Source organism: Bradyrhizobium prioriisuperbiae, assembly GCF_032397745.1.
In the GTDB taxonomy this organism is placed as follows: Bacteria; Pseudomonadota; Alphaproteobacteria; order Rhizobiales; family Xanthobacteraceae; genus Bradyrhizobium_A; species Bradyrhizobium_A prioriisuperbiae.
On record NZ_CP135921.1, the window covers coordinates 5,452,194 to 5,507,959 of the forward strand.

At 64.1% G+C, this 55,766-nt stretch carries 56 protein-coding genes, 2 pseudogenes and 1 riboswitch (1 of these 59 only partly in view); of the genes and pseudogenes, 28 read left to right on the forward strand and 30 right to left on the reverse strand.

What is annotated here, in order from left to right; genetic code table 11:
• The first annotated feature begins 122 nt into the window (after positions 1-122).
• Positions 123-803 (forward strand): lectin, encoded by a 681-nt coding sequence (locus RS897_RS25675; RefSeq protein ID WP_315831522.1) that lies wholly within the window; start codon positions 123-125, stop codon positions 801-803.
• A 57-nt stretch (positions 804-860) separates the two neighbouring features.
• On the opposite strand, the gene RS897_RS25680 is transcribed toward RS897_RS25675, so the two are convergent.
• Positions 861-1,220: a GFA family protein gene (locus RS897_RS25680; RefSeq protein WP_315838745.1), complete on the reverse strand. Its 360-nt coding sequence runs from the start codon at positions 1,218-1,220 to the stop codon at positions 861-863.
• A 160-nt stretch (positions 1,221-1,380) separates the two neighbouring features.
• Between RS897_RS25680 and RS897_RS25685 the strand changes: the two genes are divergently transcribed.
• From RS897_RS25685 to RS897_RS25695, 3 genes are all read left to right on the forward strand, one after another.
• Positions 1,381-1,707: an ArsR/SmtB family transcription factor gene (locus RS897_RS25685; protein ID WP_315831523.1), complete on the forward strand. Its 327-nt coding sequence runs from the start codon at positions 1,381-1,383 to the stop codon at positions 1,705-1,707.
• Entirely contained in the window at positions 1,704-2,159 is a 456-nt protein-coding gene (locus RS897_RS25690) for an SRPBCC family protein (RefSeq protein WP_315831524.1), read from the forward strand. The genes RS897_RS25685 and RS897_RS25690 overlap by 4 nt, the downstream gene beginning before the upstream one ends.
• Before the next feature lie 344 nt (positions 2,160-2,503).
• A complete protein-coding gene (locus RS897_RS25695; protein ID WP_315831525.1) occupies positions 2,504-2,698 on the forward strand; it encodes a hypothetical protein in 195 nt (64 codons plus the stop codon).
• A gap of 9 nt (positions 2,699-2,707) precedes the next feature.
• On the opposite strand, the gene RS897_RS25700 is transcribed toward RS897_RS25695, so the two are convergent.
• Positions 2,708-2,944 carry a hypothetical protein gene (locus tag RS897_RS25700; protein WP_315831526.1) on the reverse strand — a complete coding sequence of 79 codons (237 nt, stop codon included), beginning with the start codon at positions 2,942-2,944 and terminating at the stop codon, positions 2,708-2,710.
• Positions 2,945-3,513: 569 nt separating this feature from the next.
• Here RS897_RS25700 and RS897_RS25705 point away from each other — a divergent pair.
• The 3 genes from RS897_RS25705 (at position 3,514) to RS897_RS25715 (ending at position 6,778) form a co-directional block, all read left to right on the forward strand.
• On the forward strand, positions 3,514-3,714 hold the full coding sequence (locus tag RS897_RS25705; protein ID WP_315831527.1) for a hypothetical protein: 201 nt from the start codon (positions 3,514-3,516) through the stop codon (positions 3,712-3,714).
• Between the two features lie 394 nt (positions 3,715-4,108).
• Positions 4,109-4,816: a glutathione S-transferase gene (locus tag RS897_RS25710; protein ID WP_315831528.1), complete on the forward strand. Its 708-nt coding sequence runs from the start codon at positions 4,109-4,111 to the stop codon at positions 4,814-4,816.
• A gap of 165 nt (positions 4,817-4,981) precedes the next feature.
• Positions 4,982-6,778, forward strand: coding sequence for an IS1634 family transposase (locus RS897_RS25715; RefSeq protein WP_315831529.1), 1,797 nt, complete (start codon positions 4,982-4,984; stop codon positions 6,776-6,778).
• A gap of 229 nt (positions 6,779-7,007) precedes the next feature.
• On the opposite strand, the gene RS897_RS25720 is transcribed toward RS897_RS25715, so the two are convergent.
• Together RS897_RS25720 and RS897_RS25725 are read right to left on the reverse strand one after the other, a co-directional pair.
• Positions 7,008-7,163 carry a hypothetical protein gene (locus RS897_RS25720; RefSeq protein WP_315831530.1) on the reverse strand — a complete coding sequence of 52 codons (156 nt, stop codon included), beginning with the start codon at positions 7,161-7,163 and terminating at the stop codon, positions 7,008-7,010.
• A 13-nt stretch (positions 7,164-7,176) separates the two neighbouring features.
• Positions 7,177-8,577, reverse strand: a complete 1,401-nt coding sequence (locus RS897_RS25725; RefSeq protein WP_315831531.1) for an amidase family protein — start codon at positions 8,575-8,577, stop codon at positions 7,177-7,179.
• A 160-nt stretch (positions 8,578-8,737) separates the two neighbouring features.
• A riboswitch (ZMP/ZTP riboswitch) is annotated at positions 8,738-8,817 on the forward strand.
• 30 nt (positions 8,818-8,847) lie between these two features.
• Here RS897_RS25725 and RS897_RS25730 point away from each other — a divergent pair.
• Complete coding sequence (locus tag RS897_RS25730; protein WP_407654567.1) at positions 8,848-9,711, forward strand: bifunctional 5,10-methylenetetrahydrofolate dehydrogenase/5,10-methenyltetrahydrofolate cyclohydrolase; 864 nt, start codon at positions 8,848-8,850, stop codon at positions 9,709-9,711.
• A 3-nt stretch (positions 9,712-9,714) separates the two neighbouring features.
• Here the strand turns inward: RS897_RS25730 and RS897_RS25735 are convergent, their stop codons facing one another.
• The gene (locus RS897_RS25735; RefSeq protein ID WP_315831533.1) at positions 9,715-10,680 is read right to left on the reverse strand and encodes a Bug family tripartite tricarboxylate transporter substrate binding protein; all 966 of its coding nucleotides are present in this window, start codon (positions 10,678-10,680) and stop codon (positions 9,715-9,717) included.
• A gap of 311 nt (positions 10,681-10,991) precedes the next feature.
• On the reverse strand, positions 10,992-11,732 hold the full coding sequence (locus RS897_RS25740; protein WP_315831534.1) for an SDR family oxidoreductase: 741 nt from the start codon (positions 11,730-11,732) through the stop codon (positions 10,992-10,994).
• A gap of 146 nt (positions 11,733-11,878) precedes the next feature.
• On the opposite strand from RS897_RS25740, the gene RS897_RS25745 reads away from it, so the two are divergent.
• The 9 genes from RS897_RS25745 to RS897_RS25785 all read left to right on the forward strand — a co-directional run bounded on the left by RS897_RS25745 (position 11,879) and on the right by RS897_RS25785 (position 22,224).
• Positions 11,879-12,874, forward strand: coding sequence for a LysR substrate-binding domain-containing protein (locus RS897_RS25745; RefSeq protein ID WP_315831535.1), 996 nt, complete (start codon positions 11,879-11,881; stop codon positions 12,872-12,874).
• 91 nt (positions 12,875-12,965) lie between these two features.
• Positions 12,966-13,862, forward strand: coding sequence for an NAD(P)-dependent oxidoreductase (locus RS897_RS25750; RefSeq protein ID WP_315831536.1), 897 nt, complete (start codon positions 12,966-12,968; stop codon positions 13,860-13,862).
• A gap of 190 nt (positions 13,863-14,052) precedes the next feature.
• The gene (locus tag RS897_RS25755; RefSeq protein ID WP_315831537.1) at positions 14,053-15,480 is read left to right on the forward strand and encodes an MmgE/PrpD family protein; all 1,428 of its coding nucleotides are present in this window, start codon (positions 14,053-14,055) and stop codon (positions 15,478-15,480) included.
• 81 nt (positions 15,481-15,561) lie between these two features.
• Positions 15,562-16,545 carry a branched-chain amino acid ABC transporter permease gene (locus RS897_RS25760; RefSeq protein WP_315831538.1) on the forward strand — a complete coding sequence of 328 codons (984 nt, stop codon included), beginning with the start codon at positions 15,562-15,564 and terminating at the stop codon, positions 16,543-16,545.
• On the forward strand, positions 16,545-18,335 hold the full coding sequence (locus RS897_RS25765) for a branched-chain amino acid ABC transporter ATP-binding protein/permease (protein WP_407654568.1): 1,791 nt from the start codon (positions 16,545-16,547) through the stop codon (positions 18,333-18,335). Before RS897_RS25760 ends, RS897_RS25765 begins: the two co-directional genes overlap by 1 nt.
• Positions 18,322-19,029 carry an ABC transporter ATP-binding protein gene (locus RS897_RS25770; protein WP_315831540.1) on the forward strand — a complete coding sequence of 236 codons (708 nt, stop codon included), beginning with the start codon at positions 18,322-18,324 and terminating at the stop codon, positions 19,027-19,029. The genes RS897_RS25765 and RS897_RS25770 overlap by 14 nt, the downstream gene beginning before the upstream one ends.
• A 55-nt stretch (positions 19,030-19,084) precedes the next feature.
• A complete protein-coding gene (locus RS897_RS25775; protein ID WP_315831541.1) occupies positions 19,085-20,326 on the forward strand; it encodes an ABC transporter substrate-binding protein in 1,242 nt (413 codons plus the stop codon).
• A gap of 241 nt (positions 20,327-20,567) precedes the next feature.
• A complete protein-coding gene (locus RS897_RS25780) occupies positions 20,568-21,779 on the forward strand; it encodes an ABC transporter substrate-binding protein (protein ID WP_315831542.1) in 1,212 nt (403 codons plus the stop codon).
• Positions 21,780-21,834: 55 nt separating this feature from the next.
• Complete coding sequence (locus RS897_RS25785) at positions 21,835-22,224, forward strand: carboxymuconolactone decarboxylase family protein (RefSeq protein ID WP_315831543.1); 390 nt, start codon at positions 21,835-21,837, stop codon at positions 22,222-22,224.
• A gap of 83 nt (positions 22,225-22,307) precedes the next feature.
• Here the strand turns inward: RS897_RS25785 and RS897_RS25790 are convergent.
• Positions 22,308-23,469 (reverse strand): annotated as a pseudogene (locus RS897_RS25790) (IS4 family transposase).
• 312 nt (positions 23,470-23,781) lie between these two features.
• On the opposite strand from RS897_RS25790, the gene RS897_RS25795 reads away from it, so the two are divergent.
• Positions 23,782-24,588 carry an N-acyl homoserine lactonase family protein gene (locus tag RS897_RS25795; RefSeq protein WP_315831544.1) on the forward strand — a complete coding sequence of 269 codons (807 nt, stop codon included), beginning with the start codon at positions 23,782-23,784 and terminating at the stop codon, positions 24,586-24,588.
• Between the two features lie 2 nt (positions 24,589-24,590).
• A complete protein-coding gene (locus RS897_RS25800) occupies positions 24,591-25,376 on the forward strand; it encodes an SDR family oxidoreductase (RefSeq protein WP_315831545.1) in 786 nt (261 codons plus the stop codon).
• A gap of 183 nt (positions 25,377-25,559) precedes the next feature.
• On the opposite strand, the gene RS897_RS25805 is transcribed toward RS897_RS25800, so the two are convergent.
• Both RS897_RS25805 and RS897_RS25810 read right to left on the reverse strand, forming a co-directional pair.
• Positions 25,560-26,909 carry an MmgE/PrpD family protein gene (locus RS897_RS25805; RefSeq protein ID WP_315831546.1) on the reverse strand — a complete coding sequence of 450 codons (1,350 nt, stop codon included), beginning with the start codon at positions 26,907-26,909 and terminating at the stop codon, positions 25,560-25,562.
• 177 nt (positions 26,910-27,086) lie between these two features.
• Positions 27,087-27,503, reverse strand: coding sequence for a nuclear transport factor 2 family protein (locus RS897_RS25810; protein ID WP_315831547.1), 417 nt, complete (start codon positions 27,501-27,503; stop codon positions 27,087-27,089).
• A 441-nt stretch (positions 27,504-27,944) separates the two neighbouring features.
• Between RS897_RS25810 and RS897_RS25815 the strand changes: the two are divergent.
• Positions 27,945-28,702 (forward strand): annotated as a pseudogene (locus RS897_RS25815) (IS5 family transposase).
• A gap of 39 nt (positions 28,703-28,741) precedes the next feature.
• Here the strand turns inward: RS897_RS25815 and RS897_RS25820 are convergent.
• From RS897_RS25820 to RS897_RS25830, 3 genes are all read right to left on the reverse strand, one after another.
• Positions 28,742-28,957 (reverse strand): hypothetical protein, encoded by a 216-nt coding sequence (locus tag RS897_RS25820; protein ID WP_315831548.1) that lies wholly within the window; start codon positions 28,955-28,957, stop codon positions 28,742-28,744.
• A gap of 139 nt (positions 28,958-29,096) precedes the next feature.
• Complete coding sequence (locus tag RS897_RS25825) at positions 29,097-30,014, reverse strand: NAD(P)-dependent oxidoreductase (RefSeq protein WP_315831549.1); 918 nt, start codon at positions 30,012-30,014, stop codon at positions 29,097-29,099.
• A 79-nt stretch (positions 30,015-30,093) separates the two neighbouring features.
• Complete coding sequence (locus RS897_RS25830) at positions 30,094-30,576, reverse strand: hypothetical protein (protein WP_315831550.1); 483 nt, start codon at positions 30,574-30,576, stop codon at positions 30,094-30,096.
• 180 nt (positions 30,577-30,756) lie between these two features.
• Here RS897_RS25830 and RS897_RS25835 point away from each other — a divergent pair, with 180 nt between their 5' ends.
• Both RS897_RS25835 and RS897_RS25840 read left to right on the forward strand, forming a co-directional pair.
• A complete protein-coding gene (locus RS897_RS25835; protein ID WP_315831551.1) occupies positions 30,757-32,400 on the forward strand; it encodes a fumarate hydratase in 1,644 nt (547 codons plus the stop codon).
• Positions 32,397-32,735: a hypothetical protein gene (locus RS897_RS25840; protein WP_315831552.1), complete on the forward strand. Its 339-nt coding sequence runs from the start codon at positions 32,397-32,399 to the stop codon at positions 32,733-32,735. The genes RS897_RS25835 and RS897_RS25840 overlap by 4 nt, the downstream gene beginning before the upstream one ends.
• Positions 32,736-32,778: 43 nt before the next feature.
• Here RS897_RS25840 and RS897_RS25845 read toward each other — a convergent pair whose 3' ends face one another.
• Together RS897_RS25845 and RS897_RS25850 are read right to left on the reverse strand one after the other, a co-directional pair.
• Positions 32,779-34,965: a tetratricopeptide repeat protein gene (locus tag RS897_RS25845; protein ID WP_315831553.1), complete on the reverse strand. Its 2,187-nt coding sequence runs from the start codon at positions 34,963-34,965 to the stop codon at positions 32,779-32,781.
• Positions 34,962-36,986 (reverse strand): tetratricopeptide repeat protein, encoded by a 2,025-nt coding sequence (locus RS897_RS25850; RefSeq protein ID WP_315831554.1) that lies wholly within the window; start codon positions 36,984-36,986, stop codon positions 34,962-34,964. Before RS897_RS25850 ends, RS897_RS25845 begins: the two co-directional genes overlap by 4 nt.
• A 409-nt stretch (positions 36,987-37,395) precedes the next feature.
• Between RS897_RS25850 and RS897_RS25855 the strand changes: the two genes are divergently transcribed.
• Both RS897_RS25855 and RS897_RS25860 read left to right on the forward strand, forming a co-directional pair.
• On the forward strand, positions 37,396-38,133 hold the full coding sequence (locus RS897_RS25855; protein ID WP_315831555.1) for an Ig-like domain-containing protein: 738 nt from the start codon (positions 37,396-37,398) through the stop codon (positions 38,131-38,133).
• 56 nt (positions 38,134-38,189) lie between these two features.
• On the forward strand, positions 38,190-38,864 hold the full coding sequence (locus RS897_RS25860; protein ID WP_315831556.1) for a DUF429 domain-containing protein: 675 nt from the start codon (positions 38,190-38,192) through the stop codon (positions 38,862-38,864).
• Here RS897_RS25860 and RS897_RS25865 read toward each other — a convergent pair.
• The 4 genes from RS897_RS25865 to RS897_RS25880 all read right to left on the reverse strand — a co-directional run bounded on the left by RS897_RS25865 (position 38,861) and on the right by RS897_RS25880 (position 41,459).
• Positions 38,861-39,391 carry a hypothetical protein gene (locus RS897_RS25865; protein WP_315831557.1) on the reverse strand — a complete coding sequence of 177 codons (531 nt, stop codon included), beginning with the start codon at positions 39,389-39,391 and terminating at the stop codon, positions 38,861-38,863. The genes RS897_RS25860 and RS897_RS25865 overlap by 4 nt on opposite strands.
• 152 nt (positions 39,392-39,543) lie before the next feature.
• Positions 39,544-40,113, reverse strand: coding sequence for a hypothetical protein (locus tag RS897_RS25870; RefSeq protein WP_315831558.1), 570 nt, complete (start codon positions 40,111-40,113; stop codon positions 39,544-39,546).
• Positions 40,114-40,284: 171 nt separating this feature from the next.
• Complete coding sequence (locus RS897_RS25875; protein ID WP_315831559.1) at positions 40,285-40,902, reverse strand: thiamine pyrophosphate-dependent enzyme; 618 nt, start codon at positions 40,900-40,902, stop codon at positions 40,285-40,287.
• 14 nt (positions 40,903-40,916) lie between these two features.
• Positions 40,917-41,459 (reverse strand): thiamine pyrophosphate-binding protein, encoded by a 543-nt coding sequence (locus tag RS897_RS25880; RefSeq protein WP_315831560.1) that lies wholly within the window; start codon positions 41,457-41,459, stop codon positions 40,917-40,919.
• A 278-nt stretch (positions 41,460-41,737) separates the two neighbouring features.
• On the opposite strand from RS897_RS25880, the gene RS897_RS25885 reads away from it, so the two are divergent.
• Complete coding sequence (locus RS897_RS25885) at positions 41,738-42,808, forward strand: hydroxyacid dehydrogenase (RefSeq protein ID WP_315831561.1); 1,071 nt, start codon at positions 41,738-41,740, stop codon at positions 42,806-42,808.
• Between the two features lie 25 nt (positions 42,809-42,833).
• Complete coding sequence (locus RS897_RS25890) at positions 42,834-43,640, forward strand: transporter substrate-binding domain-containing protein (protein ID WP_315831562.1); 807 nt, start codon at positions 42,834-42,836, stop codon at positions 43,638-43,640.
• Between the two features lie 37 nt (positions 43,641-43,677).
• Here the strand turns inward: RS897_RS25890 and RS897_RS25895 are convergent, their stop codons facing one another.
• The 11 genes from RS897_RS25895 to RS897_RS25945 all read right to left on the reverse strand — a co-directional run bounded on the left by RS897_RS25895 (position 43,678) and on the right by RS897_RS25945 (position 53,757).
• Entirely contained in the window at positions 43,678-43,803 is a 126-nt protein-coding gene (locus RS897_RS25895; protein WP_315831563.1) for a hypothetical protein, read from the reverse strand.
• 5 nt (positions 43,804-43,808) lie between these two features.
• Positions 43,809-43,970 carry a type II toxin-antitoxin system RelE/ParE family toxin gene (locus tag RS897_RS25900; protein ID WP_315831564.1) on the reverse strand — a complete coding sequence of 54 codons (162 nt, stop codon included), beginning with the start codon at positions 43,968-43,970 and terminating at the stop codon, positions 43,809-43,811.
• Positions 43,967-44,194, reverse strand: coding sequence for a hypothetical protein (locus RS897_RS25905; RefSeq protein WP_315831565.1), 228 nt, complete (start codon positions 44,192-44,194; stop codon positions 43,967-43,969). The genes RS897_RS25900 and RS897_RS25905 overlap by 4 nt, the downstream gene beginning before the upstream one ends.
• A 74-nt stretch (positions 44,195-44,268) precedes the next feature.
• Positions 44,269-45,507 carry a TetR/AcrR family transcriptional regulator gene (locus tag RS897_RS25910; protein WP_315831566.1) on the reverse strand — a complete coding sequence of 413 codons (1,239 nt, stop codon included), beginning with the start codon at positions 45,505-45,507 and terminating at the stop codon, positions 44,269-44,271.
• A 24-nt stretch (positions 45,508-45,531) separates the two neighbouring features.
• Positions 45,532-46,527, reverse strand: a complete 996-nt coding sequence (locus tag RS897_RS25915; RefSeq protein WP_315831567.1) for an ABC transporter ATP-binding protein — start codon at positions 46,525-46,527, stop codon at positions 45,532-45,534.
• Positions 46,528-46,530: 3 nt separating this feature from the next.
• On the reverse strand, positions 46,531-47,538 hold the full coding sequence (locus RS897_RS25920) for an ABC transporter ATP-binding protein (protein WP_315831568.1): 1,008 nt from the start codon (positions 47,536-47,538) through the stop codon (positions 46,531-46,533).
• 8 nt (positions 47,539-47,546) lie between these two features.
• On the reverse strand, positions 47,547-49,274 hold the full coding sequence (locus tag RS897_RS25925; protein WP_315831569.1) for an ABC transporter substrate-binding protein: 1,728 nt from the start codon (positions 49,272-49,274) through the stop codon (positions 47,547-47,549).
• Positions 49,275-49,308: 34 nt separating this feature from the next.
• The gene (locus RS897_RS25930) at positions 49,309-50,205 is read right to left on the reverse strand and encodes an ABC transporter permease (protein WP_315831570.1); all 897 of its coding nucleotides are present in this window, start codon (positions 50,203-50,205) and stop codon (positions 49,309-49,311) included.
• Positions 50,202-51,155, reverse strand: a complete 954-nt coding sequence (locus RS897_RS25935) for an ABC transporter permease (protein ID WP_315831571.1) — start codon at positions 51,153-51,155, stop codon at positions 50,202-50,204. Before RS897_RS25935 ends, RS897_RS25930 begins: the two co-directional genes overlap by 4 nt.
• Positions 51,156-51,598: 443 nt before the next feature.
• Positions 51,599-52,180: an inner membrane-spanning protein YciB gene (locus RS897_RS25940; RefSeq protein ID WP_315831572.1), complete on the reverse strand. Its 582-nt coding sequence runs from the start codon at positions 52,178-52,180 to the stop codon at positions 51,599-51,601.
• Between the two features lie 173 nt (positions 52,181-52,353).
• Entirely contained in the window at positions 52,354-53,757 is a 1,404-nt protein-coding gene (locus RS897_RS25945) for a carotenoid oxygenase family protein (protein WP_315831573.1), read from the reverse strand.
• A gap of 113 nt (positions 53,758-53,870) precedes the next feature.
• On the opposite strand from RS897_RS25945, the gene RS897_RS25950 reads away from it, so the two are divergent.
• Positions 53,871-54,581, forward strand: coding sequence for a TetR/AcrR family transcriptional regulator (locus RS897_RS25950; RefSeq protein WP_315831574.1), 711 nt, complete (start codon positions 53,871-53,873; stop codon positions 54,579-54,581).
• Positions 54,582-54,610: 29 nt separating this feature from the next.
• Here RS897_RS25950 and RS897_RS25955 read toward each other — a convergent pair whose 3' ends face one another.
• Positions 54,611-55,396 carry a hypothetical protein gene (locus RS897_RS25955; protein ID WP_315831575.1) on the reverse strand — a complete coding sequence of 262 codons (786 nt, stop codon included), beginning with the start codon at positions 55,394-55,396 and terminating at the stop codon, positions 54,611-54,613.
• 201 nt (positions 55,397-55,597) lie between these two features.
• Between RS897_RS25955 and RS897_RS25960 the strand changes: the two genes are divergently transcribed.
• On the forward strand, positions 55,598-55,766 hold the beginning of the coding sequence (locus RS897_RS25960; RefSeq protein WP_315831576.1) for an SET domain-containing protein. 491 nt of this gene lie beyond the right edge of the window; 169 of the gene's 660 nt are visible here — the first part of the coding sequence; the start codon lies at positions 55,598-55,600; its stop codon lies beyond the right edge, outside the window.

A 55,766-nucleotide genomic window follows, 5' to 3' on the forward strand; every position in this document is an offset into this window, starting at 1 on the left:
GGCCGCCGGAATAAACCACGCGATCATGTGTTGATCATCATTGCGCTGAAACGGGCCTGATCCGGGCCTGGATATTTATCAAGACAGACCATTCAAAAACAGATCATCATGGGAGGACTTCAATGTCGATAACGACCCATCTCGCGAAACTGTCGCTCGGTGCCGTTGCGGCGGTGCTTGCCTTGTCGGCCGCACCATCGCAGGCGCAGCAGGCCGGCATGACGTTCTTCGTCACCAGCGCGGGCATCGGCAACGGTGGCAATCTCGGCGGCCTCGCCGGCGCCGACAATCACTGCCAGACGCTGGCGCAGGCGGCTGGCGCGGGCGCAAAAACCTGGCGCGCGTATCTCTCGACCCAGGCGGCCGACGGCAAGCCGGCGATCAACGCGCGCGACCGCATCGGCAAGGGTCCCTGGCAGAACGCCAAGGGCGCCGTGGTGGCCAAGGACGCCGCCGATCTGCATGGCCCCAACGCACTGACCAAGCAGAGCGCGCTGAGCGAGAAGGGCGATGTCATCAACGGCCGCGGCGACACGCCGAACCGTCATGACGTGCTCACCGGCTCGCAGCCGGACGGCACCGCGTTCACGGTGACCGAGGACAAGACCTGCAAGAACTGGACAAGCAGCACCCAGGGCAACGCCGTTGTCGGCCATTCCGACCGGACCGGCCTCGACGACTCCGCGCCGGCGAAATCCTGGAACAGTTCGCATCCCTCGCGCGGCCCTGATGGCGGCTGCTCGCAAGCTGACCTGAAGAGCACCGGAGGCGACGGCCTGTTCTACTGCTTCGCGTCGAACTGAGGCGATCCAGTCCAGCGATCAAAGCCGCGGCACCCAGCCGCGGCTTTTTTTACCGGATCACAGGCTGCGCCCGTCGAACGGCGTCATTTTCACGGTCGCCAGATCGATATGATCGATGGTCGCGATGTTGAGCGCGACAATCGCGGTGCCGTCCGGTTTCGCGCCGCGTGCGAACACTTCCACGCCACAGTCGGCGCAGGATTGATGCCGGATCGCGTGCTTGTTGAACAGATATTCCTTCAGCGACTCGGCGCCGGCACGAAGCTGAAAGCTCTCGGGCGGCATGAAGGTAAAGTGCAGGCCCTTCTTGGTGCAGATCGAGCAGTTGCACGCCGTGACCATGGCAAGGTCGGTGGTGCATTCGAAGCGCACCATGCCGCAGTGACAGCCGCCGGTGTAGGTTCGGGAGTCCGTCATGCGGGTGTCCTCGCTGCGTTGTTCGCTCATCCCAGGCTCTTTGCAGGCGAGGATGACGCGCTTTCACGGCGATCTTGCGGCGATCCGGGCAGGCCGCAGCTGCGGATCGTTCGGGCGGGGCCGCGTTGACAATCTATAAGCAAATACTTATAGATTTTTCATGTCGGCGGCCGCACTCACCGTAGCCTTGAAGACGCTGGCCGATCCCACGCGGCGGGCGGTGTTCGAGCGCATCGCGCGCAAGGGCGAGGTGACAGCGGGCGCGCTGACCAAGGCGGCCAGAGTGTCGCAGCCGGCGGTGTCGCAGCATCTGCGGGCGCTGCACGATGCGGGCCTAGTGATGGAGCGGCGGGACGGCCGCAATGTGCATTACCGCATCGACGCAAAGGGCCTCGCGCCAATGATCGACTGGCTCGGCCACTATGCGGTGTTCTGGCGCGAGCGGTTCGACAATCTCGAGAAGCTGCTGGAGGAGACTGGTCCGTGACGCAGCAAAGCAGTGAGACACAAGCCATCAGCGTCGAAAAGGTGCTGCCGTATGCGCCGGACAGAGTCTGGCGCACCCTGACTGACAGCGCGATGCTTGCCCGTTGGCTGATGCCGAACGATTTTGTCGCCGAGGTCGGTCATCGCTTCACTTTCAAGACCCGGCCGATGGGCGGCTGGGACGGGGTGGTGCATTGCGAAGTCCTGGTCTGCGATCCGCCGCGCTTGCTGCGCTACAGCTGGAAGGGCGGCTCGGACGACAATCCCAAATACGGCTCGCGGCTGGACAGCGTCGTGACTTGGACATTGACTGCGAGGGACGGAGGCACGCTGCTGCGGATGGAACATGCCGGCTTCCGCCTGCCGGGGAACCGGTTTGCCTTCGACGCGATGAAGCCGGGATGGGAACGCGTCCTTGACAGCATCGCGCAGGTGACCGCCGAGGCCGACTGATCCCCGGGTGATGCAGACACGGATAACGCGCGCCCCAGAGCGGCACGCGTTATCCGGCTGCGACCATTTTCGGCTGACGCAAACGCAACAAACGCACGCTACAGAATACATGAACGGCTCGTCGAGCGCGGGGCAGCGTGAGCCGATTGTTTGAACGGGGTGCGACGCGGCCCTGACCGTTCGGTGACAGTCCACATGTGGTTGCCCCGCTGTCCTTATGCGGCGCTTACAAAGCAGGTTCGGCGTTCCCATCGAATTCCTATGCCGGTTCGCTCATATCTCGGGGATCAGACAGGTTGTTCCGCGGAGATGGTTTCCGCAGGATCCTCCAGGGAATAACGATCATGGCTTCGGTTGTTTCAGCAGATTCAACGCCGCGTGCCTTCGGCCGCAAGAGCGGCCGCTCGCTGCCCGTCGCCGTCAGGCTGGCATTTGTCCGTGCCTATCGGGCACTGACCGAAGCCAGGATGCGGCGGATCCGGATGGAACTCAGGCTGCACGGCGTGCACGACGACCGTGATCCGGATCGAAAGGCCTGATCGCGCGCGTCAGCAGCCGCGGCAGATGCTCTTGATCCTGGTGTTGAGTAGTCTGTCGGCGTCGTCGGCGGCCTCGTTGAGACGCGCGTTGGTCCCGGTGCGTCGGCTCCGGGCGGACCGCGTACGGTGGTCCGGCGTACTGTCCAGACGCGCGCTCTTGTGAGCGTGGACGCCGCGCGCGCCATGCCGGCTGCGTGCCTCGGCATCCGGCGAAAGCACAGAGATCAGCAGCAGGGCTGACAGCATCAGTCCGGTCGTGCGTACTGGCGACATTGGAGGAGCTCATTGGCAAAGCGCTTTGGGCGCGATTGAGCCGCATCAAATAGGCCGAGCGCGGCAAAACTGCGGCGCGACTCTCAGTCGGCCAAGCGGGAATCCAGGCGGCAATCCAAGCGGCAATCGATGTCCGGATGCGGAGTCCGGATGCGGACGAAAGAAATCCCCAGATGTCGGTTGGACATTTCGGCGCCGCAATCTCTGCCATGCGACGTTCGGACGCCGCAGTGCAATCGACCATGCCAAAATCCATAAAATTGGTTCACTTCAAGTCGCAGAGAACAACCGATCGCTTCAAACGTGCCGGAATACTTTGGCCGTGCCGGAAATTCGTCTCTCGATCGGGCGCTATGCGACATCGTTTCACCGCAAAACAAGTCTGCAGTGCTGACCATGCACTGCGTCACATCGCATGCTTGACGCAATGATTGCTGCGGCTATCGTTCGTGCGGGTCGTCATTGTCGTGTCGTCGCTATGGGGTAGCGTCCGTCGCAACATGACCTGTTCTCGAGAACAGGCAGATCAAGGGAGAAGCATTATGGCTGCGGCTGAATTCAATTGCTCCCCGACCCAGAATCCCTGCGCCCAGTGCGGCCATCCAATTCCCCGCCCGACATGGTCGGAGCGCGGGCGCGATCGGATCTCGTTCGTATGGACGTGCGATTCCTGCGACTATCAGTTCACCACCATCGCCATCTTCAAGATGCCGACGCAGGGCGATCACAAGATCGCGGCCTGAACCTCAGAAGCCGTAGATCGATATCCCGATCGCAAACGCCAGCAGCGAGCCGGCGGCAACAACCGTCGGCAGGCAGACCAGCACGGTTGCGGCGGCCAGGCTTCTGTTCACCACCCCGCCCTTGCAGATGTAGGATGGGTTGAGCTCTTGCGAAACCCATCATCTTGCCGTTAGTCGCCGTCGCTGTTGTCGCTATCTCGGCAACGGGGGACGCGATGGGTATCGCTGCGCTCAACCCATCCTACGGCACTCCTGCCGCGGGTGTCGAAGCCGTGCAGCACCACCGACGGCACAACTTGTCACATACCATCCTGGCACCGCACAATGCCGACTCAAGGGCTGGTGGAAATCGCTGGCCGCGCCAGGCCTCGAGTCCACCACAAGGATCTCCCGCATGCGTTATGAACTGCATTACTGGCCGATGATCCAGGGCCGCGGCGAATACGTTCGCCTGGCGCTGGAAGAGGCCGGCGCTGACTATGTCGACGTTGCGCGTGGTAGCCGCGGCATGGCGGCAATGGATCGGTTGATGGAGGGGAAGGGCACGAAAACGCCGCCGTTCGCACCGCCGTTTCTGGTCGCCGGCAAGCAGGTGATCGGCCAGACCGCCAACATCCTGCTTTATCTCGGTGCGCGGCATGGGCTGGCGCCGAAGGCGGAGCCGGGGCGGCTGTGGGTGCATCAGCTCCAGCTCACCATCGCCGATTTTGTGGGGGAGATCCACGATACCCATCATCCGCTCGGACCGTCGCTGTATTACGAGGACCAGGTGCCGGAAGCGAAAAAGCGATCGGTGGATTTTCGCAAAGCGCGCGCGCCGAAATATCTCGATTACTTCGAGGGTCTGGTGAAGCAGAACGGTCCCTATCTCACCGGCCGCCGGCTGACCTACGCCGACCTCTCGCTGTTCCAGATCGTCGAAGGGCTGCGTTATGCCTTTCCCAAGGCGATGAAAAAGATCGAGAAGGATATCCCGCGCATCGTCGAACTGCACGATCGGGTTGCGGAAAGGCCGAACATCCGTGCGTATCTCGCGAGCGAGCGCCGGATTCCGTTCAACGAGGAGGGAATCTTCCGCTGCTATCCGGCGCTGGATGGGTAGCCCGAGTTCGCGGATTCGCGCTGGAAAATCGCGATTTTGCGATTTTTTGGCGAGCTAAGTCTTTGATCTGCAAAGGGTGAGGTGTCCGGAATCGGCCGAAAACGGCTGTAGTGAAGACCTACCGGATTCCCAATGACGTGACGGTGCGGATAGATTCGCAGCGCCATGTTCCTGCGACGCACCGAGCGAAAGAAGAACGGCAAGACGCACAGCTACTGGAACGTTGTCGAGAACAAGCGTCTCGATAACGGGCGAGTGGTGCAGCGGCATGTGCTGTATCTCGGTGAGATCAATTCCTCGCAGGCAGCGGCGTGGCGCAAGGCGATCGACGTGCTCGACGAAGACGCCGGACATGCGCGAACGTTGTCGCTGTTTCCGGAAGATCGATGCGAGGCGATCGCGGGCGATGCGTCGATCGTCCAGCTACGCCTGTCCGAGATGCAGCTTCGACGTCCGCGGCAATGGGGCGCCTGCTGGCTGGCCGGACAGTTGTGGCAGGAGCTTCAGCTCGATTGGTTCTGGGCAGAGCGGCTGCCGCCAAGCCGCAAGAAGACGAGGTGGGACCAGATCCTGCAGGTGCTGGCAACCTACCGGCTGATCGCGCCGGGCAGCGAGTGGCGGCTGCATCGGCAATGGTTCGGTCAGAGCGCAATGGCCGATCTTCTGGGAGCAGACTTCGGCCTCGCGGAAGAGCACAAACTCTATGCCTGCCACGATCTGCTGCTCGCGCATAAGGAGGCGCTATTCTCGCATCTGGTCGGGCGTTGGCGCGATTTGTTCAATGCCGACTTCGACGTGCTGCTGTACGATCTGACCAGCAGCTACTTCGAGGTCAACGCATCGGACTTGCCGGAAGGCAGCAAGCGCCGCCACGGCTACAGCCGCGACAAGCGGCCGGATTGCCCGCAAGTGGTAATCGCGCTGGTGGTGACGCCCGATGGCTTGCCGTTGGCTTACGAGGTGCTGCCCGGCAACACCGCTGACAACAAGACACTGCGGATGTTCCTTGCCAAGATCGAGCAGCAATACGGCAAGGCGCGCCGGGTCTGGGTGATGGATCGTGGCGTGCCGACCGAGGCCGTGCTGGCCGAAATGCGCCACAGCGATCCGCCAGTGCAATATCTGGTCGGTACGCCGAAGGGACGCCTGAACCGGCTGGAGAAGCATCTGCTGGACAAGCCCTGGCAGGACGCGCGGGAGGGCGTGCAGGTCAAATTGTTGTCCGAGGACGGTGAGCTCTACGTCTTCGCTCAAAGCGCCGATCGGATCAGTAAGGAACGCGCGATGCGCCGGCGGCAGCTGAAGTGGTTGTGGAAACGGCTCAGGCAAATCGATGCGATGGAGATCACGCGCGAAGAATTGCTGATGAAGCTTGGCGGCGCGCGATCCAAAGCGCCGGCGGCCTGGCGTCTGGTCGATATCGAGATCGACAAGCAGCGCCCGAGCTTCAGCTTCGCACTCAATCGAAACAGATTGAGAAAGACCCGACGTCGCGAAGGCCGTTATCTGCTGCGCACCAACCTCGCCGACAATGACCCCGCCCAGCTCTGGCAATACTACGTCCAACTCGTTGCCGTCGAAGAAGCGTTCCGCAATCTCAAGGGCGACCTGGCGATTCGTCCGGTGTTCCATCAAGACGAGGTCCGGATCGAGGCCCACATCTTCATCGCCTTCCTGGCCTACTGCATGCAGGTCACGCTGACGCGCCGGCTTCATGCCCTCGCATCGGGCTTGACCGCACGTCGCGCGCTCGAAAAGTTCGCCGCCATCCAGATGATCGACGTCCATCTGCCGACCACAGATGGGCGCGAGATCCTGCTCACCCGCTACACCCATCCCGAACCGGAACTGCAGCTCCTGATTGATCGGCTGAAGCTCCGGCTGCCACCGCAACCGCCGCCCAGGATCACCACAGCCGCCGTCAACCAAGCCAGCCGCTGTAGTGAAGACCTTTCGAGCTAAGCCATTGATCTGGCTGATGTCGACCCTTCAAAAACCCGCCAATCCGCGAAGACGGGGTAGCGCGTAACGATACGAAGTTATCCGTCACCCTGAGGTGGCCGTGCGTAGCGCGGCCCTCGAAGGGCGACGGCCGGGGCCGTTGATCCTTCGAGGCTCGCCCTGCGGTGCAAGCGCACCGCAGGGGTCGCACCTCAGGATGACGGAGAAATGTTTGAGAGAAAGCCTTACCTCACTTCACCGGATCGATCGGCGAGGGCGGGGTGCCGCCGGCTTCGATGGCTTCGCCGGCCGCGAGGCAGAGATCTTCGCGGAAGCGGCTGGAGGCGATCTGCACGCCGACCGGCGTGCGGCCGACCAGCGGTTTCCCGGATGTTGCTTCGCTCATCCGGGCTACTTGTTTACGCTGTCACCGGATCGATCGGCGAGGGCGGCGTGCCGCCGGCTTCGATCGCTTCGCCGGCCGCGAGGCAGAGATCTTCGCGGAAGCGGCTGGAGGCGATCTGCACGCCGACCGGCGTGCGGCCGACCAGGCCCGTCGAGACCACGAGGCCGGGCAGCCCCAGAAAAGGCAGGCCGATCTGCGGCATCTGCGCATGCCAGATCTCGGCGAAGCTCTTTTCATCCCGCATGTCCTGCTGGTTGGCGAAGGGCAGTTCGCCCGACACCGGCATCACCAGCACCGCATATTTCTCGAAGAACGCCAGCCACTCGCGCACCAGAGTCGCGCGCCGGGTCAAGAGGGTCGAGAATTTGGCGAGGTCGAACGCCTTGGCCCGCTCGCGATGATTGCGCAGCACATTGATGGCGGCGGGATCGCCTTCCCTTTCGGCAGCGGCCACCTGCGCGTCGTAATTGTCGGCGAGCCAGAGCAGGGTCTGATAATCGGACGGCTCCGCCAGCGGCGGCGTGGCGACCTCCTCAATCACCCAGCCGGCGCGCTCCAGCCGCTTTGCGGCATCGAGCACCGCGGCCTTGATGTCGGGTGCGACCTTGAGGCCGTCGGGCGCAACGCAGACCGCGGCGCGTTTGGCGGCCTTCGGCCCTTCGAGCGGCGCCGGCACCCACCAGGGATCGCGGGGATCGCGCGCCGACATGACTGCTAGCGCAAGACGCAGATCACCGATGCTGCGCGCCAGCGGGCCGGAGACCGCGCCCATCTGCGGGCCGATCGGGCGCTCCGGCGATGACGGATTCCAGGCGGGGATGCGCCCGAGCGTCGGCCGCAGGCCGTGCACGCCGCAGGCGTACGCCGGGTAACGAACAGAGCCCGCGATATCGGTGCCATGGGCGATATGCCCGATGCCGGCGGCAACCGCGGCGCCTGCCCCGCCGGAGGAGCCGCCCGGCGTCAGCGCGGGATCGCGCGGGTTCTTGGTCTCGCCATGCAACTGGTTGGAGGTGAACCAGCGGTACGAGAACGCCGGGGTGTTGGTGCGGCCGACAATGACGGCGCCTGCCTTCAGCAGGTTGTCCACCACGGGGTTATTGGACGTCGCGATCAGGTCGCGCTGCAGCCTCAAGCCATTGGTGGTGGCGAAGCCGGCCTGGTCGACATTGACCTTGATCGTGATCGGCACGCCGGCGAGCGGGCCCACCTCGTTGCCGCGCTTGATGGCCGCATCGATGAAATCGGCGCGGGCCAGCACATCATCGGGCCGGTGGTCGACCACGGCGTTGATGGCGGGATTGACCGCATCCAGGCGCTTGAGCGCCGCGGTGGCCGCGTCGCGCGCAGACGCCTTGCCCGCACGGATCAGGGCCGCCAGATCCGTTGCCGTCAATTGCCAGAGTTCAGTCATGCGCCGTCCTTGTCAGGGTTCGATGTGCAGGGTCGATGTGAGCGTCTGATGGGGATTATCACGAGGACGGCGGGGTGGGGCAAGGCGATCGAAATGCGGGGCGAGGCTGCGCCTGGAGTATGCTGGCCATTGCCTTTGCCGGGCCAAGCCGCTATCAGGCGGGCCTCTGCGCAACTGGCGCTTTGATGGACCACCATCGGGGAACGCAGGGACGATCTGCCGCGCGCCTGGGCACCACTCTCAACAGGAGGTGCCATGACTGCGACAATCATGACTGCGGCCATCATTGACGGACATCACCACGCTCAAACCCTGCTCGACGCCGTTGCGGTTGAGCTCGTTCAGCTCCCGCGCGCGCCCGGTCTGGCCGTCGTGCTGGTCGGCGACGATCCGGCCAGTCACATCTATGTCCGTGGCAAGGTCGCGATGGCTTCGAGGCTGGGCCTGCGCGGCGAAGCCGAGATCCTGCCTGACAGCGTCACCGAAGCCGAGCTGCTTGCGGTCATTGCGACCCTGAATGCACGGGACGACATCGACGGCATCCTGGTGCAGCTGCCGCTGCCCGCGCACATCACCACCCTGCGTATCATGGCCGCGATCGATCCGGCCAAGGATGTCGACGGTCTGCATGCCCTCAATGCCGGCCGCCTGCTGCATGGCGCGGATTCGCTGGTGCCCTGCACACCGCTGGGCTGCCTCAAGCTGATCAAATCGGTCGTGCCGGATCTCACCGGTCGCCACGCGGTGGTGATCGGCAGCTCCAATATCGTGGGCAAGCCGATGGCCGCGCTGCTGCTGGACGAACGGGCGACCGTGACCCAAACCCATGTCCACACCCGCGACATCCAGTTCATCTGCCGCGGCGCGGATATCCTGGTCAGTGCGGTCGGCAAGCCGGGCCTGGTGCGCGGCGACTGGATCAAGCCCCGCGCCATCGTCATCGATGTCGGCACCACGCGCGTGGCGCGGCCGGACGGCGGCTACGATACGCGTGGTGACGTCGCGTTTGAGGAGGCGGTGCAGGTGGCCGGCGCCATCACGCCGGTGCCGCGCGGCGTCGGTCCGATGACCATTGCCTGCCTGATGGAGAACACGGTGAAGGCGGCGAAGGCCCGGTTGCGCCGCGCCTTGTAGCAGTCATTCCATCTTCGCGCCGGAGAGTTTCACCGCGTCTTCGGCCTTCGCCGCTTCGCTGGCGAGAAACGCCTGCATCTGCTCCGGCGACGATCCCACGAGATCGACGCCGAGCGAGGCCAGTCGTTCTTTGACCGCGGGACGCTTCAGTGCATCGGCGAACGCCGCGCTCCATTTGGCAACGATCTCGGGCGAGGTCCCCTTGCGCACCAACGCGCCGAACCAGGATTTCGAGGTGAAGCCGGTGACGCCGAGTTCATTGAGGGTCGGCAGATCCGGCATCGACGGGATGCGGCTTTCGTTGGCTACGGCGATCGGGCGCAGCGTGCCGCCCTTGAGCTGTTCGGACACGTTTTGCAGGTCGCCGAGCATCGCCTGCACATGGCCGGCGACGAGATCGTTCATCGCGGGCGCGCTGCCTTTATAAGGCACGTGCACGAGCTCGATGCCGAGCTTGCGCTTCAATACTTCGAAGCCGAGATGGTTCGACGATCCCGAGCCGAACGAGGCGAATGCGGCCTTGCCGTCCTGCGCCTTCGCCCAGGCAATGAATTCAGGCAACGTTTTGGCCGGCACCGAAGGATGCACCACCAGGATGTGCGGGCTGACCGCGAACAGCGTCACGCCGGTGAAGTCGCGCTCCCACACATAGGGCTTCGTCGGCATCAGCAGCGGTGACACCAGGAAGCTGTTGGAGGTGGCGAGCAGGGTGTAGCCGTCGGCCGGCGCAGTGGCCACCGCCTGCGCCGCGATGGTGGTGCCGCCGCCGGGCTTGTTCTCGATCACGATCGCCGCTTTCCACTCGCTGGCGATGATGTCGGCCAGCGTCCGGGTGATCAGGTCGGTACCGCCACCGGCGGCGAACGGCACGACAATGCGCACCGGACGTGATGGATAATCGTCGGCACGGGCGGGACCGGCGAGGGCGAGCAGGGCGGCAAGGCTGAGGGCGAAATGGCGGAAGGACACGCGGATCTCTCTATCATGAGGGACTGCGCGATCATGTCCAAAGCTGTCACCAGTTGCAAACGCAGGTTCCGCAGAGGTAACCGTATCGCATGACGGATCATCCCCACTGTGTCATCGCCGGGCCTTGATAACATGGGCGCTGGGAATTGAAGCGTTTCGCCACTCTCTGTGTCATCGCCCGGTCAAGGGCCGGGCGATGACACAGAATAATGTTGGCGCGCCTCGGCACACCGAAAATCTGGGCGCCTATGCGTTCAAGCCGGGCGGCAACCCGCGAACCAGAGTTTGTCCCGCAAAGCTAGCTTCACCCCTCAATACCGGTTCACCGGCAACACCATGATTTCGGCGATCTGTACATGCGGCGGCTGCTCCAGGGCGAACACGATGACACGGGCGACATCCTCGGGCTCCAGCGCCATCTTGAATTGATCGAAATAGGCCTTCTCCTTCTCGCGGTCGCCGCGATAGCGGGTGACGATGATGCCGGTGCGGGTGAGGCCCGGCAGGATCTCGGTGACGCGCACGGCGCTCTCGGCGAGCTCGCCGCGCAGGGTTTCGGTGAACATGCGCACGCCGGCCTTGCTGGCGGAGTAGGCGGCCATGTCGGGCACGATCCGCACCGCATTGATCGAGCTGATATTGACGATGTGGCCGGTATTGCGCGCAACCATCGCGGGCACCACGGCACGGGTGACGCGCATGGTTCCGATCAAATTGGTGCGGATGATATCGGTCCAGTCGTCGGGCGAGCCCTCGTCGAAACGCGTGCGGCCGCCGATGTCATGCCCGGCATTGTTGATCAGCACGTCGATCGGTGAAAATGCCGCAAGCAGATTGTCCGCGATGCGGTCGACGGCGGCGTGATCGGTAATGTCGATCAGGATCGGATGCGCCATCGCGCCGAGCTCGGCAGCGAACTCATTGAGTGAATCCGCGTTCCGGTCGGCCAGCACCACGCGCCGGCCGGTCGCCACCACAGCGCGGGCGATGGCCCGGCCCAATCCACCGCCGGCTCCGGTCAGAAGAACGGTTCCACTTTTCGTGTCAGTCATTATGATCCTCCCTTGCGCGCTCTTGACCGGCGGCTGGCTTATGCGTGCGAAACCTGCCAGACGCCGGGACCTGTGTCCGCAGTCGCGCGTGTGCTAGCTGTTATGACGAAACCGTGGACAACGGACGTGTCCGCGCCGGGAACGCAATGGACCTCAAGCAACTCAAGGCGTTTGCCACCCTGGCTGAATTCGGCTCGTTCTCGCGCGCGGGCGCGGTGCTGTCGATCGCGCAGCCGGTGCTGAGCCGGCAGATCAAGGCGCTGGAGCAGGAGCTCGGCATCGAACTGTTCTATCGCAACGGCCGCGGCATTGTGCTCACCGAGGCGGGCAAGCTGCTGCACGGTTACGCCGGCGGCGTGCTCGACACCGTGACGCGGGCGACGTCGGAGGTGATGGCGTTGCGCTCGTCACCGCGCGGCACCATCGCCATCGGCATGCCGCCGTCGGTCGGAACGATTTTGACGGTGCCGCTGGTGCAGAGTTTTCGCGCGGAATTTCCGCTGATCTCGATGCGGGTGGTGGAGGGATTCAGCGGCCATCTGCTGGAGTGGCTGATCACCGGCAAGATCGATGTCGCGGTGCTTTATAATGCCCCGCGTGTCAGCAATCTCAGCGCCGAGCCGCTGCTGCAGGAAGAAATCAGCCTGCTCGGACCGGTGAACGATCCCGCCGGGCTGCCCGACGGTCCGGTGCAGGCGTCGCGCCTTGCACAATTGCCGATGATCATTCCAAGCCGCCCGCACGGCTTGCGCCTGGTGGTCGATGCGATCCTGAGTGATGCGGCGATCGAGCCGAACATCGTGCTTGAAGTCGACGCCATGCCGTCGACACTGAGTCTTGTCGAACGCGGCCTGGGCTACACGCTGTTGTCCTATGGGCCGGCGCGCCACCTGATCGAAGCCGGCCGGATGAAGAGCTGGTCGATTGTCGATCCAGTGCTGACGCGGCAACTGATCCTGGCGACCTCGAGCCAGCGTCCGACCACGGCGGCGACCCGCGCGCTGGCCAAGATGGTGCGCAGCCAGGTCCGCGACCTTGTGCAGCAGGGCCGCTGGCTCTCGCCGGGCGACCGCAAAACCAAGCCGTCCACGCGCAAGGACGAACCGCCGCACACCGCGCGCGGGAAAGCTGTTATTCCGTAAACGGCAATCCCGCTCCGCCACATCTCCCGCTAGCTTCCCTCCAGCAATTTTGACCGGCGGTCGCGAACCGCGGGCGAGGGAGGATTTCGGAATGGCGGGTGAGCTTCTCGGTTTTGTCGGTGTCGGCCGCATGGGAGGCCCGATGGCCTCGCGCCTGCTCGATGCGGGCTATTCGCTGTGCGTGTACGACAAGGATGCGGCCGCAGCAGAGCCGCTGGTCGCGCGTGGCGCGCGCCTGGCGCGCACCGCTGGCGAGGTGGCTTCGACCGCCGAGATCGTGCTGGTGAGCCTGCCGACGCCCGACATCGTCAAGGCAGTGGCGCTTGGTGAGAATGGCCTCGGCCATGGCAACCGGGTGCGCACGGTGATCGACCTCTCCACCACCGGCCCCGGCGTTGCGACCATCGTGGCGAAGGGACTCGGCGAGCGACAGGTGACGTTCGTGGATTCGCCCGTCAGCGGCGGTATCGCAGGTGCGAAGAAAGGCACGCTGGCGCTGATGGTATCAGGGCCGCGCGATGTCTTCGACAGCAAGGTCGCGCCGATCCTCAAGCATTTCGGCAAGGTGTTTTACACCGGCGAGAAGCCCGGCCTCGCGCAGACGGCGAAGCTGGTCAACAACCTGCTGGCGGCCGCCGCTCTCGTCATCTCGTCGGAAGGCATGGCGATGGGCGTCAAGGCCGGGCTCGATCCCAAAATCCTGCTTGACATCATCAATGTCAGCTCTGGCCGCAACAGCGCGACACAGGACAAGTTTCCGCGCTCGGTGCTGCCCGGCACCTTCGACTTCGGCTTCGCCACGGCGCTGTCCTACAAGGACGTCCGGCTCTGCCTCGACGAGGCCGAAGCGATGGGCGTGCCCATGATCATGGGCGCGGTGGTGCGCCAGATCCTGGCGCTGACCCAGGCCAAGTATGGGCCCGACTCCGATTTCACCTCGATCGCCAAACTGTCGGAGGAGTGGGCCGGCGTCGAGATCAGGGGGTAGTTCATGTTCCGTCATCCTGAGGTGCGAGCCTTGCGGTGCACTTGCACCGCTGGGCGAGCCTCGAAGGATGAACGGCCTGGGCATCTGATGCCGCGGCCGTCGCCCTTCGAGGGCCATGCTGCGCATGACCACCTCAGGGTGACGGATGACGTTGAACCATCGTGCTGTAGCGCAAGCCAGGACCAGGGCCATGGGGAAGATTGAACGTCCCGATCCGCGTCAAGTTTCGTTGGCGCGCGCCATGGTCCGCTCCGCGCGGTCGACGCAACTCCCGCTGATCTCGGCGGCGGCGCAGGCCAAGCTGAAGATCTGCCTGCTCGATTTTCTGTCGTGCGCGTTCGAGGCGCGCGAGTTGCCGTGGAGCCGGCAGGCGCTCGCGCTCGCACCTCGGTTGACGGTGGGATCCACCATTATCGGATCCGACGTGGTGACGCCTCCAGCCGACGCGGCCTTTGCCAACGCCACGCTCGGGCACGGCCTGGTGCGTGAGGACATGCATGCCGGCAGCATCGCGCATCATGGCGTGGTGCTCTGGCCGGTGCTGCTGGCGCTGGCGCAGCGTGAGCCCGTGTCGGGCGCTCAGCTGCTGACGGCGACTGCGGTTGGCTACGAGGTCGGCGGGCGTGTTGGACGGGCGCTGATGACTGCGGAACTCGCGCGTTTGTTCCGGCCGACCGGACTGCTTGGGCCGCTGGCTGGCGCTGTGGCGGGCAGCGTGCTGCTCAAGCTGGATGAAGACGCCGCCGTGTCGGCGCTGGCGCTGGCCGCGAATACGTCCGCGGGGCTCAACCAGTGGCCGCATGAAGGCGGCAGCGACATGTATTTCCATCCCGGCTTTGCGGCGCGCAGCGCCATCTCGGCGATCACTTTGGCGCAGGCCGGCGCCTATGGCTCTGAACGCATCCTTGAAGGTGAGGCTGGATTGTTCGCCGCGATCGGGCGTACCCGTCCGCCGGCAGCGATCACATTGTTCCCCGATGGCGAGGAAGAGATTCTCGCCGTCTATAACAAGCCGGTGCCGGCCTGCAATTTCGCCCAGACCGCATGCCAGGCCTCGATCCGGGTGGCCGAGGAGATCGACAGCACCGACGCCATCGACAGCGTTACCGTGCATCTGCCCGACGCGGCCATCGCCTATCCCGGTTGCGATTTCGCCGGGCCCTTTGAGCGGGCGCTGCAGGCCAAGATGAGCATCCAGTACGGCGTCGCCGCGGCGCTGGTGCGCAAGTCCATCACCGAAGACAATTATCGCCGGCTCGACGATCCCGCGGTGCTGCGGCTGGCGCGGCTGATCCGGCTGAAGCGCGACGCGGATTTCACCGCGGCATTTCCCGCCGCCCAGGGCGCGGAGGTCGAAGTTGGACTCTCGTCCGGCGGACGGATCAGCCGGCGGGTGGCCGATGTGGTGGCTGCGACCGAAAGCGAGATCCGGGCGCGGTTTCGCGCGGCGGCGAGCGCGGTCGTGGGCACCGAGCGCGCCGACGCCATCGAGGAAATGGTTGACGGCCTGGAGCGGGAGGAGCGCGCCGGCCGGATTGCGGATCTCTGCGCGTCGGGCAGCCGCAACGCCAAAACGCGTGCACAGGCCTCGCGGCCGGGCGCACGGTCCAGAGCCTGACCATCACGACAAAAAACAATACGGGCGCCAAGCCCGACACAAAAACGAGGAGGAAATGATGAACAGAACAAGGAGCGGCGCGTGCGCCGTCTGCGCGAGGCGCAGACGATGACATCGCAAGTGGTCGAGAACATTTTGCAGGCGCTGGTTGCCGGGCTGTTGGCGGGAGCGATCTACGGGCTGATGTGTGTCGGGCTCGGGCTGATCTTCGGCATCATGCGCGTCATCAACTTCGCCCAGGGCGACTTCATGATGCTCGGCATGTACGCCGCTTACTACCTGTTCCTGTCGGCGGGCATCCAGGCGGGCTTCGGCAATGTTGTCGGTCCCTATGTGGCGATCCTGCTGTCGGGTCCGCTTTTGTTCCTGTTTGGCTACTGGCTCCACAAGCTGCTGATCTCGCGCGTCACCGGGCCGCGCACCGCGCAGCTCGAGGGCGAGGGGCATTTCGCGCAACTGGTCCTGACGCTTGGCGTCGCGCTGGTGCTGCAGAATGGCGGCCTGATCGTGTTCGGCTCGGTGCTGGCCTCGATCCGCACGCCGCTGTCGTCCAGCGCCTGGGAGATCGGGCCGCTGTGGGGTGATTTCGTCAGCATCTTTGTCAACAAGTCGCGCGGCATCGCCGCGCTGATCTCGGTTATCGCCATGGCCTCGCTCGCCATGCTGATCACCCGGACCCGGCTTGGCAAGGCGCTGCGCGCCTCCGCCGACAATCCGGTGGCGGCGACTTACATGGGCATCGATATCGACCGCTCGCACCGCATTGCGTTCGGTCTCGGCGCGGCTGTGACCGCGGTGGCGGGCGGCCTGCTGGCCACCAACTATCCGTTCCATCCCTATATCGGCATCGACTATGTCATCGTGATGTATGCCGGGGTGGTGCTGGGCGGCATGGGCAGCATCATCGGCGCGTTCTGGGGCGGCATGACCATCGGCCTGGTGCAGCAGCTCTCGACCCTGGTGCTGCCGACGCAATTGCAGAACGCCGCGATCTTCGTGGTGTTCCTGATGATCATCTTCCTGCGTCCCCAGGGCTTCTTTGGCCGCATGGTGGAGCGCACATGATGTTCAGCGTTCGCTCCCTTGCCCCGATCCTGATCGCAGTGGCGATCTATGCGTGCCTGACGCTGGTCGTCACCAACTCCTATTATCAATTGATGCTGACGCTGGTCCTGGTCTGGGCGAGCTTCGGACTCTCCTGGAACATCCTGTCCGGCTATACCGGTCTCGTCTCGTTCGGCCATGCCGCGTTTTTCGGGCTCGGCGCCTACACCACCGCGCTTGGCCAGATCTACTTCGATATCTCGCCGTGGGTTCTGATTCCGATCGCCGGTGTGGTCGGCGGGGTGTCGGGACTGCTGGTGGGCTTCCCGACCTTCCGGCTGCGCGGACATTACTTCGCGCTGGCGATGCTCGCTTATCCGCTGGCGATGCTCTACGTGTTCGAGTGGCTCGGATATCAGGAGCTGACGCTTCCGATCAAGCGCGAGGCGCCGTTCGCCTACATGCAGTTCTCCGATCCGCGGCTCTATACCCTGGTGGCGCTCGGTTTGCTGCTGGTCATCGTGCTGATCACCCGGGCCGTCGAGGGATCGCGGTTCGGCATGGCGCTGCTCGCCATCAAGCAGAACGAGGCGGCGGCAGAAGCCGCCGGCATCAATTCGCTGGTGTGGAAATTGCGCTCCATCGCGCTGTCCGGCGCCATCGCCGGTGCCGTCGGCGCGTTTTACGCAGTGGTGCTGCTGGTGGTCACGCCGCCGTCGGTGTTCGGCATGCTGGTATCGGCCCAGGCGCTGACGGTCACCATGTTCGGTGGCGTCGGCACCGTGTGGGGTCCCCTGATCGGTGCTGCGGTACTGATTCCGGTGTCGGAAATCCTGCACGCTGAACTCGGCGCGCGGATTCCCGGCATCCAGGGCGTGATCTTCGGTTTGGCGATCATCGTGGTGATCCTGGTGGCGCCCGAAGGCGTGTTCTGGAAGCTGCGCGACCGATTCATGCGCCGGCAGGCAAAGCCCGTGGCAGATGCACCCGTCGCGCCGGAACTGCCGCCGCATGTGGTGGCGTTCGCGACGGCCGAAGCCCGCGCCGCCAACCGCAGCGAGCGGGTGCGGACCGACAAGGTGCTGCTGCAGGTCAAGGGCCTGTCGAAATCGTTCGGCGGCCTCAAGGCGGTGCAGAACGTCTCGTTCGACGTTCACCAGGGCATGATCCTCGGCATCATCGGCCCGAACGGTGCCGGCAAGACCACGCTGTTCAACCTGCTCAACGGCTTTCTGCGGCCCGACACCGGCGAGGTGCTGCTCGAGGGCCGCAACATGGTCGGCAACAAGCCGCATGTGCTGTGCCACGCCGGGGTGGGACGCACCTTCCAGGTGATGCGGCCGTTCCCGCGCATGTCGGTGCGCGACAATGTCCGTGTCGGCGCCTATGTGCAGGCCCAAAGCGAAGAGCAGGCGCATCGGCTGGCGGATGACGCTGTCAATCGCGCCGGCTTGCGCGCGGTCGCCGACAAGGTGGCGGCGGAACTCACCACCAAGGAACTGCGGCTGATGGAGATTGCGCGGGCGCTCGCCGGCAAGCCGCGCCTGCTGCTGCTCGACGAGACGCTTGCGGGACTGGGTCACGGCGAGGCCGACGAAGTCACCGCCGTGGTGCAGCGGCTGGCCCGCGAAGGCATGACCATCGTCATTATCGAGCACACCATGCAGTCGATGGTGCGGCTGGTGGACGAGTTCCTGGTGCTGGACCACGGCGCGGTGCTCGCCAATGGCGAGCCGGAACACGTCACCCGCGATCCGCGGGTGATCGAGGCGTATCTCGGCAAAAAATGGGTGACCCATGCTCAGGCTTGAGGGAATCTGTGCGGGCTATTCGGTGGTGCCGGTGCTCAAGGACGTCTCGCTCAGCGTCGAGCAGGGGCAGTTCGTTGCCATTGTCGGCCCGAACGGTGCCGGCAAGACCACGCTGTTCAAGACCATCTCCGGCATCGTGCGTCCCAGCGCGGGCGCGATCCATTTCGACGGCGTCGATCTCCTGAAGCTCCCCGCGGCGCAGCGTCCGCATCTCGGCATCGCGCATGTGCCGGAGGGGCGCCAGGTGTTTCCCTCGCTGTCGGTGATGGAGAACCTGGAGATGGGCGCCTTCACCGAGTCCGGCCGCCGCGCCTGGAAACACAGCATCGAGCAGATCTTCGCCCTGATGCCGGTGCTGGCGGAGCGGCGCAACCAGTTCGCCGGCACATTGTCCGGCGGCGAGCAACAGATGGTCGCGATCGGGCGCGGGCTCGCATCGAGCCCAAAGCTGCTGATGCTCGACGAGCCGTCGATGGGGCTTGCGCCTGCAATCGCCGATTTCATTTTCGAGAAGCTGATCGAGATCCGCGCGCAGACGCGATTGACCATCCTGCTGGTGGAGCAGCGCGTGGCCGAGGCGCTGGAATCCGCCGACCGCGGTTATGTGCTGGAGGCGGGGCGGGTGGTGCTTGACGGCGACAAGGCGACGCTGCGGTCCGACGACCGGATCCGGCAAGCCTATCTCGGCATGTAGTTCAACACGGGATCAAATCAGAAGCCGCACAAGCGGCTCAACAGGGAGGAAAACCATGACGGACCACAGGATGTCTCTCAATCGCCGCACACTTCTGGGCGGCGCCGCTGCCATCAGCCTTGCGGGCACGGGTTTCGCCCGCGCGCAGGCGTCGCAAAACGTCAAGGTCGGACTGATCGTGCCGCTCTCCGGCCTCTATGCGCGGCCCGGCGCCGTGATGAAGATGGGTGCCGAACTCGGCATCGCCGATGTCAATGCGGCCGGCGGCATCAAGGCGCTGGGCGGCGCGAAACTCGAACTGGTCGCGCTGGATTGCGGCGACACCGTCGAGAAGGCGAAGAACGCGGCGCAGCGCATGGTGGCGCAGGAGACCGATCTGGTTGCGGCCACCGGCGCCTATCTCTCCTCGTTCACGCTGGCGGTCAGCGAGGTGACGGAACGCGCAGGCTTGCCGCTGCTGACGCTGTCCTATTCGGATCTTTTGACCGATCGCGGGTTTCGCCACATCTTCCAGACCGCGGCGACCGCAGCCTCGCAATCGGCGCAGGGTCTGCCGCAACTGATGAAACTCGCGGAAACGGCCTCCGGCAAGAAGCCGAAGACGGTTGCCATTGCCATGGACAACACCGGCACCTCGATTGCCACCGCCAAGGCGCTCAAGGAGAAGCTGTTCCCGGAGCTCGGCCTGCAGCTTGTGATGGACGAGGTGTGGACGCCGCCGCTGACCGACGCCACGCCACTGATCCAGAAGGTGCGCTCGACCCGGCCCGACCTGTTCCTGTTCATGCCCAATGCGATCTCCGACGCCAAGCTCGGGCTGGAGAAGATGAACGAGTTCGGCCTGGGGCAGGGCCGCATCCCGACGATTTCGTTCAGCATCACCATCGCCGAGCCGGACATGCTGCAGAGCGTGTCACCCGAGGTGGTGCAGGGCATCATGACCATCGTGGCGAACTGGGGGGTGAAGGGGCAGGAGAAGCTGCTCGCCGACCTCAAGGCCAAATACAAGGAGCCGTGGATGACCCAGAACGTGGTCTCCACCTACGGCGACATGTGGCTGATCAAGGAGGCGCTGGAGAAGGCTGGCAAGGCCGATCGCACCGCGGTCTCCGATGCGCTGCACACGATCGATGCCGGCCCCGCCAAATATTATCCCGGCGGCAGCCTCAAATTCGACGACAAGGGCCGCCGCGTCGGCGCCGGTGTCGTGATCGTACAATGGCAGAACGGCGTGCCGGTCACGGTCTATCCCAGTGATCTCGCGGTGGCCGAGCCGTTCTGGCCGAAGCGCGGCTGACCATCAAAATACAACAAAAAATCCGGAGGGAATCGACATGGACGAACGCAGATCGCCGGAACCAAGACCGGGTTGCGATGAATTTAGAGCAGACCAGCTCCGTCATCCTGAGGTGCTCGCGAAGCGAGCCTCGAAGGATGAACGGCCGAGGTCGCGCGCACACGGGCCGTCGCCCTTCGAGGGCCATCCTGCGGATGGCCGCCTCAGGGTGACGGATTACGTTGGTCGAGCACAGCTTGCTTTGACGCGGCGAACTCTGCTCGCCGCCACCGCACTCGGCATCGCCGCGCCGCGCGCGTTTGCGCAGGCCCCCGCGGAGGTCAAGGTCGGCCTTTTGGTGCCGCTGTCGGGGCTTTATGCGCGGCCGGGCTCGGTGATGAAGATGGGCGCCGAGATGGCGGTGGATCACGTCAACAAGGCCGGCGGCGTCAAGGCGCTCGGCGGCGCGAAACTGAAACTGGTGGTGATCGATTCCGGCGACACCACCGAGAAGGCCAAGAACGCGGCCCAGCGCATGGTGGCGCAGGAGACGGATCTGGTGGCCGCCAGCGGCGCCTATCTCTCCTCGTTCACGCTCGCGGTGACGGAAGTGACCGAGCGGGCGCAATTGCCGGTGCTGACGCTGTCCTATTCGGATCTGATCACCGAGCGCGGCTTCAAATATGTGTTCCAGACCTCGGCCACCGCGGCCTCGCAGGCCCGCCAGGCGCTGCCGCTGATCATGAAGCTGTCCGAGAGCGCATCCGGCAAGCGGCCGAAGACGGTGGCCATCATCACCGACAACACCGGTGCCTCGATCGCCTCCGTGAAGCCGATGCGTGAAGGCCTGCTCAAGGAACTCGGCCTCGATCTGGTGATGGATGAAACCTTCACCCCGCCGCTGTCGGATGCGACACCGCTGGTGCAGAAGGTGCGCTCCGCGCGACCTGATCTCCTGTTCTTCCTGCCGACGGTGATTTCCGATGGCAAGCTGGTGCTGGAGAAGATGAACGAGTTCGGTCTCGGGCAGGGGCGCATTCCCACCATCTCGTTCGGGATCGCGATTGCCGAGCCGGACATCCTGCAGACCATCAATCCGGACTTGCTGCAGGGCGTGCTGACCTGCGTCGGCAGCTGGGCCACCAAGGGCCACGAGGAGCTGGTGAAGGAGTTGAAGACCCGCTTCAACGAACCCTGGATGACCCAGAACGCGATCTCCACCTACGGCGACATCTGGGTGATCAAGGATGCGCTGGAAAAAGCCGGCAAGGCCGACAAGGCCGCGGTGGCGGATACGCTGCGCACCATGGATGGCGGTCCGTCAAAGTATTATCCCGGCGGCCTGATCAAGTTCGACGACAAGGGCCGGCGTGTCGACGCCGAGATGACCGTCGTGCAATGGCAAAAAGGAATCCCGGTCACCGTCTTCCCGGAGAGGCTCGCAGTTGCCGAGCCGTTCTGGCCGAAGCGATGAAATCCATCCGCCGTGATGCGGATGGCAATTGTAGCTCAATGCAAGGAAAAATCTGATGAGCAAGGAAATCTTCGATCGTGGTCTCGCCATCCGCAAGGACGTGCTTGGCAAGGAATTCGTCGAGAAGTCGTTCGAGAGTGCCGACGACTTCAACATGCCGATGCAGGAACTCACCACCGAATATTGCTGGGGTTATGTCTGGGGCCGTGACGGCCTGCCGCGCAAGACCCGCAGCATGCTCAATATCGCCATGCTCAGCGCGCTCAACCGCAATCACGAACTGCGGCTGCATCTGAAGGGCGCGCTGAAGAACGGCGTCACCAAGGACGAGATCCGCGAGATCCTGCTGCAGGTCGCGATTTATTGCGGCGTGCCGGCCGGCGTGGACTCGTTCCGCACCGCGCGCGAGGTGTTTGCGCAGATCGAGGCGGAGGCCAAGGGCTGAGGACGGCAGGCACGGACGTCTTCATGCCAAGACCACGACCTTTCAGCTCCCTCCCCCCTTGTGCAGGGCTGTCCCGGGAAAAATCACGCATAGGTGAACCCCAGCTGATCGGGAGAGAACCTGGGTTTTGGCCTGCTCGGATTGACGGGTGGCGGGGTGTCAATTTCTGCGATCGGTTTTCGCATGAACAGGCGTTGGCAAACGAGCTCAGCGAAACGTAGCTGCAGCATCGGCAAGGAATTCAGACGCCGCGCGAGGCGCAGGAGCAGATAGGCGATCATCGCGGCTATGATTTGCAGCCGAATGGCGTTGTCGTTCTTGCCCATGAACTTGTGGAGGTTGAGATGCTGCTTGATCCAGCGGAACAGGAGCTCGATCTGCCAGCGGCTCTTGTAGAGAGCCGCAATCTCGACTGCCGTGCGTTCGAGATCGTTGGTGATGAGAGTGATCATTCCCCTTTGTCACGCCTGACCTTGATGCGTCGCAATGGGATCGGCAGACTGGAATCGCCCTTGCTGGCGAGCGAGACATTGGCATCGGCGATGACTCTGAAGCCGTCGCCTATGGTCTTGCGCACGTACCGGGACTTTGTCATGCGCAAGCGCGTGTTCACCTTGACGCGGGTGACGAAGAAAGCCTTGGCAGCATTGATCTTCTTCCACCAGCCAAAGTGATAATAGCCCTTGTCGAAAACGTAGGTCGCACCGGCTTCCAGCTCCGTTTGACGGCCGATCTCGACGTCATTGACGGTCGCCGGCGTAATCTCGACACAACGCGGGACATCGTTCCCTGGATGATAGACGACGTGCATCTTCAGGCCGCGGATACGGCCATTCCATTCGGCCCATTCGCACATCTTGCCCAACGGCACCGGGCTCGAGTCGATCAACCGAACCATCTCGGCCCCTTCCACCCGCGTGTGTCGATCGGCCTTCTTTGCCAGCATCGCGAAAGTTTCCGCGAAAATACTCACCGGACGACGTGCATTCGCACGCGAGAGTGTCGAGCGAGGGTCTTGCCTACACCCAAATGATAATGCTGATGGGAGTTTGCCTTAGAGGTCGCTTCCACAGCGCGCAGGCTCGTGACCCCGCCCAATTGGGCGCCCACCATCGCCACAAGATGATCCCAGCTTTTGAACGTCTTGTCGTAGGCATTACCGTTATGTCGCTCGACGATTTCCCGAAATTGTCGTCGATCAATCGGTTTGAGGAGCTCCCCAAAGATGCTATTCACGTATTGCATGCCCGGCCCTTTTCTGTGTCTCGACAACCAGAAAGTATCCGGTTCACGCTGGAGTCGCCGGGCATGCGCTGCGGCATAGTGAATCATTCCGGGACAGCCCTGCCCCTTGTGGGGAGGGCGGGAGGGGTATCCCGTATTCGGACGTCGCGAGTCGCTGGAAACAGTTGATCCGATACGCTGCGACGCCACACTCACCCCCCTCCCTAACCCTCCCCCACAAGGGGGGAGGGAACAACTCATCGTCTCGGCGAGATGTCGGCGTCACTCGAAGACTTCAGCTTGCATCGCCGATAGCGTCATCAGGAATCCCACATGACCACCCCAGAACCTTTCGATCTGTTCGCCATCCGCTACGGCCGTCACACCGGTCGCCGCGCCACCGACAATGTCATCGGCGCCGATCCGCACGAGGCGGGAACGGATCTCGAATATTTCGTCTGGGTCGCGAAGCGGTCGGACAGGGTCTATGTCATCGATACCGGTTTCAATGCGACTTCGGCGGCGGAGCGGGGGCGCACCATGCTGCGTCCACCGGCCGAGGGCGTGCGGGCGCTGGGGATCGATCCCGGACAGGTCGATCAGGTGATCCTGACTCATCTACACTATGATCATGCCGGTTCGCTCGGTGCCTTTCCGCGCGCCGGCTTTCATTGCCAGGATACGGAAGCGTCCTACGCCACGGGTCGCTGCATGTGTCATCCGTATCTGCGTCATCCCTACGATGTGGAGGACGTGGTCGGCTTTGTGCGGCATGTCTATGCCAACCGCGTGGCATTTCATGATGGCTTTGCCGAGCTGACAAGCGGGCTGACGCTGCACAAGGTCGGCGGCCATTCCGCCGGATTGCAGGTGGCGCGGGTGTGGACCCGGCGCGGCTGGGTCGTGATCGCCTCCGACGCCAGCCATTATTATCGCAATTTCCGGCAGGGGCAGCCGTTCCCGACTGTCTATCATGTCGGCGAAATGATGGAGGGCTTCAACACCATTCGCGGCCTCGCCGACAGCGACGACCACGTCATTCCCGGCCATGATCCGCTGGTGATGTCGCTCTATCCGCCGCCGTCGGCGGAGCTCGACGGCATCGCGGTGCGGCTCGACGTCGCGCCGCGGCAGGGTTGATCATGACCGCGTCGCGACGCTCGGCGCTGGTGACCGGATCGGGCGGCGGTCTCGGCCTTGCCGTTGCCGGGAGCCTTGCGGCGGCGGGTTGTGACATCGTGCTGCACGGGATCGAGGAGGCCGCAGTCGTCGAGCCTCAACGCGCGGCTCTGGAAGCTAGCCACGGCACGACGGTGATCTACCATCAGGCCGATCTGTCCGACCTCGCCGCCATCGAGGGCCTGATGGCTGCAATCCATCAAAGGTTCGGCGGTCCCGATATCGTGGTCAACAACGCCGTGGTCAGGCACTTCGCGCCGGTCGAAAAGTTCGCCGCTGCCGACTGGGAGCGATCGCTTGCGGTCAATCTCACCGCGCCGTTCCACATCATCCGCCTCGCCCTGCCGGGCATGCGTGCCCGGGATTTTGGCCGCATCGTCAACATGTCCTCGCACTATGGACAACGCGGCGCGCGCGACCGCGTTGACTACGTCACCACCAAGAGCGGCATCCTCGGCCTGACCCGCGCGGTGGCGCTGGAGACCGCCGGCACCGGCATCACCTGCAATGCGGTCAGCCCGGGATCGCTGCCGACGCCGGCGATTCTCGGACGCATCGATGCGCTGGCCGCGCAGCGCGGCATCTCCCGCGAGGACGCCACGCGCGACTACATGAAGGAGCGCCAGCCCAGCGGACGTTTTGTCCAGCTGGAAGACGTCGGCGCCACCGTGGCCTTCCTGTGCAGCGACGCCGCGCGCGATATTACGGGCACGGTGCTTCCGGTCGATGGGGGATGGTCGGCGGCGTAGGGGTTATCAGCCATGATTGGATCATGTTAACCGTCATCCTGAGGTGCGAGCTGTGCGGTGCGCTTGCATCGCGCGGCGAGCCTCGAAGGATGAACGGCCGAATCTTCTTAAGAATTGGCCGTCGCCCTTCGAGGGCCGCGCTGCGCACGGCCACCTCAGGGTGACGGCTAACTTGTTCCAAGCTCAGGCAATCGCCGCGATCAGCCGGCTCAAACCCTCATCATCCCGGTCCAGCGTCCACACCGCCTCGATGATGCGATCGGCATCACAGCCGGGAGCGCCGGCACTGGCGTGCTTGCGCAGCTTGGCTTCGATATCGGCATCGGACAGCGGCTGCTCCAGGCTGCCCCGTGCATTTAAAACGGTGTGCGTCACGCTGCGGCCGCTGGTCAGCTTGATGGCGACGCAGGCCGCGCCGACCGGCATCGACGGATCGAGCTCGGCGCGCACCTTGCCGCGCAGCGCCACAACGACGGGATCGAATACGATCGTCTCGGAAAATTCCCGCACGTCGGCCTCGCCATGGAGCAGCGCCACCGCGGCGCAGTGGTGGATGCTGACACGGGCGTCGCGGTCGTTCGTGACCACGCGGTCGCCTCGCGCCAGCAGCAGGGCATCGCCGGTCACTGTGACGGAGGCGATGCGGCCGGGATCGAGCGCATGCTCGCTTCGCAACGCCAGGCAGGCATCGATCACTGCATGCATCACGATCCCCGCGGGATACGGCTTGAAGGTATTGCGTGCAAATTCCCAGCGCCTGCCGAGATCGCCGGTCAGTGCTGTCACATCCGGCTCGTCGCCGGTCGCCCGGGCCCAGCCGAGCGGGCCTTCGAGGGCAGTGGCTGCCGCGCGCTGGCCGTTGCCGGCGAGCAGCGCGGCCAGAAGTCCGCTGCGCGCGGCATTGCCGACGCCGGCGTTCTTGGCGGCGGTGGGCAGGTTCTCGACCAGCCCCGCGGAGAGGCTTGCGGCGATGCCGAGCGCATTGGCCGTGCGCTCATCGTCGATATCAAGCAGCTTGACCGCGGCTGCAGCCGCGCCGAACACGCCGCAGGTCGACGTGATGTGCCAGCCGCGGGCATAGTGCCCGGGGGTGACGGCGAGGCCGATGCGGCATTCGATCTCGGCGCCAATGGCGAAGGATTCCAGGAGGCGCAGGCCGGACAATCCTCGCCATTCCGCCAGCGCCAGTGCGACCGGCGCCACCGGGGCAGTGGGGTGGATGATGGTCGGCATGTGGGTGTCGTCGAAATCGAGCAGGTTGATCGCGACCGCGTTGACGAACGCGGCACTAGCCGCGTCCATACGCTCGCGCCGGCCGATCAGCGTAGCCTGCTCGGGACCGGAAAAGGTCCGCAGGGTGCGCGCGATGGCGTCAACAGCCGGATCATGGGCCGAACCCAGTGCAGTGCTCAGCCCGTTGAGCAGGGACCGCCTGGTGGCCTGCCGCACGGGTTCGGGGAAATCCTGCCAGCGCGCGCGTGCCGCGAAGCTTGCAAGCGCCGCGCTTGCGGCCGGCGGTTTCGATTGCATCATTCCATCACGATTGCGCAGCGATGATCATGACCCGAGTGTACGCGGGTCCGCGTGCGCGCGAAAGCGACAAGCGCGCGTCATGCATGCGCAAACACACGCAGGAGTGACCTGCGAGTGGAATTCAGTCCGCACAGTTCGGCGTGTCCCGACGTCAGCGCGCTGCGTCGGGGGGCGGGCTCAGATGGCCGCCGCGTAGACCTTTGCCGTATCGTAATACTCGTAGTATTCGACCGCCTTGCCGTCACGGAAGCGCCAGAAATCGATCTTCGGCGTCTCCACGGTCTTGCTGGTCCGCTTGTTGGTCCATGCGCAGGAGCCGCGCATCACCACCGTGTCACCCTGCGCGACAAACTCCTTGGTGGTATAGTGAACCATGCTCCAGTCGTTCAAGAGCCCGGTGAAGTAGGCGCCGAGTTGGTCACGTCTGGTATAGCTGGTGGCGAAGGCCATCGGCGCTTCCCCCTCGGCGAGCGAGCCGAACTGGATGTCGTCGTCGACGATGCCGAGCCAGTGGTCCACGCTGTCGCCGCGGGTCTCTTGCCACTGATGATAGGCTTCCTCCAAAATCTTGACGTTGGCTGCTTCGTTGGACACTTCAGCCTCCAAATCGTTTGAGTCAAAAGAACTGAAAATATGCATGCGTGACGGCCGGTCGCCTCGTGCGGGGACGGGGTCACCGGAGCCATTATAGCCGAGAAGGCAGGACCGGAGAACCTGCGCCAGGGAGGACATTTCCGCGCGCGATGGGTCGGAGCGCGACCTCGTTGTCGCCCCGGGCTGTTACCGCCGTATTGCGCACGCGTCGGACAAGCCGGCGTCGATGCCGCTCACATCCTGCGTTTGGCGCAGGAGAAGAACTCGCGAGTACCGCCGATCTGAAGTTCCTACATCACTTGCGGCAAACTCATCCCAGGAACTTCAGATCGAAAAGCGGTACTATATTCATAGGTTTGCTAGGGCCCGTCCTCAATTAGAGGATTCCCCGGCAGATTATCGCGTGATTCATAGGCAGTCAGCTGATTCGGGAGCTGACAGATGCGCCGCTACGCCCTTCGGGACGATCAATGGGACAGGATCGAGGAGTTTTTGCCCGGCCGCAAAGGGCACGTTGGGGTCACCGCCAAGGACAATCGGCTGTTTGTCGAGGCGGTGCTGTACCGTTATCGCGCCGGGATTCCCTGGCGGGATTTGCCGGAGCGCTTTGGCGATCCGATCAAGGTTCACACGAGGTTTTCACGCTGGGCCAAGAGCGGTGTGTGGAAGAAGTTGTTTGAGATGCTGGCGAGCGATGCCGACAATGAGTACGCGATGATCGACAGCACAATCGTGCGGGCGCATCAGCACAGTGCCGGGGCGCAAAAAAAGCGGGCGAAGACGAGGCGCTCGGGCGCAGCAAAGGCGGGTTAAGCACCAAGATTCATGCGCTCGTCGATGCGCTGGGCAATCCGCTAGGGTTCAAACTTACGCCCGGCCAGGCCCATGATTTGCAAGGCGCCGATGCTCTGCTGCCGGACATGGCGGCCAATACCTTGCTGGCAGACAAGGCCTACGATGCCGACCAGCGGGTGATCGAACCGTTACTCGCCCGGGCAAAATCGGTCGTGATCCCGCCAAGAGGCCACCGCCAAATCCAGCGCGACTTCGATAAAGACGCCTACAAGGCGCGCCATCTCATCGAGAACTTCTTCTGCAAACTCAAGCAGTATCGCGCCATCGCAACCCGCTACGATAAAACTGCGAGAAATTTCCTTGCCGCAATCCACCTCGCCGCTGCTATCATTTGGCTCAATTGAGGACAGGCCCTAGTGCCCCTGATGCATCCGAAGTTCGTTTCAGAGGGAGCTGCGATGTCTCACGAACTTCGGATGCGGGGCACTCGTAACGCCGTGCTTGGCGATCCATTTCGGCCCGGGCCCGCGCATGTAATATCGTGAGGGATGATAGGCCGGCGTCTTGCGGCCGGTGATGAACACCGTCAGTGCCTTGACCACGACGCCGAAGGCGCGCTCCAGCAGCGAGAGGGCGGCGGCTGCGAATTTCTGGACCATGACACGGCTCCTCGATCCCGAGCACTTAAGCGGCAAGCGCATAGGGATTCGAGACGGGAGCCGGGGCGGCGATATAAAGGCGGCATAAGTGCCGCGGACGTCGTGTGGTGACGTCACACGGAAGAACGAAGCGGCCGCCTTACCCCTTCGTCACGATCCGCCGGCAATGCTCCAGCGCCGAACGCACCAGGTTCTCGCTGGCTTCCGGGGTGCGGAAGGCGGAGTGGGCGGACAGTGTGACGTTGCGGACTTTGGTCAGCGGGTGATCCTGCGGCAGCGGCTCGGTGTTGAACACGTCGAGGCCGGCGTGGCGCAGATGTCCCGAGGCGAGGGCCTCGATCATCGCGGCTTCGTCCACCAGCGCTGCGCGCGCCGTGTTGATCAGCAGCGCGCGGGGCCGGATCCGGGCGATGCGGTCGCGATTGAGGAAGCCGCGGGTGGCGTCGTTGAGCAGGAGATGCAGCGACAGCACGTGGCTGTCGGCGAGCAGGCGATCGAGCTCGACGAAGGTGACGCCCTTCACCTTGTCCTTTGGCGTCCGGTTCCAGGCCAGCACCTTCATGCCGCCGCCGCCGGCGATGCGCGCCACCTCGGCGGCGATGCCGCCGAAGCCGATCAGGCCCAGCGTCTTGCCGGTTAGCTGCATGCCGTCCTCGCGCAGCCATTGTCCGCCACGCATCTCGCGGTCCATCAGCGCGATGTCGCGCGCCGCCGCCCACATCAGGGCGATGGTCGCTTCCGCCACCGCGGTGTCGCCATAACCCTTGATGGTGTGCACGGTGATGCCGAGCTCGGCGAGCTCTTCCGGATTCATGTAGCTGCGTGCGCCGGTGCCGAGGAACACCACGTGCTGCAGCGTCTTGCACTGCTTCGCCACCGGCGTCGGCAACTGTGTGTGATCGATGATCGCGATCCTGGAATCGGCAAGGATCTTGGGCAGCGCTTCAGGCGCGATTTCCGGATCGCGATGGATCCGCACCGATGGATCGGCGTCTTTGAACTGGCGCTCGAATTCCTGCGCCATCGCTTCTTCGGCATCGACAAAGACTGCGACCATCGGTGTCCCCTCATTACAGCCCGCAAAGGTGCAGCCGAAGTCGGTTGGCGTCAACGGCGAACGCGCGCTGCGATTGCGGTCAGATATCTCGCTCCCGCGAGATGCTGACGGTGGTGCCGGTCTTGCCGCCGGTGCAGCGGATGTCGAGCCGGCGATAGCGCGTCGCGATGGTGGTGCCGCGGAAGATGCCGATGCGCTTGATGCAGCGGGCCGCGCCGTTCAGCGCGTCGTTGCGCGGAATGGTGAACACCAGCGCCGCGGCGCGGGCGACAAAGTCGTAGAACGCGTCCGACGGCTTGCGGCTCTCGGTGGCGGCGAACACCTCGTTGGTGACATTGCGGCTGGCGCAGCCCAGCGACGCCCGTTTCACCGCCGGGTGCTGCAGGTTGATGACGTTCGCCCCGGTCTTGCCGACGGCCAGGCCGTCGATCTGGCCCCTGAGCTGCTTGGCCAGGTCGTCGCAGGCGTCCGCCCGGGCCGCGGGTGCAACCAGCACCAGCAGGCCGAACACGACGAAGCCGGCTGCAAGCCGGCGCTGTGGAGAAAACGATGAAAAACCCATGAGACTCCCGGACGCGCATTAGAGCCCGGCCGCAGCGTATAACGCAAGCCCCTGCGCTGGCTTGGCTTTTCAGCCTCCACAGGTCTCTTCGGGATGGCCGGGCTGCTGTTTTGAACGCTTCAAAAGAGCCGGGAAAGAGCCTAGAAAGACGGCCAATCCGTTTCCTGTCGAGGCCCGCCCATGAACGCCCCCACCAAAGTCCCAACTGTACCGCCCTACAAGCACACACCGTTGTTCCCGCTGGGCAAGGACGACACGCCCTACCGCAAGATCTCGGCCGAGGGCGTGCGGGTCGAGACCGTGCTCGGCAAGGAGATGCTGGTGGTGTCGCGCGATGCGCTCAAGGCGCTGTCGGAAGCCGCCTTCATCGACATCAATCATTATTTGCGGCCCGGCCACCTCAAGCAGCTCCGCAACATCCTTGCCGACAAGGAGGCCAGCGACAACGACAAGTTCGTGGCCTTCGACTTTCTCAAGAATGCCAATATCGCCGCCGGTGGCGTGCTGCCGATGTGCCAGGACACCGGCACCGCGATCATCATGGGCAAGAAAGGTTTTCGCGTCATCACCGAAGGCGATGACGAGGCGGCACTGGCCGAGGGCGCGCGCGACGCGTATCTGACGCGCAACCTGCGCTATTCACAGGTCGCGCCGCTGTCGATGTTCGAGGAAAAGAACACCCAGAACAACATGCCGGCGCAGTGCGAGATCTATGCCGAGGGCGATGACGCCTACAAGTTCATGTTCATGGCCAAGGGCGGCGGCTCGGCCAACAAGAGTTTCCTGTTCCAGGCGACGCCGTCGATCCTGACCCGCGACCGCTTGCTGGCGTTCCTGAAGGAGAAGGTGCTGACGCTGGGCACCGCCGCGTGCCCGCCGTACCACCTCGCCATCGTGATCGGCGGCACCTCGGCCGAGCTCACCATGAAGACGGTGAAGCTCGCGTCCGCCCGCTATCTCGATGCGCTGCCGACCGAAGGCTCGGCCGACGGCCATGCCTTCCGTGATCTCGAGATGGAGCAGGAAATCCTGAAGATGACGCAGTCGCTTGGCGTCGGCGCCCAGTTCGGCGGCAAGTATTTCTGCCACGACGTCCGCGTGATCCGGCTGCCACGCCATGGCGCGTCGCTGCCGATCGGGCTCGGCGTGTCCTGCTCGGCGGATAGGCAAGTGCTGGGCAAGATCACCCGGGACGGCGTCTATCTCGAAGAGCTCGAGCACAATCCATCGCAGTACCTGCCGGAGGTGGAAAATGCGCTCGGCGGCGAGGTCGTGAAGATCGACCTCAACAAGCCGATGAAAGACGTGCTGGCGACGCTGTCGCAGTATCCGGTGAAGACCCGCCTGTCGCTGACCGGCACCATGATCGTGGCGCGCGACTCGGCGCACGCCAAGCTGCGCGAGCGGCTGGACAAGGGCGAGGGGCTGCCGGATTATTTCAAGAACCACCCGGTGTATTACGCCGGCCCGGCCAAGACCCCGGACGGTTATGCGTCGGGTGCGTTCGGTCCGACCACCGCGGGGCGGATGGATTCCTTCGTCGATCAGTTCCAGGCCGCGGGCGGCTCCATGGTGATGGTGGCGAAGGGTAACCGCGCTGTTGCCGTGCGCGAGGCCTGCAAGAAGCACGGCGGCTTCTATCTGGGCTCGATCGGCGGCGCCGCGGCGAACCTCGCCGAGCACTGCATCAAGAAGGTCGAGGTGGTGGAATATCCCGAACTCGGCATGGAAGCGATCTGGCGCATCGAGGTGGTGGACTTCCCGGCCTTCATCATCATCGACGACAAGGGCAACGACTTCTTCAAGGAATTGAATCTGGGATGAGGTCCTGTCCGACGTTCGCGGCGGGGATCGCGCTGCTGGCGCAGATGGCCATGGCAGGTTTAACGGCCGGTACCGCCATGGCCGGCTGTCGCGAGGATCACGTTGCGGCGGATCAGAATCTGCGCAAGGCGCGCGCCGGCATCGAGAAGGTCGCGGTGCAGGGCACTGATGCGGCGAAGTGCGCATCATACCGCCGCTACATCACTGCGCTCCGCGGACAGCGCGAGGTGATGGCCCGCTGCGACACCGGGCCGAACCAGTCCCGCAATGTGCAGACGATCGATACCGAGATCGCGAGCTTTGCCCAGCGGATGCGGGATCTCTGCAAGTGGTAGGGTCTCGCACAGGCGGCCAATCTACCCTGCAATTCGCCTGACATCAGGTCGCATGTACCGACGCCAAATATCCAAGCTCCGCTGCCACGCGGGTCAGGACGCCGTCCCAGGCCTGCGGCTTCTCCTGTCGAAATAGTCGCAGGCCCGGATACCAGGGACTGTCTTCGCGGTCGCGCAGCCAGCGCCAGTCCCGCGCATAAGGCAGCAGCACCCAGACCGGGTGGCCCATGGCGCCAGCCAGGTGCGCCACCGAGGTGTCGACTGCGATGACGAGGTCGAGCGCGGCCACCGCGGCCGCGGTGTCGGCAAAGTCACCAAGCCCTGGCGCAAGATCGATCACATCGGAACCAAGTGAGGCGAGTACCGGCACGTCAGCGGGCCGCGGCTCCTTCTGAAGACTGTAGAGCTGCACGCCCGGCATGACGAGGCGCGGCAGCACCGCGTCCGCCGCCAGCGAGCGATACCGGTCGTCCTTGTGGGTCGGGCTCCCGGCCCAGACGATCCCGACCTTCAACGCGGCTACGTTGTGGAAAGCGCGGCGCCAGGTTTCGACTTTTGCCGGATCGGCACGAAGATACGGAACGTCGGATGGAATGGACTCAATCGTGGTGCCGAACACGTACGGCAGATCCATCAGTGGCAACTGCAGGTCGAACGGCGGCAGTGCCGCGCCGCGGGGAATCGCCGTGATGCCCGGGAGCTGCTGCAGCAGCGGCACCAGCGTGGCCTGGACGTGCAGCACGATTGTCCCGCCCCGGGCCGCAACCATCGGCAGATAGCGCACGAACTGCAGGACGTCACCGATCCCCTGTTCGGAAAACAGCAGCAGCGTCCGGTCGATAAACTGCTCGCCCTGCCACTCCGGGGCACTGAAATCCTGCATGCTGCTGAACAAGGTCGTGCATCGACGTCTCCAACGATAGTCCAAGAAGCCATTCTGGAGATCGCCGCATATCAGCAGCAGATGCGAATGATTGAAGCGCACCAGCGGATGCTCTGCCGCAAGCGCAACGGCACGATGCGAGACCTCAAGCGCCTGGTCGATCTCTCCCTTGCTGAACAGGATCGTTGCCAGATTGCTGCGTATCAACGGATGCTCCGGCGCCAGCGCAACAGCGCGTTGCGAGGCGGCAAGCGCTTCTTCAATCGTTCCCGTCTCGTGCAGGGCGACCGCGAGATTGGCATAACCGTCAGCGTCGTTGGGGTCGGCCGCGATCGCACGACGATACGCTCCGATCGCTGCTTCGATGTCGTTCTTCCGTTCGAGAATGACGCCCCGGTTGACATGCGCCTTGGCATAGTCCGGATCGAGCGCCAGTGCGCGCTCGCAGGCGGCCGCCGCTTCGTCGAACCTGCCGAGATCACACAGGCAGGCGCTGAGATTGTTGTGGATCGTGACGTCAGTCGGATCGATCGTTGTGACCCCCCGATAGATCCCGGCCGCGTCCGCAGTGCGTCCGGCCTCGTGCAGGGCCCGCCCAAACTGCTTCAGCGCTGCCATATCATTCGGGACCAGTTCCACGGCCCGCCCATAATGGACGAGCGCGTCGTTCAGCCTGGCTTGCTGATGGAGTGCGGCTCCAAGCATGCCATGCACCCCAGGATCGTCCGGATCGAAGGCCAAGGCCTGGCGATAGGCGGCCGTCGCATCATCGGACCTGCGCTGCTCCATGAGCAGATGACCCAGATTGCGCCAGGCGCGGGGGTATGCAGGATTGTGTGCAATCAGGGCGCGATAAGCCTCCTCTGCCTCGGCCGGCCGTCCGGCGGCCGCGAGAGCGATGGCAAGATTGAAGCGTGCGCGAACCAAATTCGGATCGAGCTCGATCGCGCGACGATAGGCTGAAGCGGCGTCAGCGAAACGCATCAGATCGACCAGTGCGGTGCCGAGTTTGACGTGCAGGCCGGCGTCACGCGGCCTCAATGTGACGGCGCGTTGGAATGCGGCAAGCGCGCCGTCCCGTTCACCTTTGACGGCCAAGGCGTCGCCGAGCGTCACCAGCGCCGGCACGTAATCCGGATCCAGGCCAAACACGCGGCCGAGCAGCGCGATGCCCTCTGCCGTGCGATCGGCTGAAAAAGCAATGACGGACGCAAGGTGAAGCGCCGGAATGTGGTCAGGGCGTGCGACAAGGATATCGCCGCATAGAACGGCCGCCGGCTCCCGGCGGCCCGCATTGTAATGTTCGGCGGCCTTACCCAACATCAGATCAACTGCAGCCACTGTCATCCCCCAACCACCTTGCCGGTGGCGCCGGGCGGCCAGAGGAGATCGCGTTCGCTATTGACCACGCAGGCGAGTTCCGCGGACACCCGCGCAATGACATTATCCCAGGCCTGCGGCGCACGCTGACGGAACAACCGCATGCCTGGATACCAGGGGCTGTCCTCCCGGTCACGCAGCCAGCGCCAATCGAGGGCATGAGGGAGCAGAACCCAGACTGGACGACCAAGCGCTCCCGCCAGATGCGCGACTGACGTATCGACCGCGATGACCAGGTCGAGGGCCGTGACCGCGGCCGCGGTATCGGAAAAGTCGCCAAGTGCCGGCGCCAGATCGACGATGTTCCGGCCCAGACCTTCGACGGCTTGTGCATCGGCGGCGCGAGTGTCCTTCTGAAGGCTGTAAAGCTTGACACCCGGCATCACCAGCTGGGGCAGCAGCTTTTCCGCCGCCAGCGAGCGCAGGCGGTCGCCCTTGTGCCTCGGATTGCCGGCCCAGACGACGCCAACCTTCAGCGAAGCCTCGTCGTCCAGAGCCTGGCGCCATTGCGCAAGTTTCCCTGCATCCGGATGGAGATAAGGAATGGCGGCAGGAATGGTGTCGAGGGTGGTGCCAAACACGCGCGGCAAGCCGATCAGCGGCAAGTGCAGATCGAACCGCGGCAACGGCTCGCCGCGGGCAACGACAGTCACGTCCAGGTGCGTGCGCAGGAGCGGCACGAGCGCAGGCTGAACCTGCAGCACGATCGATCCGCCCATCTGCGCGGCTATCGGCAGATAGCGAACGAATTGCAAGGTATCGCCAAGGCCCGCTTCGGTATGGAGCAACAGCGTGTGCCCCGCGAACGACTCGCCCTGCCATTCAGGTTCGGCAAAGGCGGGATAGCCTTCCGACCATTCCTTGCATTTGTGGCCCCAGCGAAGCTCTTCGAAGCCGCTTGCTAGGTGGCCGTTCATCAGCAGAACATGGGCATGATTGAAGCGGACCAGCGGGTCATCCGGATCGAGGGCCACGGCCTGGTGCGACGCTGCGAGCGATTCGTCCAGTGCGCCTACGATGCGCAACGTGACAGCGAGATTGGAGTGGCCTTTGGCGTAGGTTGGGTCCGCGGCGACGGCACGCTGATGCGCGGTGAGGGCGTCCTTGAACCGGCCCTGAGCGTCGAGGATGATACCGAGATTAGTGCAGGCCGGTGCATGGTTCGCACCAAGCCGCAGCGCGTGTTGACACGCGTCCATTGCCTCATCCTGCTGCCCCAGGTCACAGAGACAGCCGGCGAGGTTGGTCAGGGCCGTGACGGCGCTGGAACCACGGTCAGAAACCTGCCTGTCGCGATCGCATGGCTCATCCTTGAGCGCGTTGCGATAGGCGGTCACGGCCTCCTCGAGCTTGTTCTGATCTGCGAGCAAATTCCCAAGATTGATCCAGGCGTCCTGATGACAGGGATCGCGCTCGATCACGGCGCGGTACATCTGCTCGGCCTCCGTCGCCCGGACTTGTTTGGCCAATGATGTCGCAAGGTTGAAACGCGCCTGGACCAGATTCGGATCGAGCGCGAGTGCGCGGCGGTAGGCCGCCTCCGCCTCGGGAAAGCGCGATAGCTCTGATAGCGCAACACCGAGCTTGCCATGGAGGCCTGCGTCGAGCGGCCGCAGCGCGATCGCCCGCTGAAATACAGCCACAGCACCTTCGTCCTCACCCTTGATGGCGAGCGCGTCGCCAAGTGTGGAGAGCGCAGGCACGTGATTCGGATCGCGGCGGAGCACCGGGCCGAGGAGTTCGCGGCCGTCCTCCATCCGGCCCTCCGCGAAGGCGATCACGGAAGCGAGGTGCAGCGCCGGCAAATGATGCGGATGTGCTGCAAGAATGTCGGCGCACAGCATGCCTGCGCGCTGGGGGCTGCCTGCATTGTAATGCTCGGCCGCCTGCACCAGCAGCCGATGCGTTTCTGCAGTCCCCACGCTTGCCCCCCGCGGTTGTAGAACGAAGGTTAAACGCGCGGTGGCGCCGATTCCGGCGGTCAACATCCCGGATCAAATTCATCATCCACGGCGTGTCCCGCGGTTGCGGCGGACCGGCAATTCGCGCGGCGCGCGTTACCCGTGTGAATGATGGTTCACGCCGGTGGATGCGCATCCAAGGCGCCGCTGAACCTTATTCCGAGATGCGGCGACTTACTCCCTGAGACCGTCAGGGTCTTGTTGTTGAGCGTGGTGAAGCCCCGCACCGGATTGCGAAAATAAAGATTCCTGTTTGCGCAGGATGAGAAGATTTTCGCCGCGACCCACTCGATAAGTGCACCGGCCCGATATTGCCGGGCCGCACGATGTCGGTGGACTGTTATCCGGGAAGGACAGGATCGGACATCAAGTTGCTTGATGGAGGATACTGATTTTGCGACCGCAATTGCCTCCGCGCGCCGTGCGCGGCACTCACTTGAGCCATGTTTCCTTTCATCTGAAATCCGCAGCGTTCGCGGTCTTCTGCATTGTTGTCTTGATCGTGCTGGTGTGGGTGAATGCCGCGCGCGCCCAGAGCGAAATCATCAGTGTCACGACAACCACAAGCATCACCACATCGGTCAATCCGGTCGCCCCCGACAGTGTCGTGACGTTGACCGCGCGGGTCGAGGCCGATCATGGCGGCGTGCCCGGCGGCAGCATCGATTTCTTCGATGAATCGACGATGGTGTGGCTGGGACGCGCGGAGGTCGCATCACCTTCGATTACCGTGGCCAACCTGTCTCCAGGCGCGCATCCGATCCGTGCGCACTACAGCGGCGCCACGGCGTTTCTCCCGTTCATTGCCATGCCGAGTTCCTCCGCGATCCTGATCCAGCATGTGCGGACCGTTCCGCGGCTGGAACTGTCGACCTCGTACAATCCGAGCACGCCGGGCGAGCCGTTGACACTGGTCGCCAGGGTCAGTGCGGGATTGCCCAAACCAACCGGCACGGTGACGTTCCGGGATGGCGAACGGATCCTCGCCGCCGGCATCCGGCTCGGCCACGACGGACGCGCTGCCTTCATCACCTCGGCGCTGTCCGGCGGGATGCATCTGCTCAGCGCGGAGTATGAGGGGGACCTGGCGTTTGCAAAGGTGATCGCCACGGTGCGGCAGGATGTCGGGGAGGGTCCGGTCGAATCGTTCAAGGTCGGCCGCGTACAGGACTGACCAGCTTTATCGAACCAGCATCTTGACCCGTACCCGCGGGTTTCCGACAAAACCGAATGACTGTCGCGATCGGTCTTGATGGCTTCCGGAACGGGTGGGTGGCGGTCGAAATCGCCGGCCGCCGGCGCAAGATCGTGTTTCTGAGCGACATCGCCGAACTGCTGGAGCGGCCGTTCGACCGCGCCGGGATCGACATTCCGATCGGCCTGCCGGACAGCGGCGACCGGTCCTGCGATCTCGCGGCGCGGGCGCTGCTGCGGCCCCACGCCTCGCGGGTGTTCACCGGTGCCCGCCGCGGCTTGTGGGAGTTTCGCTCGCAAGGCGAGGCCAATCGCGCGCTGAAGGCGCGCGGTGAGAAGATGGCATCGATCCAGCTGTGGAATCTCGGGCCGAAGATCATGCAGGTCGATGCGGCGATGACGCCTCGGTTGCAGCGACGGATCGTCGAGGTGCATCCCGAACTGGTGTTCTGGCGTCTCAATGGCCATCGGCCGCTACCGGCCAAGACGACGGAGCAGGGCGTGGCGCTGCGCCGTGAGCTGCTGATGACCGATGGCTTCACAGGTCTCGGCGATTGGCTTGAGCATGAACGTATCGGGAAGGGTGCCAAGGTCGACGACGTGCTGGACGCCTGCGCTGTCGCCATCGCCGCGCGTGATGGACGCCATTGCCTTCCCGAAGGCCGGGCGCTGAAGGACGCGCGCGGCCTGAAGATGCAGATCTGGTACTAGCTCCGGTAATAGCGCCACATCCGCAGAAAAGTGCCGTGGATTTCCGCGGCGGGCTGGTCGAACGGCTCGAGGTTGACCTGAAGAAAACCACTCTTGTCCAGCCGCCAGGGACGGCGCATCAGCGCGCGATAGAGCGGCTGCTTGCGCCAGTCGACCACCAGCGCGCTGGCGAGAGGAACGTTCAGCACGATCTGCAATTGCTCGGTGATCATGGCGCGGTCGGCGATCGGCACCAGATTGATCTCTTTGATGGCCCGCCAGCGGATCAGCCCGAAGGCCTGCAGGAAAATGCCGTATTGATTGGCGCCGATGGTGGGGCGTCCCGTCTCCAGCAGCGGCAGGTTGTAATAGGTAAAGGCGGCCGTCGCAGCAGCGAACAGCAGCCAGTACCACCCCCCGGTGAACCAGGCCGCCCCGAGAAACACCGCGGCTAAAAGCGCCATCACATAGATCGGAAAATAGGTATCGTCGCGGCTGTAGGCGACCGAATAGCCGCCGACATTTTCTTCGTTCAGATTGCTGCTCATCTGAGCTGTGTGCCTGCACCTCGAGCGTCCCGGCGCCCGTCAGGCTATGGCATTTCGCTGTAAGCGCAACGGGTGATGACGTCGCGCCGGCTATGGTGGTGTGAACCGAATTGCCTCAAATTTAATCGACGGGCCGGTTGCGAGGACGGCTGTCAGATGGTGGCGTTTGTGGTGACGGCATTGGCGCGGTCACGGGCGCGCTGCGAATACCATTTGGTGAATTGCACGGCGGCATTGCGGGCAGAGAAGGCGATGATCACACCGACCCAGAGCGGGGCAGAGGGCCACCACACCGACAGCATGTCCGCCACCAGCATCAGCGCGAAGGCGCCGACCCAGACCCAGGTCAGGACGTAATTGGTGCGGATGAATTCCGGCATGACCCGCACCTCGGGGGTGACATGTTCGCGGGCATATTGCAGCGTGAACGGAAAGCGCAGCACGATCGAAACCAGCACGACACTGAGCAGGGCGATATCGATCGCAATGCGGATGGTCGCGTGGCTCCAGGCGTCGTTGGTCAGGAGCACGATCGCGCCGAGGCTGCTGAAGATCACGACCGAGGCGATGTTCAGGATCTTGGCCGAGCGGCCCTTGATCCGTTCGTGGACGATCAAAGCCAATGCGACGGTCGCGCCGGCGAACAGGCCGATCGTGATCGGGAACAGCCAGTTCAGGGCGCCGAGCACGAGGAAGGGCAACAGGATGAGGAAGAATGACATGGCCGCCTCCGTGAACTGTTTCCCGCAGTTATCTTTACGATGTAAAGATTTTAAGCCGGAAGGTCTGCGGGGTCAAGCAAAATCTTTACAGTGTAAAAATTGACGGGAGGGAGTGGCGATTTTTGCTTATAATATTGAAAATACTTATATTTTTATGGTGGCTGTCCAGTGTCAGTGCGCCGATCGCACACCCAGTCCCACCATGAAGCGCTCGCGGATTTGCACGGGATCGCGGGGTGTGGTGCCGGCGGCGGGTTTGTCGTCGATGCGCGCGGCGATCAGGCGTGGCGTGGTCGCAGACAGCGCGTCGTGAATCAGCCGGTCGAAGTCGTCCTCATCGGCGGCCCACGCGCTCTGCGCAAGTCCGCAGCCTTGGGCGACGGCGACGATGTCGGTGGTTGTTGCTGCTGGTGTCGGCTGCGCGCCGGTGATCTGGTAGATGCCATTGTCCATCACGATCAGGGTCAGGTTTGCCGGCGCCAGCATCGCGATGGTCGAGAGGCATCCCAGCTGCATCAGCAGCGAGCCGTCGCCTTCCAGCGCGATTACCCGTCGTGTCGGCTGCGCCAGCGCAACGCCCAGCGCGATGGGAAAGGCGAGGCCCATGCTGCCGAGCATATAAAAGTTTTGGGGACGGTGGCCCGCCGCCCACAGGTCGAAATTGGTGTTGCCGATGCCGCCGACCACGGCTTCGTCGTGCTTGAGTTTGGCGACCAGCCGCGTGGTGAGGTCGAAGCGGTTCATCACTTTGGTGTTGGCCGAGCGGGTCGGGGAGGTTGCATTCGTCATGGTCCTGATCCCCTTTACGCCGCGAACACTTTGCCGCCGGTCAGCAGCGGCGACAGGATCAGCGCCACCGGCGCCTGCGTTGCGACCGCCTGCCGGATCGAGCGATCGACAATGAATTCGAACTCATCCAGCCGCGTCGCGGTGTGATGCTCGATCGCAAGCGACTCCAGTACCGGCCGCATGGTGCGGCACACCAGAGTCTGGCCATAGTTGAACTCGCCGAGCGTGCCGCGTTCGGACACCACCATGATCAACGGGATCTGGTAGGGCAGCACCAGCGACGCCAGCGTGTTGGCGAGGGTGGCAAAGCCGCTGGTCTGCATCAGCACGGCGCCGCGCAGGCCGCCCATCCACGCACCGGAGACGATGCCGACGGCTTCTTCCTCGCGTGCCGCGGGGAAGGCGGTGAAGAACGGATCGGCGTGAATGCTCGTGATCAGCGTGGTCAGCACGCGGTCGGGGACATAGGTCACGAGCTTGATGTCGTGCTGCTTGAGCGTGTGGTGGAGGATCTCGTGCCATACTTGGGGCTTGGGCCTGTTCTCGGCAGCGGCCATCGATCACTCCCTTATCCATCCAGCATTGCAGTGCGTCATCGCTGACGGCCATGCCGGTTACGTCAAGACTTGATGCGACAAGACCGATTGTCAACAATCTTGTTAATCAGGAGGGCTGTGACGGCGGAATCAGGGAAGGGCGGTTCGCAAGGCGAGATGTCGGATACCTGTTAGAACTGTTTCAGGCGTGGACGCCACAGCCTTCGGCGCAGTACCACATCCTTCTCACCCCTTCCGGCCCGGCTCTGCAGATTCCTGAACTTGAGAGTACAATCAAGATGACCAACGCGACCAAGCGTGTGTTCTATGTGAAGTACCTGGCCCATCCGATCTATACGGAGATCCTGCAGGCGCGGCCGGATGTGCGGCTCGATCGGCTGGAGAATGACAGCGCCGAGGAGATCGCAGCCCCGATCCTTGCTGCCGCCCACGCCTATCAGATTGGTGCTGCGCGCGACGAGCTCGCGCCGGTGTTCCACGCGGGGCATGATCTGCTGCGGCGCACGCCCAATCTCCTGATCGTCTCGAGCAATGGCGCGGGTTTCGACCCGGTGGACGTCGAAGCCTGCACCAGTGCGGGTGTGCTGGTGGTCAATCAGTCCGGCGGCAACGCCCGCTCGGTGGCGGAGCACGCGCTGGCCATGATGCTGGGCTTGTCGAAACGCATCGGCGAAGCCGACCGGGCGCTGCGGCGCGAGCCCGCTGTGGAGCGCAATGCGCTGATGGGGCAGGAAATCCAGGGCAAGACTCTCGGCATTGTCGGTCTCGGTCATGTCGGCCGCCGGGTTGCCGAGCTGTGTTACGGGCTCTTTGGCATGCGCGTGCTTGCTTATGATCCTTTTTTGTCGGCCGAAGAAGTCACGCGCCGGGGCGGCGAGAAGGTCGCGCTGGACGAGTTGCTGCGCCGCGCCGATTTCGTCTCCATCAGCTGTCCGCTCAACAGCGAGACCCGGGGCTTGATCGGTGCAAAGCAATTCGCGCTGATGCCGCCGCATGCCTACTTCGTCACCACCGCGCGCGGGTTCATCCATGACGAGGACGCACTCACTGATGCGTTGCGCGGCAAGCGGATCGCCGGCGCCGGTCTCGATGTCTGGGCGAAGGAGCCGCCGCCGCATCACCATCCACTGCTGCAGTTCGACAATGTGATCGTGTCTCCGCACACCGCCGGCGTCACCAGGGAGGCGAGGACCAATATGGGCCGGATCGCCGCAGAACAGTTGCTCGGCGCGCTGGACGGCCAGCGGCCGCCGCGGCTGATCAATCCAGAAGTGTGGCCGCACTACGCGCGGCGGTTCGAGCGCGCATTCGGAGTCGCGCCGCAGGCGCCGGCTGATCGGGTGGGCTGATGAGCCATCTATCGGGGAGTGTCAGATGATGTTTCATTCCAGCCTGCATCCAATGCGACGACAGGCAGTTGCACTTGTTGTCGCCGCTCTGGCGGTATCGTCAGGCGCGGCCCTGGCGGCCGATGTCGATCCCGCCAAGATCCTCGCGCCCGGCGGGCGACTGCGGGCGGCGCTTTATCCGGGCACGCCAACCTCGATCCTGACCGACAATCCGTCGGAGCCGCGTGGCGTCGGATACGAGATCGGCCGGGAATTGGCGCGCCGGCTTCAGGTGGCTTATGAGCCGGTGGTGTTTGCCAAGAACGCGGAAGTGCTTGAGGCCGTCAAGACGGGCGCCGTCGATGTCGCCTTCACCAATGCGACGGCCGCGCGCGCCAGGGACATGGACTTTGCGCCGCCTTACCTGATCATCGAGCTCGGATACCTGCTGCCGCCGGGATCGGCCATAAAAGATCTCGGCGAACTCGATGCGGTCGGACGGCGCATCGGCGTCACCACCGGCAGCACCTCGGACGCGACGTTGTCCCGCGACCTGAAGCATGCGGAGATCGTGCGCGCGATGACCTTGAAAGATGGCGTCACATTGCTGGCGTCCCGCCAGGTCGATGCGTTCGCCACCAACAAGGCTTCGTTGTTCGAGATGGCGGATCAACTGCCAGGCGCGCGCGTGCTCGACGGGCACTGGGGCCTGGAGCGCCACGCCATCGCCATTCCCAAAGGGCGCGATGCTGCACTCGTTTTCCTTGGCAACTTCACCGTCGAGATTCAGACGAGCGGCCTGGTGAAGGCGGCAATCGCGCGGGCGGGGCTGAAGGGTGTGCTGGAGCCTTAGTGGCTATTGACGCGGCGATAACCGGCCGGTTCGTCCCTCAAAGGTCGGAATGCTCACGCTCGCGCGCCGAATGCTGGATGGAGAGAACAGCAATCTCCTCAGCAACGTCATTCACGATGTAATAAATAATAGAGGGATAGCGGCGAGCTACGATCTTGCGCACGCCGTCTATTTTTTGCTGTCGCCCACATGCGGAAAGAGCACAAGATTCTGAAGTGACTCAAGGATGGCAGTGCGCACGCGAAGCGCAGCTTGCGGGCTGCGCTCACGGATAAAGATGGCGATTTCATTCAAATCTTGTGTCGCGCGCGGCGTGAACCGGAGCTTCATTTATCAAAAGCGTGAAACGCCGCTTCGACCTCGGAATCGGTCGCGAATTGACGGCGCTTGGCCTGGGCGAGACCTTCGAGCACAGCCGGCAGATGCGCCGCATCGATGTCCTCGGGCTCGCCTTCGTTGCCAGTCAAGGTGAGCATGGCAAGCGCAATCTGGTCCTGGCTGTCCGGCGGTAGCCGCCGCACGGCTTCAAGGGCCTTTTCGAGCAGTTTTGTCATGACCATAAGATATGATTTGCGGCTTCCGAATGGAAGGGGGATTCGGGAGTGTCTTCCAGGAACGTGTGATCCCGCTACGACAAAATACCCTCGAACAGCGGTCGTACGAACAGGTCCACATCGGTCTGATCCCCGGCAAGCCGCGGCACCCAGCGGTCAAGCTCGGACGCGGCATTGATCATTCCCGCCACCTGTTGCGCGGCGATCGCCGGGTCGAGTGTGGGGATGTCGCCCTCGCGGATCGCTTGCACCACGAACATTCCCAGCTGTTCGATCAGGCGATCGAGGCCGCGCATGGAGTCCTTGCGGGTTTCTTCCGGCAACGCATTCCATGCCGAGGTTCGCAGCAGTGGTCCCTGGTCGGAGAGCTGGATGCGAACCTGCGCCCGCGCGGCCGCCGTCAGCCGCTCCCAGCCGGTGTTATGACGCTCACGCGCCAGCGCCTGGGTGCGTCGGATGACGGCGAACGTCCGCTCGAAACAGGCGGCGACCAGTTCTTCCTTGCTGTCATAGTGATGGTAGAACGAACCCTTGGTGAGGTTGAGGCGCGCCGCGATGCGATCCACCGACACGCCACGATAGCCCTGGTCGTTGAGCAGGATGGTGGCGGCGCGCAGGAAGGCCTCGGGCGTGGTCGCATCACCCGCGGCCGGTTGTGGCCAGCCGATGTCCGGCTGCGCCGGCTCGCGCCATTGTTTCCGCCGGCTTGCAAGGCCGTTGATCACGATGTCGCTCATGCATGCGGCGGCATGGACATAGTCTTCGGGTTCGTAGCGGGAGATCCAGCGCCGCATCCAGTGAAGCAGCGACAGCAGCAGGTGCGCGCGTGCGTTGCGCTGCTGGGGCTGCAGCGTCTCCTTCGGCAGCAGCCGCCTGATGCTGCGAAACATCTCGGTGTAGGCCGCGAAGACATGGTCGACCTCCGGTGCCTTCAGCGCCCGGATGTCGTTGAAATTGACCAACTGGTCGCATCGGCCGCTGGCGATCCCGGCCAAAAGCTCGGCGTGATCGTGGATCAGACGGCGGATTCGCGCTTCCGGATTGCCCGCGCTCAGCGCCGCCACCGCCAGCGCCTGCCCGGTATCGATCGACTTCAGCAGACAGGCCGCCGCCAGATCGTCCTTGCGGCGATAATAATAGGTCACGCTGTTGGTGAGCAGGCCGACACTGCCGGCGATGTCGGCGAAGGTCGCGCCCTTGAGGCCGCGCCGGTTGAACTCGCGGGCGGCGGCGTCGAGGATCGCGTCCTGCTTGGCGACGAACTTGCGGGTCCGGGCCAGTTCGCCCTTGTCGCGCGGTTTCGTTGTCGGCAATCCGTTCGGCTTCATGTCACTGCACTAATGCGATTTCGCCGCGTCATGCAAATGGCAGGCGACGGCCTGGCCACCGCCCAGCTCCCGCAACTCGGGGCTCTCGGTGCGGCAGCGGTCGAAGACATGCGGGCAGCGGGTGTGGAAGCGGCAGCCGGGCGGCGGATTGGTTGCGCTCGGCACTTCGCCGGTGACGATGGCCCGCTGCCGGGTCGCCTCGACCTCCGGATCGGCCACCGGCACCGCTGCAAGAAGTGCCTGGGTGTAGGGATGTTGTGGCGACTTGTAGAGCGCATCGCGCGAGGCGATCTCCACGATGCGCCCCAGATACATCACCGCGATGCGGTGGCTGACATGGCGGACCACGGCAAGGTCGTGGGCAATGAACAGATAGGTGAGGCCGAGCCGCTGCTGCAGCTCGACGAACACATTCACCACCTGGGCCTGGATCGAGACGTCGAGCGCCGACACCGGCTCGTCACAGATGATCAGGCTGGGTTCGAGTGCCAGCGCCCGCGCGATGCCGATGCGCTGGCGCTGGCCGCCGGAGAATTCATGCGGATAGCGGTTGGCCATGTCGGGCAAAAGCCCCACGGTGCGCATCAGTTCGGCAATCCGTTCCTCATAGGCCTCGCGATCACCCGCGACCCCATGCACCACCAGCGGCTCGCCGATGATGTCGCGCACCGTCATGCGCGGATTGAGCGACCCATAAGGGTCCTGATACACCATCTGGATGCGTTGCCGCAGCGGCAGCATCTGCTTGCGGCTGTAGGACGTAATGTCCTGCCCCTCGAGCTCGATGCGGCCCGCGGTCAGTGCCTGCATCTTCAAAATCGCAAGGCCGGTGGTCGACTTGCCGCAGCCGCTCTCGCCGACCAGGCCGAGGGTTTCGCCACGCGCCAGCGAGAACGAAACGCCATCGACGGCGCGCACCGCGCCAACTTGCTTGCGTCGGAGGATGCCGCCTTCGATCGGGAAATGCACTTTGAGGTCGCTGACGCGCAGCAGGGGTTGCGACATCGCTCAAGCCTCCAGGAAACAGGCGGCGCTGTGGCGGGGACCGACCTCGCGCAGCGGCGGCGCCGCCTCCCTGCAGGCCTCGACGGCCTGGCGGCAACGCGGCGCGAAGGCGCAGCCGGGCGGCAGGTCAGCGAGATTCGGGGGCTGGCCTTCGATCGGCACCAGGCGTGCGTGCGTATCGCCGTCCAGCCGCGGCACCGAGGCCATCAGCCCGCGGGTGTAGGGATGCCGGGGACGCGCATACAGCTCCCGCGCCGGCGCGGTTTCGACAATGCGGCCGGCATACATCACCGCCACGCGGTCGGCATAACGCGCCACCACACCGAGATCGTGGGTGATCAGGATCAGCGCCGAGCGTGCGCGTGCGGCGAGATCCTTCAGCAGGTCGAGGATCTGCGCCTGCACGGTGACGTCGAGCGCGGTGGTCGGCTCGTCGGCGATGATCAGTTGCGGCTGGCACGCCAGCGCCATGGCGATCATGGCGCGCTGGCGCATGCCGCCGGAAAACTGGTGCGGATAGGCATTAACGCGCGATGCCGGGTCCGACATCCGCACCCGCCCCAGCAGGTCACGCGCTGCAAGCAGGGCCTTCGACCACGGCAAACGGCCGTGACGGTTGATCGGCTCACCGACCTGCAGGCCGACGGTCAACGCCGGATTGAGCGAACTCATCGGCTCCTGGAAGATCATGGCGATCTTGTTGCCGCGAATGTCGCGGATCTCCGAGTCGGAGAGTTTGAGCAGATCCTGCCCGTCGAACAGGATTTCGCCGCCGTCGATCCGGCCCGGTGGGCTCGGGATCAACCGCAGGATCGACAGCGCCGTCATGCTCTTGCCGGATCCGGATTCGCCGACGATCGCCAATGTCTCGCCGGCATTGACGTCGAAGGAGACGTGGTCGACCGCGGTGATGGTTCTGCGGCCGGCGCCAAACCGGGTGACGAGGTCGCGCACGCGCAACAGTGGCTGCTGCTGCGTGCTGCGGTCTGCGGTGACGCCTGGGAGGCTCACCGGGGCGTTCAAAAACCCATCCTCTTTTTCATCTCCTGGTCGATCCAGATCCGCGCATGGATCGGGCCGGGCCGCTCGGAACCGGCGCGCAGCTCGCCGCCATAATTTTTCACCCACGGCCACCACGCCGTGTAGTTGTAGGCAACCGGCAGGAAGATGTAGGGCGCCTTGTCGATGATCGAGCGGGTCATCTCCTTGAGCATCATCTGGCGCTTGCTCTCGTCCCGCTCCTGGAAGACCTCGTTCATCTTGCGGTCGATATCGGGGTCGGAGAACTGCGATGGATTCCAGGTCTGCTTGGTGACAAAGCTTTTGCGCAGGGTGGTGGTCGGGTTGGTGTGGCCGTTGAGCATGAAGTAGCCGGCCGTGTTGGTCTTGGTGGTCATCGCCGACAGGAACGCGCCATACTCCATCGGCTGGATTTCGAGCTTGACGCCGACCTTTTCCAGATACGCTGCGACCAGCGGCAGCAGGTCCATGTGATCCGGCGAGCAGGAACACACCTGCACCTTGAAGGAGAAGCCGTTCGGATAACCGGCTTCCGCGAGCAGCGCCTTCGCCTTCTGCGGGTTATACGTGTAGAGCTCCTTCACGCTGTCAGGCATCTGCTCCAGCGGCTCGAAATAGCCGATATAGTCGGGATGTTGCGGGTAGGCGAACAGCTGGCCCTCGCCATTGTAGAACGAGGACAGGATCTCCTGCTTGTTGACCGCCATGTTCAGCGCGCGGCGCACCCGCAGGTCGTCGAACGGCTTGGCGTCGGTGCGCATCGCAAGGAACGTGCCGCCGGTGGCGAGCCAGCGCGACCACTGCAGTTTCGGCGCGCTCTTCTTCAATTCGTCCACCGCGCTCCAGCGGATCGATTCCAGCAGGTCGAGCTTGCCGGTGCGCAATGCAGCGAGGAATGTCGCTTCGTCCTTGATGGTGCGATAGACGATCTTGTCGACAAACGGCAGCTTGTACGGCTTGCCGTCGATCTGCTCCTTGTCCCAGTAATTGTCGTTGCGGGAGAAGGTGAGAGCGTTGGCCTGGACATAGTCGGTCAGCCGGAACGGTCCGGTGCCGTTGGCATTTTTCCAGTTGCCGGCGCCGGCATCCGCGACTTCCTTCGGCACGATGCCGGAGTAGTAGCCCCAGCCAAAGCGGTAATCCCATTCCGAGGAATAGGTCTTGAAGGTGAAGACCACGGTGTGCTTGTCGATGGCCTCGGCCTTCTCGACATGGTCGAAATAGGTCGGGACCTTCTTCGGACTGTTGTTGAGCCGCTCATAGCTCTGCACCACGTCGTCGGCAACGAGTTCGCGCGCGGCCATCACCCCGGGCTTGTCCGGAAACATCACGCCCTGGCGCAGCTTGATCTCCACGCGCAGTGGATTTTCCTTCCACTGCCAGCTCTCAGCCAGTTCGCCGCGGATCGCGTCCGTCGGCAGCCAGGCATCCGGCACGAACGAGTAGGGACCGCCGCGACGTTTCGACTTGCTGAGGTCGGCTGCGAACAGTTGCTCGTACATCAGCCCGGTGTCCTGCTGGAATTTCCAGGCCCAGTCGGCCGGATCCCAGGTCAAGGGCGAGACCGTGACATAGACATTGCCGATGTTGAGGGTGCCGCCATATTGCGGCACCTCCTCGCCGGCCGAGACAAGCCCCGCCGAGGTCGCGGTCAGTGCACCAGCCAGTGACAGCGCGCGTAGCGCTTTGGCAACGTATCCTCCTCGTCCGGCCGCGGGTTTGTACATCGCATGTCCTCCCCTTGTGATCGTCTTGTTTGCCTCAGCGCGAGTTGCGCATGCGCGGATCGAGCAGGTCGCGCAGCGCATCGCCGAATACGTTGGTGGCATAGACCACGACGGTCAGGCACAGCCCTGGCGCGAGCGCGAGCCATGGGCCCTGGAACATGTAGGTGCGGGCGCTGCCGGAGAGCATGCCGCCCCAGGTTGGCGCCGGCGGCGGCACGCCAAGGCCAAGGAACGACAAGCCGGATTCGGCAAGGATCACCGCACCGACGCGGGTGGTGAACAGCACGATGATCGGCGGCATGATGTTGGGCAGGATGTGGCGCCACAGGATGCGGCCGGTGGAGGCGCCGATCGACTGCGCCGCATGCACATACATGTTTTCCCGTGCCGACAGCACGGCGCTGCGGATGATGCGGGAGCCGGCGATGCCGAGCACCAGGCTGAGGATGCCGATGATCTGGATCATGCCGGGGCCGAGCACCGACACCACCGTGATCAGGATCACCAGTTCGGGGAATGACATGTAGGCGTCGACGAAACGTTGCGCGATCATGTCGAAGCGGCCGCCGATATAGGCGGTGATCGTGCCGATGGTGACCGACAGTACGGTGGCCAGCGCCGCGGCGGAGAGGCCGATGATCACCGACAGCCGTGCGCCGTAGAGGCAGCGCGACAGCACGTCGCGTCCCAGATTGTCGGTGCCGAACCAATGTCGCAGCGATGGCGGCTTCAGCCGCTCGATAGGGCTGATCTCGTTGAAGCCGTAGGGCGCGAGCAGGTGGGCGAATACGCCGCAAAAGAGAAAGATGATGAACACGAGTCCGGCCGCCGCGCCGACCGGTTGCTCGCGGACCAGCCGCGTTACGAACTGCCGCAGGGCTCCCGGCGGGGTGGACCGTTTGATTGGGGTGGTCTCGGTCAGCGTGCTCATCGATGCCTCACGCGCGGATCGAGCAGGCCGTAGCTCAGGTCCACGATCAGGTTGATCAGCATCACGGCCACGCCCACCACCAAGAACACCCCGGTGATCACCGGGTAATCGCGCTGGTTGACGGCCTCCAGCAGCAACGACCCCATGCCGGGAATGACGAAGATCTGCTCGATGATCACGGCGCCGCCGATCAGCAGCGGCGCTTGCAGGCCAACCAGGGTGACCACCGGGATCAGCGCATTGCGCAGGGCGTGCCGCCTCACCACCAGTTGCTCGGGCAGGCCCTTGGCCCAGGCGGTGCGGATATAGTCCTGCCGCAGCACCTCCAGCATCATGGTGCGGGTCAGCCGCATGGTCACGGCGGACAGCGCGGCGCCCAGCACGATGGCCGGCACGATCATCTGTTTCAGGTTCTGCAACGGATCGGTGCCGAATGGCACATAGTTGACCTCCGGCGACCAGCCCCACCAGATCGAGGGAAACACCACCACCATGGTGCCGAGCCAGAAGCTCGGGACTGCGAGCAGCAGGATGGAGAACGAGCGGGCGAGGATATCGCCGGCGGTGTCCTGCCGCACGGCGGAATATATCCCGATCGGCAGCGCGATCGACAGCGCCACCAGCAGCGCCAGCAGTCCCAGCTCGAATGTGACCGGCAGCCGCTGCAGCAGATCGTCGAGTACCGGCGTCGACCGCCACAGCGAGTTGCCGAAATCGCCGCGCAGGATGCCGAAGATCCAAACCCCGAACTGCTGCAGCATCGGCCGGTCGAAGCCGAGCACATGCTCCAGCTGTGCACGGCTCAGTTTCTCCGCGCCGATGTCGTTCTGGCTCAGCATCATGTCGATCACGTCGCCCGGGATCAGACGGACGGTGACGAACACGATCACACTGGCGAACAGCAGCGTCGGGATCAGGGCCAGCAGGCGCCGGACGATGTAGGCGCGCATGGGTTAGCGCCCGGCGTCAGGGCGCGGCCAGCAACAGGGATGGGGATCGCAAGAACTGGGATCTAACGTGGGGGCGGTGGGGCGAGGGCGCAATCGAAGACATCGCGCGGGACGGACAGCCCTGAGCGTCATGTGCGGTTTCTCCCTGAACGAGCTGGCGGCTTTTATGCCGTGGTTTTGGCCATACTCGATTTTCTATATTTGTGCCTCGCAGCAATCATGAAGCACGCGCGAGCTTAGCAGTTCGAAAGGTACTGGCAAGTGTGACCTTGTCGCAGTTTCGGTTCCGGCCGGCGTGGCCCTGGATATGACAGCAGCCATACCCATTTCCTGAATTCAGAAGTGTGCGGCTTGTGGCGCAGCCGTTCCGCACAGCGGAAAGGCCGGATCATGTCCGGCCTTCAAGGAGGTTGAATACTGCGCGTGTGCCTGTGCGGGCAGGCTTACAGCAGCGCTGCCGCCTTGGTCGGGGCGGTCACTGCCTGCCGGTTGAGCCTGCGGCTGATGGCGATGCGGAACACCGCATATTGCAGGGCGAACGCCGCGATCTTGGCGCCGACCGCGACCACCGAGATGTAGATGGTGTAGAGCGTCATGTCGCCGGTCATGGCAACCGCGACAACGCCGGCGCCGAGCACGAACATCAATGCCGCCCAGGCGTAACCGGTGATCACCAGCAAGTCGGGGATGGTGTCGCGGACGATCTGCGGTACATAACGCGCGGTCCATCCGCGCCGCAGCATGACGGCGCCGATGGCGAAATGCGCAATGCTCGGTTTGATCAAGACGAAACGCGGATCGTTGGTGAGCAGCGTGGCGCCGCCGAGCACCAGCACCAGCGCGAGGCTCGCCCAGGCCATGGCATCGAGCGTCTGCCCGGTGACGCGGGCATAGATCACGCTGCCGATGGCGCTGGCAATCGCAAAGCCCGCCGCGATCACCACGTCGCCGGTGAGGGCGTAAACGATCAGGAAGACGATAGTCGAGAGGAAGTCGCCGATCAGCTTGAGGAACACGTCGCGCATGTTGTTTTCCTTATCTGTGATCCGTCATCCTGAGGTGCGAGCCCTGCGCTGCACTTGCAGCGCGGGGCGAGCCTCGAAGGATGGACGGCCGATGTATCCGAGATAGGGCCGTTCGCCCTTCGAGGGCCGCACTGTCGTGCGGCCACCTCAGGACGACGGGGAGAGGGCACGCGTCAGCTCGCGCCTACCCAGTTGCCATGGAATCCGTCGGGCACGCGATGTCCGAGCTTCACCAGCGCCACCGGACCGCTCTCGACATCGGTGGCATTGAACACCGCGAGATCGCTGCGGTTCTCCTGCGCCCGCCACACCGCGGCCAACAGCCAGCCATCGCCTTCCGCGGCATCGCTGCCGCGCTCGACGAACACCGGCTCCGAGATGGTGTCGCCCGCCGGCAGCAGATACTGCGCGCGACGATTGGCCTTGGCATCGACATGAACGATGCCGGCGAGGCCGGAGGCGGCCGATCCCCCGCGATGGGCGCAGGCGTACCAGCCGTGGCGGTTGATCATGCCGGCATGGCGATCGTCGATGCGCGGGAATTCGCCGGTGACGTCGTCGAGATAATCCTGGGTGAAGCGATCGGTGCCGCCGGAGAGATCGAAGGTCCAGCGGCACAGCCGGGCCTGGGACTTTGCCGGATCGGTCGGCCGGCCGTCGGGATGGGTGAACAGCGGCGGCTCGGCGAACTGCATCACGTCGGCGACGATGCGGTTGCCGTCTTCCCAGGCATTCATGACATGGAAGACGTAACAGCTCTCGCCGCGGAACCAGGCGATGTCGCGGGTGGCGCCGCTGCGCTTCATCACGCCGACATAGGCGCCCTTGTCCGGCTCCCAGGCATAGGCCGGCCGGCCGCTCATGGCGCGGTCCATGCTGCCGGTCAGCGGCAACACCGGAAACAGCACGTGGTTGGCGGTGACGATGAAGTCATGCACCATGCTGGCATAGGGTGCGTCGAACCGCTCGAAGCGGGAGACCGTGCCGTCGGCACTGACAGCGCCATAGGACAGTTGCGAGGTGAAGGGCCCGGCGGCGTTGTAGCCGAAGAAGATCATCTCGCCAGTGACGGGATCGAGCTTCGGGTGCGCGGTGAAGGGGCCGGCAATCGCGTCGCGATAGGTGTTGTAGCCGCGGGTGGCGAGCGTGCCCGGTTCGATCTCGGTCGGCAGGTGGCCTTCTTCCAGTGCCAGCAGCCGGCCGGCGTGGAAGATGATGTTGGTGTTGGCGACGCCGCCGTCCTGGGTGGTGCCGGGCGGCACATCGGCGAGCTTGCGGCCGAAACCGCCGAACAGCGTACGTCCTGCGTCGTGCTCCGCCAGCCATTTCGGGGTGCGGACCCAGCGGTTGCGATAGCTGGCGCGGCCGTTCTCGATATGAAACGCGTGCAGCATGCCGTCGCCGACGAACCAATGCGCACCCGGCACGTCGAATTGCGGGTTGGGGCCGTTGCGATAGAGCGTGCCGTTGAGTTCGCGCGGCAGTTCGCCCTCGATCTTGAGGAACGGCGCGTCGGCTTCCATCGGAATCGGCGCAAGGTTGTTGCGTGGCCTGCTGACGTCGTCGGAGCGCTGCATCGGATCCTCCCGGATGAGTTTATCTTTACATCGTCAAGATAAACTAGAGCGGGATGGGCGGTGACGTCAAGCAAAATCTTGACAGTGTAAAAATAGCGGCGGATAAACGACTTATGTCCAGACAGACAACGATTCAGCCGAAATCTCCGGCACGGGCCGCCAAATCCCCCGCCACCAAGCCCGCCGCGGGCAAAATCGCGCGCCGGACCAAGGCCTCCGCGGCGCCGTATCATCACGGCGCGCTGCAGGAGGCGCTGCTGACGGCGGCCGAGCGCATTCTCGAGCGCGATGGCCTGCCGGGCCTGACGCTGCGCGCGGCGGCGCGGGAGGCGGGGGTGTCCCACGCCGCGCCGACGCATCATTTCGGCGATCTCACGGGGCTGCTGAGCGAACTCGCCGCGGTGGGGTTTCGGCGCTTCCGCGAGGCGCTGCTTGCCGCCGCCGATCGGCAGACCGCGCCGGGCGCGCGCCTCGACGCCATGGGCAGCGCCTATGTGTCATTCGCCAAGACCTATCCCGGCATGTTCACCCTGATGTTCCGCAGCGAGCGGCTCGATCCCACGCGGTCGGCGCTGGCGGAGGCGATGGAGGCGGCCGGGGCGGCGCTGGGACAGGCCGTCGGCGCGCAACGGCAGGAGACCATCGTCAAGCAGGCGCCGACGCTGCAGCAGGCGGCCCGGATGGTGCGGGCCTGGTCGATGGTGCACGGCTTTGCCGTGCTGCTGCTCGACGGGCGTCTCGGGGAGTTCCTGGCGCATCTGCCGCCCGGCGAGAGCGACGCGACGCTGCTGGAGGCGATACTCAGCCCGGGATCGGAATTTTGATCGATCAGGTTCTGATCAGTTGGGCCTGATCACCTGCGCGGCAACGCCAGCTCCGTGGTGCGGCCTTTCTCGCCGGCTGATGTCACCTTGTCCCTGGCGCAGTCGAAGCTACGAGCCATGTCGTCCGCCGCCTTGCGGGCAACCGCGTTGGCATTGGGATTCGCCTTCACGTCCACATAGGCCACATGGCAGACCGCGCCGGGCGGCAGCCGGGTGACCACCAGCATCTGCTTGGTGATGGGACGGCCGTCCTTGTCAGCGCGTTTTCGAGCGAAGTGGGTACCGGTTCGCGTGAAGAAAACGCGCCTTTTATTATCTGGAGCGAATTCGAGCGCAAAACCGGTGTCCACTTTTGCGGAATTCGCTCCCGTGTCGCTGTTGTCCGCGATATGCCAGCGCTGGATCATGGCAAACGGCTTGCCGTCGGAGCCGCTGCGCCATTCGATGGTGTCGGTGGTCGAGTTGAACGGGCCGAAGCTCTGGCTGGCCGCGGGCTCCGCGCCGGCCTGCTTGCGATTGCGGCCGACCGAGATGATCTCGCGCAGGTCCTGCTCGATTTTCAGCACCACCAGCCCGGCAGCACCCGGGCAGATGCGCTCGGATCCGTATTCCTCGTCGTCGCCGACCTTGACGCTCGACACCTTGCGGCAGGCCTTGTCGGCGGTGGACGTATAGATGCTGGCGATCGGGGAGGCCGGCTCTGCCATCGCCGGCGGCATCGGGTAAAAAGCCAGATCTGAAAAGAACATGGCTGTCAGCACGGTGACAACAAGGCGTGGCAGGCTGGGGATCGACAGCATGGAGATGGAAGTCATTGGGATGGAACCAAACTCTTGAAGCTCAGGAGTAGGTCGAAATCAGGTGTGGATCGGTTCAGCCTTCATGCAGCCAAAGGCATGACTTTTGCTTAGAAATCACTATAGAGGATCGTTCGCCGGGAATCGCAAGGGCTCGGCAAACGTCATTCAGGTCGCGCGTTTATCGCTCTCCCAACAACCAGGTCAGTTGCTTCGTCCATGCCTGCCATTTCAAGCCGCAAGCCCTATCGCATCGGCCGCTCCCGCACCGGGCTCGGCCTGTTCGCCACCAAGCCGATCAAGAAAGGCGACGAAATCATCGAGTATTTCGGGCCGATCCTGGATTCGCGGAACAAGAAGCACGACGAGATCGAGAACAAATACCTGT

Bases quoted from the DNA above. Each gene is read 5' to 3' on its own strand.
- RS897_RS25675 (WP_315831522.1), top strand. From the start codon at position 123: ATGTCGATAACGACCCATCTCGCGAAACTGTCGCTCGGTGCCGTTGCG.
- RS897_RS25680 (WP_315838745.1), bottom strand. From the start codon at position 1,220: ATGACGGACTCCCGAACCTACACCGGCGGCTGTCACTGCGGCATGGTG.
- RS897_RS25685 (WP_315831523.1), top strand. From the start codon at position 1,381: ATGTCGGCGGCCGCACTCACCGTAGCCTTGAAGACGCTGGCCGATCCC.
- RS897_RS25695 (WP_315831525.1), top strand. From the start codon at position 2,504: ATGGCTTCGGTTGTTTCAGCAGATTCAACGCCGCGTGCCTTCGGCCGC.
- RS897_RS25700 (WP_315831526.1), bottom strand. From the start codon at position 2,944: ATGCTGTCAGCCCTGCTGCTGATCTCTGTGCTTTCGCCGGATGCCGAG.
- RS897_RS25705 (WP_315831527.1), top strand. From the start codon at position 3,514: ATGGCTGCGGCTGAATTCAATTGCTCCCCGACCCAGAATCCCTGCGCC.
- RS897_RS25710 (WP_315831528.1), top strand. From the start codon at position 4,109: ATGCGTTATGAACTGCATTACTGGCCGATGATCCAGGGCCGCGGCGAA.
- RS897_RS25715 (WP_315831529.1), top strand. From the start codon at position 4,982: ATGTTCCTGCGACGCACCGAGCGAAAGAAGAACGGCAAGACGCACAGC.
- RS897_RS25720 (WP_315831530.1), bottom strand. From the start codon at position 7,163: ATGAGCGAAGCAACATCCGGGAAACCGCTGGTCGGCCGCACGCCGGTC.
- RS897_RS25725 (WP_315831531.1), bottom strand. From the start codon at position 8,577: ATGACTGAACTCTGGCAATTGACGGCAACGGATCTGGCGGCCCTGATC.
- RS897_RS25730 (WP_407654567.1), top strand. From the start codon at position 8,848: ATGACTGCGGCCATCATTGACGGACATCACCACGCTCAAACCCTGCTC.
- RS897_RS25740 (WP_315831534.1), bottom strand. From the start codon at position 11,732: ATGACTGACACGAAAAGTGGAACCGTTCTTCTGACCGGAGCCGGCGGT.
- RS897_RS25745 (WP_315831535.1), top strand. From the start codon at position 11,879: ATGGACCTCAAGCAACTCAAGGCGTTTGCCACCCTGGCTGAATTCGGC.
- RS897_RS25750 (WP_315831536.1), top strand. From the start codon at position 12,966: ATGGCGGGTGAGCTTCTCGGTTTTGTCGGTGTCGGCCGCATGGGAGGC.
- RS897_RS25755 (WP_315831537.1), top strand. From the start codon at position 14,053: ATGGGGAAGATTGAACGTCCCGATCCGCGTCAAGTTTCGTTGGCGCGC.
- RS897_RS25765 (WP_407654568.1), top strand. From the start codon at position 16,545: ATGTTCAGCGTTCGCTCCCTTGCCCCGATCCTGATCGCAGTGGCGATC.
- RS897_RS25770 (WP_315831540.1), top strand. From the start codon at position 18,322: ATGCTCAGGCTTGAGGGAATCTGTGCGGGCTATTCGGTGGTGCCGGTG.
- RS897_RS25775 (WP_315831541.1), top strand. From the start codon at position 19,085: ATGACGGACCACAGGATGTCTCTCAATCGCCGCACACTTCTGGGCGGC.
- RS897_RS25785 (WP_315831543.1), top strand. From the start codon at position 21,835: ATGAGCAAGGAAATCTTCGATCGTGGTCTCGCCATCCGCAAGGACGTG.
- RS897_RS25795 (WP_315831544.1), top strand. From the start codon at position 23,782: ATGACCACCCCAGAACCTTTCGATCTGTTCGCCATCCGCTACGGCCGT.
- RS897_RS25800 (WP_315831545.1), top strand. From the start codon at position 24,591: ATGACCGCGTCGCGACGCTCGGCGCTGGTGACCGGATCGGGCGGCGGT.
- RS897_RS25805 (WP_315831546.1), bottom strand. From the start codon at position 26,909: ATGATGCAATCGAAACCGCCGGCCGCAAGCGCGGCGCTTGCAAGCTTC.
- RS897_RS25820 (WP_315831548.1), bottom strand. From the start codon at position 28,957: ATGGTCCAGAAATTCGCAGCCGCCGCCCTCTCGCTGCTGGAGCGCGCC.
- RS897_RS25825 (WP_315831549.1), bottom strand. From the start codon at position 30,014: ATGGTCGCAGTCTTTGTCGATGCCGAAGAAGCGATGGCGCAGGAATTC.
- RS897_RS25830 (WP_315831550.1), bottom strand. From the start codon at position 30,576: ATGGGTTTTTCATCGTTTTCTCCACAGCGCCGGCTTGCAGCCGGCTTC.
- RS897_RS25835 (WP_315831551.1), top strand. From the start codon at position 30,757: ATGAACGCCCCCACCAAAGTCCCAACTGTACCGCCCTACAAGCACACA.
- RS897_RS25840 (WP_315831552.1), top strand. From the start codon at position 32,397: ATGAGGTCCTGTCCGACGTTCGCGGCGGGGATCGCGCTGCTGGCGCAG.
- RS897_RS25845 (WP_315831553.1), bottom strand. From the start codon at position 34,965: ATGACAGTGGCTGCAGTTGATCTGATGTTGGGTAAGGCCGCCGAACAT.
- RS897_RS25850 (WP_315831554.1), bottom strand. From the start codon at position 36,986: ATGTTGACCGCCGGAATCGGCGCCACCGCGCGTTTAACCTTCGTTCTA.
- RS897_RS25860 (WP_315831556.1), top strand. From the start codon at position 38,190: ATGACTGTCGCGATCGGTCTTGATGGCTTCCGGAACGGGTGGGTGGCG.
- RS897_RS25865 (WP_315831557.1), bottom strand. From the start codon at position 39,391: ATGAGCAGCAATCTGAACGAAGAAAATGTCGGCGGCTATTCGGTCGCC.
- RS897_RS25870 (WP_315831558.1), bottom strand. From the start codon at position 40,113: ATGTCATTCTTCCTCATCCTGTTGCCCTTCCTCGTGCTCGGCGCCCTG.
- RS897_RS25875 (WP_315831559.1), bottom strand. From the start codon at position 40,902: ATGACGAATGCAACCTCCCCGACCCGCTCGGCCAACACCAAAGTGATG.
- RS897_RS25880 (WP_315831560.1), bottom strand. From the start codon at position 41,459: ATGGCCGCTGCCGAGAACAGGCCCAAGCCCCAAGTATGGCACGAGATC.
- RS897_RS25885 (WP_315831561.1), top strand. From the start codon at position 41,738: ATGACCAACGCGACCAAGCGTGTGTTCTATGTGAAGTACCTGGCCCAT.
- RS897_RS25890 (WP_315831562.1), top strand. From the start codon at position 42,834: ATGATGTTTCATTCCAGCCTGCATCCAATGCGACGACAGGCAGTTGCA.
- RS897_RS25900 (WP_315831564.1), bottom strand. From the start codon at position 43,970: ATGAAGCTCCGGTTCACGCCGCGCGCGACACAAGATTTGAATGAAATC.
- RS897_RS25905 (WP_315831565.1), bottom strand. From the start codon at position 44,194: ATGACAAAACTGCTCGAAAAGGCCCTTGAAGCCGTGCGGCGGCTACCG.
- RS897_RS25915 (WP_315831567.1), bottom strand. From the start codon at position 46,527: ATGTCGCAACCCCTGCTGCGCGTCAGCGACCTCAAAGTGCATTTCCCG.
- RS897_RS25925 (WP_315831569.1), bottom strand. From the start codon at position 49,274: ATGTACAAACCCGCGGCCGGACGAGGAGGATACGTTGCCAAAGCGCTA.
- RS897_RS25930 (WP_315831570.1), bottom strand. From the start codon at position 50,205: ATGAGCACGCTGACCGAGACCACCCCAATCAAACGGTCCACCCCGCCG.
- RS897_RS25935 (WP_315831571.1), bottom strand. From the start codon at position 51,155: ATGCGCGCCTACATCGTCCGGCGCCTGCTGGCCCTGATCCCGACGCTG.
- RS897_RS25940 (WP_315831572.1), bottom strand. From the start codon at position 52,180: ATGCGCGACGTGTTCCTCAAGCTGATCGGCGACTTCCTCTCGACTATC.
- RS897_RS25945 (WP_315831573.1), bottom strand. From the start codon at position 53,757: ATGCAGCGCTCCGACGACGTCAGCAGGCCACGCAACAACCTTGCGCCG.
- RS897_RS25950 (WP_315831574.1), top strand. From the start codon at position 53,871: ATGTCCAGACAGACAACGATTCAGCCGAAATCTCCGGCACGGGCCGCC.
- RS897_RS25955 (WP_315831575.1), bottom strand. From the start codon at position 55,396: ATGACTTCCATCTCCATGCTGTCGATCCCCAGCCTGCCACGCCTTGTT.